Raw genomic sequence first — 55,636 nt, forward strand, 5'->3', positions numbered from 1 at the left:
CCTGCCGGACGCTTGATCGAGGATTGCAACGATGTTCAATGACTTGAGTCGCCTCGGTAAATACCTCGGTCAGGCCGCGCGCCTGATGGTCGGCATGCCCGACTACGACAATTACGTCGAGCACATGCAAACCAAGCACCCGGACAAACCGTTGATGGACTACGAGGCGTTCTTCCGAGAACGCCAGGAGGCCCGTTACGGTGGCAAGGGTGGGCCCAAGTGTTGTTGAGTTGAGGTGATGACTGTGGGAGCGAATTCGCTCCCACAGTTGTTTTTGGGCTGGTTTCAGGATTTGCATGCACCACAAATTTCTTGTGGCGAGGGAGCTTGCTCCCGCTGGCGTGCGAAGCAGGCCCCAGCGGTTCTTCAGGCCGACCGCATCAACTGGTCTTGCGACTGCTGCGCAGCCGAGCGGGAGCAAGCTCCCTCGCCACGGGTCGTTGTCTGGCTTGATTGCTTTATGAGTCAGTCCGCCAACAACACCGCCGCATCGAAGCCCACCCGCAAGTTACCCCAGTGACGGCCGCCGAAGAAGAACGGTACGTCGATCTCGGTCATGATTTCCCCGGTATCGCGCAGGTAGGTCTGCAGCAGGAAGCGCTGGACGTTGCCCGCCGCGCGCAGGCCGATCGGGTCGTTGAAGATCCGCTTGTTGCGGCAGACCGGCAAATCCACCGCACGGTCGCCGGTCGGTGGCTTGGAAACCCAGCTGTTGTTGACCGGGCAGTAGCCCTTCGTATCGACAATGAACGAAACCTTGCCGCCTGGCGTGCTGCGGGTGAGCTTGTCGCATTCTTCTTGGCAGACCCGGGCAAAGCGCTCGGTGTAGCTGGTCATGTATTGCTTGGGATCTGTACCCGGAATCAGTTTGTAGCTCTGGTCGAACAGGTTGAGGCCCTCGTCTTGCAGCGCCCCCAGACGCACCTGGAGCGTGTCGCGGCATTGGCTGGCGCGGGTGATGGCGGCGTCCAGCTTGCCGTGGCCGAGCACAAAGCGACCCAACAGCGTCTGGACCTTTTCAGCAACGCCGGACAGGTCGCGAGTAGCCGTCGCCGATTGCTGCATGCGCTGGTCGATGGACTGGCTATCGGCGTGGATCTGGGTGACCCGTTCGTTGATGCCGGTGTTGGTGTCGGCAAACTGCTGGATGTGGTCGGCGATGTCGGCGAGTTTGCCGTTGGTGGATTCGAAGTCGATGATCATGCTTTCGAAATGACCGGAGGCGCGCTCCACGACTTTCTGGGTTTCCCGGGCGCTGTGGCTGATCTGGGTCGTCTGCTGGTGGGTGGAGCTGACTTCCTGGAGCATCGCGTCGATGTCGCGCGAAATATCGTCGGTGGCGCGGCTGACGTTCTGCGCCAAGGTGCGCACTTCATCGGCCACGACGGCGAAACCACGGCCACTTTCCCCGGCGCGCGCCGCTTCAATGGCGGCGTTGAGGGCCAGCAGGTTGGTCTGGGCGGAAATTTGCTGGATCAGGCCGACAATCGACTTGATGCTCGAGGAACGCTGGTTCAAGGCATCCACCAGCGTGGCGAACTCGCCGAGGCTGGTGGAGATCTCGCTGATGTTACCGGTCACTTCCAGCAGCTCGGCGTAGGAATCACGGGCCATGCTCAGGTTCTGCGCGGTGGTCCCCGAAATACCCTGGGTCTGGCGCGAAACCTCTTCGATACGGCCTACGGCGGTGTTGCTCTGGTCCATCACTTCCTTGGCGAAGCGTGCCTGGTGGGTAGCGCTGTCGCTGGAGTCGCTGATGTTTTTCAGCGAGCGGGCCGACTCGACGGCGATGTGCACCGTCAATGCCTGGACGTTACTGATGATCTCGCGCTGCTTGGCCAGGAAACGGTTGCAAGTCGCGGCCAGGGTGCGGATCTCATCGTGGGTCACCAGCGGCAGGTCCTTGGACAAGTCACCTTCGCCATTGGCGATCTCTTCAAGGGCCTTGGTCATGGCCGTGACGGGGCGCACGATGAGGTGGCGGAAATACCAGACCATGAAGCTGATCATGCCGAACGTCAGGAACGCGCCGAAGAGCAAGGCATGAGTGAGGCTGTCGAGCCGCTCTTCGATTTGTCCCAGCAAAGCGCCGTCCAGTTGAGCGGTGCGCAACTGCAGCACAATGTCGGCGCGGGCACTGAGGGCCACCCAATACAGCAGGCCACTGACCAGGACCAGCAGGAAAAGGCTTGAGAGCTTTTTGGTGAGGGTATCGAAAAACTGCATCTCGATAGACTCATACAAGGCCTTTAACGTCTGCATCACTGCTCCAGGGAAAAAAGATTCGATGGCATACATTCGACCGATAGCGCCAAAGCTTTAGCGTATTCGGGCGATTTGATATCACTCTCGGATTCCGGTGCGTTTTGGCCCTGTCGCAGCAGTGGGGCAGGGATGTCAATACTCGGCGGATTGGATTAGACGAAAGTCGTACTAGCGCCTTGCCCAGCGACTGCTACGGTTTGTGTGGGAAAACAATAAAAACAAACGGGAGAACACCTCCATGTCCACTCAAAAGCAACAGGCTGCGCGTGCCTATTGGACGGAAAACCTACGCTGGATGCTGGTGCTGCTGGCCATCTGGTTCTTGGTGTCGTTCGGCTTTGGCATCTTGCTGGTTGATTCCCTCAACACCATCAGTTTCTTCGGCACGCCCTTGGGGTTCTGGTTTGCCCAGCAGGGTTCCATCTATGTCTTTGTGCTCGAGATTTTCTTCTATGTCTGGAAGATGAATCAGCTCGATCGCAAATATGACGTTCACGAAGACTGAGGCCGACGAGCATGGAAACCCAAACTCTGATCTACCTGTTCGTCGGCGCCTCGTTTGCCCTTTACATTGCGATTGCCATCTGGACGCGGGCCGGTTCCACCAGCGAGTACTACATTGCCAGTAAAGGCGTGCATCCCGTCCTCAACGGCATGGCCACCGGCGCCGACTGGATGTCGGCGGCCTCGTTCATTTCCATGGCCGGGATCATCGCCTTTGCCGGCTATGACGGTTCGGTCTACCTGATGGGATGGACCGGCGGCTACGTGCTGCTAGCGATGTGCCTGGCGCCGTACCTGCGCAAATTCGGCAAGTTCACCGTGCCCGAGTTCGTCGGGGCACGTTATTACTCGCAGACGGCGCGGGTGGTGGCGGTGATCTGCGTGATCTTCATTTCCTTTACTTACGTGGCCGGCCAGATGCGCGGTGTGGGCATCGTCTTTTCCCGTTACTTGGAAGTGGATATCAACACCGGTGTCATGATCGGCATGGCCATTGTGTTCTTCTACTCGGTGTTGGGCGGCATGAAGGGCATCACTTACACCCAGGTGGCACAGTATTGCGTAATGATCTTTGCCTACATGGTGCCGGCCATCTATATCTCGATGATGATCACCGGTAATCCAATACCGCAGTTGGGCTTTATCAGCGAAGTGACCGGCTCGGGGCAGAGCGTGATCGAGCGGCTTAACGGTCTGGGCGCCGAGCTGGGCTTCACCGCCTATACCGACGGCACCAAATCGACCACCGATGTGTTTTTCATCACCATGGCGCTGATGGTTGGTACGGCGGGCCTGCCCCACGTCATCGTGCGCTTCTTTACCACGCCTACCGTCCGGGATGCGCGCAAGTCGGCGGGCTACGCATTGCTGTTCATTGCCATTCTCTATACCACTGCACCGGCCGTGGCGGCCTTCGCCCGCACCAACCTGCTGACCTCCATCCCGAATATCAGTTACGCCACCGCACCGACCTGGTTCAAAGCCTGGGAAAATTCCGGACTGATTGCGTGGGCGGACAAGAACAACGACGGCATCATCCAATACGGCCCGGGGGCGGCTTTGGTTGGCGCGCCGAGTTTTACCGGCGAGCGCGGCGCACATGAGCAGCGGTTGCTCAAGAACCAAGTCTCGCCGGTGGCCAACGAACTGTATGTCGACAACGACATCATGGTCTTGGCCAACCCTGAAATCGCCGGCCTGCCGGGGTGGGTGATTGCATTGATCGCAGCCGGTGGCTTGGCGGCGGCGCTTTCGACCGCAGCGGGACTGCTGCTGGTGATATCCACCTCGATTTCCCACGACCTGCTCAAAAGCAACATCATGCCCAGGATCAACGAAAAGCAGGAGTTGCTCGCGGCACGTATTGCCGCCGGCGTGGCGGTGTTGATCGCCGGGTTGTTCGGCATCTATCCACCGGCATTCGTTGCCCAGGTGGTTGCGTTCGCCTTCGGGTTGGCGGCGTCTTCCTTCTTCCCGGTCATCGTCATGGGGATTTTCTCCAAGCGCATGAATCGTGAAGGGGCGATTGCCGGGATGATCGTCGGGCTGACGTTCACCTTCACCTATATCGTCTACTTCAAGTTCATCAACCCGACGATGAACACGGCTGAGCATTGGTGGCTGGGTGTATCCCCTGAGGGCATAGGCACGCTGGGGATGCTCTTCAACTTCCTCGCTGCCGTGGTGGTCTCACGCTTTACCGCGCCACCGCCGGAGCACATCCAGCATTTGGTCGAAGACATTCGTGTACCGAGGGGCGCCGGTGCCGCGGTCGACCACTGACCGGTAATCAGCGACACAAGGGGAGACAAGGGCGCCGGACTCACCATCCGGCGTCTTTTTGTGTGCGTTGAGTCAAGCGCGTAGATGTTAGAAAGATTTACTGGGAATGATTCTCAAAGTATATTCGCTCTCATTCACATCCCCTCCAGAGTGCAGTGTCTTGAATCGTTCCACCCCTCTCGCTTATCGCAATGCCCTCGTCAAATGTGTCTTGCCCGCGCTGTCCTGCTGTTTCATGGCGAGCCCCTTGAGGGCGCAGGACACCTTCGAACTGCCCACCACGGACGTGCAAGGCAGCCGGATCATTCAGGACGAAGGCTATACGGCGTCGCAAGCCAGCACGGCGAGCAAGAGCGATGTACCGATCAAGGAAGAGGCGCAGTCGATCAACGTGGTGACCCAGCAGACCCTGGTGGACTATCAGGTACGCTCGTTGGACGAAGCGATGAAATTCGTCAGCGGCGTCAGTCAGGGCAACACCTTGGGCAACTCCAGGGACTCGCTGGTCAAGCGTGGTTTCGGCACCAACGACGACGGTTCGATCCTGCGCGACGGTGTGCGCTCGAACCTGGGCCACAACTTCAGCGCCACCACCGAGCGGGTCGAAGTGCTCAAGGGCCCGGCGTCGATGCTCTACGGCGCGCTGGAACCCGGCGGGTTGATCAACGTCATCAGCAAGAAGCCGGAGTATAGCCAGAGCACCACGTTGAGCGGTTCGGCCTACAGCGAGGGCGGCGGCACCATGGCACTTGATACCACCGGGCCGCTGGGCGACACGGGCTTGGCCTATCGCCTGATCGCCGAGCGCGGCCATGAGGATTACTGGCGCAACTATGGCGTCAACGAAAGCACCCTGGTGGCGCCGTCGTTGGCCTGGACCGGCGAGCGGGCTTCGTTGAACTTGAGTTACGAGTACAACGAATATTCCAACCCGTTTGACCGGGGGACGATATTCACCGATGGGCATCCGGCCGACATCGACTATGACAAGCGCATGGATGAGCCTTGGGCCAAAAGTGTGGGGATTCGTGAGACGGCTACCGCGCGGTTCGAATATGAGCTGAGCGATGCGTGGAAGACGCGGGTGACATATGGCTGGAACAATGATCGGTACAGTCTTTCGATTGCGCAGCCGCGGCTGGTGAACAATGTTCTCCGGCGCGCCGCCAATGGCGCGCATTATGACGATGAAACCCGCTACGCCAGTTGGGATTTTATTGGCAAACAGGAACTGTTCGGCCAGCGTCATGACCTGTTGATCGGCGTCGATAATCAGGTGTCCGATCAATTCCGTGGCAAAACCTATCGCGGAGCTAATCAATTAGGTTTTGACCCTGCGGCACCGGTATACGGTGGACTGGGAGAGCCAAGCAGGGTCAGCACTACCGACAGTGACCTGCGAAACCAGTTGAATTCCAGCGCCGTGTACCTGAAAGACAACTGGCATCTGGATGACCGTTGGATTCTTGTATTTGGTGGTCGTTATCAGCATTACGACCAGTACAGTGATCAAGGTTTAGGCAGTGATTATGATGTCAATCGCGATGACAATGGCGACGCCTTCGTACCCTTTCTTGGTTTGGTTTACAAAGCCACCGAAACATTGTCGCTGTATGGCAACTACAGTGAATCGTTCAAACCCAATGATGTAGTCGACAGGGATCGCCGCACCTTCAAACCGGAAGAAGGCCGCAGCTACGAAATCGGCGCCAAATACGATCCGCTGCCTGGCTTGAACATCAATCTTGCCTTATTCGATATCGTCAAGAAGAACGTCGTGACCACCGTTGACGATGTTTCCGAGGCCGCCGGCAAAGTCGGCTCCCAGGGCTTGGAACTGGACATCACCGGTCGCCTCGCCGATCGCTGGGACCTCATCGGCACCTACGCCTATACCCACACGGAAATCCTCGATGACCCGAAAAATGAAGGTCACCGCTTGCCCGACGCCCCTAAGCACACCGCCAGCCTGTATCTGTCCCATCACCTGAACGTCCCAGCCGAATTCGGTGCCTGGCACGCTGGCGCCGGTGCTCGCTATGTCGGTGAGCGGGCCGCCAATGCTGCCAACGATTTCTGGCTCAGCAGCTACACCGTTGCCGACGCCTTCGTGCGCTGGGAATCGCCGGTGTTCGGTCACAAGACCTCGTTGCAGCTGAACGTCGACAACCTGTTCGACAAGCAGTACTACCCGTCGTCTACCGGCAGTGAGTTGCAGGTCAACGTCGGCGAGCCGCGTACCGCCAAGCTGAGCGCCAGCGTGACGTTTTAATCGTGACATCCTGATCAGAAGGCACCCACAAAAAATGCCCGGACTTCAAAATCCGGGCATTTTTTTCGCAGATCACTTTTCTTTAGTTCGCTGTCGCGAACAGTGCTGGCTTATAGCATCGAGCAGACGCACCTAAGCGCGCCCGCTGGATGGGCGGTTCGCACCCTTACGGGAATAAATCCCCTCGCCACAGATGAAACGTGCCTACAGTGAATGGGTATAAATTTCCCCTTTTCAGGGCATTTAAGGTTGCCGTCCCGCCTCGTTGCACCGATTCGACCCGTTTGTCGACCCGTCGCGGCGATTCGAAACAAACGTTTCAGCCTTCAAACGCCCTTGCGTCGCGAAATCGAAAGGAAATTTCGCTTTTTCGTCGTCCTGCGGCGGTTTTTCCAGCATTGTTTCGATCCATGGCACTTAGGCACAGCCTTTGCTTCGGCTCCGAGAGAACGAACCAGCGAGGTATTCGAGACGTAAACACAAGGGGGGCGCACGTCATCCAGACGCAACGGCCTTAACCAGAGACCCATGCCTATCGAGGTGCTCAGAAAAACAGGGCTCATAAAAACAAGGCAAGGCCAGACTTGGTGGAATGACGACGTAATAAGAAATGCCGTGTACGACACGGCTGGGAGTTGGCTATGCCCCACGCTTTTTTCAACGAAATGTATGACGCAAAGGGTGACTGCCGCCCGCATTACCAAGCTTTCTCGCGCTGGCTGGCGGACACGCCGCTGGAGCTGTTGGAGCAACGCCGGCGCGAAGCCGACCTGCTGTTCCATCGGGCGGGCATTACGTTCACGCTCTATGGCGACGAGCAGGGCACCGAGCGCCTGATCCCGTTCGACATCATTCCCCGCAGCATCAAGGCCAGCGAATGGCAGATGGTCGAGCGCGGCTGCATCCAGCGCGTCCAGGCCCTGAACATGTTCCTGGCCGATATCTACCACGGGCAACGCATTCTCAAGGAAGGCATCATTCCGGCCGAGCAGGTGCTGGCCAACGAGGGTTACCAGATCGCGATGCAAGGCCTGGACCTGCACCGTGGCATCTACGCCCATATCGCTGGCGTCGACCTGGTTCGCGACGGCGATGGCAGCTATTACGTGCTGGAGGACAACCTGCGTACGCCCAGTGGCGTGAGCTACATGCTCGAAGATCGCAAGATGATGATGCGTCTGTTCCCCGAGCTGTTCGCCGCCCAGCGCGTGGCGCCCATCGACCACTATCCGAATTTGCTGCTCGATACCCTCAAAAGCTCAAGTCCGTTGGAAAATCCGACCGCCGTGGTGCTGACGCCGGGGCGTTTCAACAGTGCCTATTTCGAACATGCCTTCCTGGCTCGGGAGATGGGCGTCGAACTGGTGGAAGGTGCGGACCTGTTCGTGCGCGATGACCACGTCTACATGCGCACCACCGCCGGTCCCCGGCAGGTCGATGTGATCTACCGTCGCCTCGACGATGCCTATCTTGATCCGCTGTCATTCAATCCCGATTCCATGCTGGGTGTGCCCGGGCTGATCTCAGTCTATCGTTCCGGCAACGTCGTATTGGCGAACGCGGTCGGCACTGGCGTGGCGGATGACAAGTCGATCTATCCCTATGTCGACGAGATGATCCGTTTCTACCTCACCGAAGAACCGATCCTGAAGAATGTGCCCACCTGGCAGTGCCGCAAACCACAGGATCTGTCCCATGTGCTGGCCAACCTGCCCGATCTGGTGGTCAAGGAAACCCAGGGCTCCGGTGGCTACGGCATGCTCGTGGGGCCTGCCGCCACCGCAGCGGAAATCGAAGACTTCCGCGCCCGCCTCAAGGCCAGGCCCGAGGCCTACATCGCCCAACCTACCTTGAGCCTGTCGACGTGCCCGACCTTTGTCGAAAGCGGCATCGCCCCGCGCCACATCGATTTGCGTCCGTTCGTGCTATCGGGCAAGGAGACCCGCCTGGTACCCGGCGGCCTGACCCGTGTGGCCCTTCGCGAGGGCTCGCTGGTGGTGAATTCGTCCCAGGGCGGCGGCACCAAAGACACTTGGGTAGTGGAGGATTAAGACATGCTTTCAAGAACCGCTTCTGACCTCTATTGGATGTCCCGCTATCTGGAACGCGCCGAGAACCTGGCACGCATGCTCGAAGTCAGTTATTCGCTGTCGCTGATGCCCCAGGCCGGGCGCAGCGATGGGCACGCCGAGCTGGCGATGTCGCTGTTGTCGGCCGGTACGCTGGACGATTACAACGCCCGTTATGACGCGCTCAACACCGAACGCATGCTGCACTTTTTTGCGCTGGACGAAACCAACCCCGGCAGTATCTATAGCTGCCTGCGTGCTGCACGAACCAATGCCCATGCCGTGCGCGGGCGTATCACCGCCGATATGTGGGAGAACATCAACGCCACCTGGTTGGAGATGCGCAACATCGCCAGCAACGGCCTGGGCCGCTACGGCATCAGCCATTTCTGCGAATGGGTCAAGGAACGTTCGCACCTATTCCGTGGCGCGACGTCGGGCACGATCATGCGCAACGACGCCTATTGCTTCATTCGCCTGGGCACCTTCATCGAGCGGGCCGACAACACCTTGCGCCTGCTGGACGCGCGCTACGAAATGTTCGGCGAGGAGTCGGAGGAGGTCAGCGACAATTCGGCCCGTGGCTACTATCAATGGAGTGCCTTGTTGCGGGCGCTGTCCTCGTTCGAGGCGTTCAACGAGATCTATCGCAACGCGCCCAATGCCGAGCAGGTTTCGGAAATGCTGCTGCTGCGAGCCGACGTTCCGCGCTCGCTGCACGCCTGCATCGAAGAACTGGACCATATCCTCGCCAGCCTGCCGGGCAACAACGGCCGTCCAGCCCAGCGCCTGGCCGCCGAGCTGAACGCGCGCCTGCGCTATTCGGGGATCGATGAAATCCTCGCGTCGGGCCTGCATCAATGGCTGACCGAACTCATCGGCCAGATCCGTCATCTGGGCCAGACCGTCCACGAGTCCTATCTGGAGGTGGTATGAAACTGTCCATACGCCACGACACGACTTACAGCTACGCCGATGAAGTCTGCACCAGCATCCAGTTCTTGCGCCTGACGCCCAAGGACAGCCAGCGCCAGCGGATTTTGCAATGGCACCTGGAATTGCCGCGCCTGGTGCGCAGTCAGCTCGACCCTTACGGCAACATTTTGCATGTGATGACCATGGACGAGCCTCACGGCGCCCTGGTGCTGACCGCTTACGGTGAGGTGCAAATCCACCAGGCGGTGGAAATGGAACCTGATAGCCAATCGCCGCTGCCGTTCCTGCGCACCAGCCACCTGACGCAGATTGATGACAACCTCAGCGCCTTTGCCATTGCCCAATGCGGAGCACGGCGCGATCGTTCGGCGCTGTCCGACTTGATGAACGGCCTCGCCGAGCGCATGCCCTACAGCCCTGGCACCACCGCCGTCAGCAGCACCGCCGCCGAAGCATTTGCCGGTGGCGCGGGCGTCTGCCAGGACCATACCCATGCATTCGTGTCCTGCGCCCGCAGCTTGGGCGTACCGGCGCGTTATGTGTCCGGCTACCTGTGCACCGAAGATGAAAATCACCTGGCCAGTCATGCCTGGGCCGAAGCCTGGCTGGGCGACGGCTGGTACAGCTTCGACGTGACCAACCGCCTGACCCGCCCCGACCGACACCTGAAACTGGCGGTCGGGCTGGACTACCTCGACGCCTGCCCGGTGCGCGGCATGCGTCGCGGCGGCGGGGCGGAGCAGATGCACGCGCGGGTGCAGGTGAGTTCGATGGTGCAGGTGCAGCATCAGTAATTCGTCTGTCGCAGTTAAGGCCAGATCGCGATGACTTTCGCCCGGGCAACCCAGAACCTGTCATCATCGCGCTTCGCAACACGCCCTTAATCGAGGAACAGCGCCATGGACGATGTACAGCAATTGGGCGAAATGCTCCGCCACTACGCCGACAGCGAAGCGCACAAGCAGCAACAGCACCAGGCCCAGTCCGCGGTCTGGGCTGAGCAGATCGAGGCGTTGTACGGGCAAATCGAGCAGTGGTTGGCGCCGGTCCTGGCGCCGAACCTCCTGGAATTGCGTCGTGAGGCGTATGTCGCTCATGGGCCGAGTGTTCCTGCCGAAACGTCCGGTTTCAAGACCCAGAAGCTGACGTTATCCATCACCGGCAAGCCGGTTGAGTTCGTGCCGGATGTGATGGGCGCGGGTGGGTTGATTTCCTTGTCGATCATTGGCCTGACCGCCACCCGCCACGGCAGCATTTCCCTGGTTTGCCAACCGCCATCGACACAGTGGCAATGGCGTCGGACCAACGGGTTGAAGGATCCGGATACGTTCGTTTTCGATGCGGGTTTTCTCGCCCAGCAGTTGCAGAGCCTGATACCGCGCGAGCGAGGCTGAATACACTAGAACCGGGCAAAACCCTGCGCATTGGCTATACCCTGATAACCCCAACCAAAAGCATCTCCTCCAAAATTGGTATCTGCCCGCAAGTAGGAAAAGGACACCCCCCGCCATTGGCGACCGAGACGGGGCTGGGGTCCCAGACTTTATAGACATTGACGGGGTCTTTTACAGTGAGCCGATGGGTCACGCCCGAACAAAGGAACGCGGGTTGAGAGTCGGTTCGATTGCAGTTGGGGAAATTGCGATGGGAGAGGGTGGTCAGATAGGCGGCGGTGGCAGGTCCATCGTGTATTTCCACACCGTTGATATGGGTGATTTCAGGTGGCTTTGTCGCAAGCGGCGTGCAACTGAATAGCAAGTCGATCAACAGCAGCCCATTGATCCTTGCATCAGTTGCCGCAGCTCTTTGCCCCTTCGCTGAGGTAACAAGTGTCTCACTGTGTCACTTCCTGATCGGATGCGACATAAGCGAAGGTGGCGCTTCCGGTAGCGCTACTGGCAGGCGTCACACGAATGATCGGCACGACAATTTTCGGATCGGTGGAGTTGTAGAAGTCGCGTTGGTTGTATCGAGCATCAGCCAACCCTGCGTTGTCGCCCCCCGCCACAAAAAAGAACGCCATGAGGGGAAACGTGTTAGGCCGCCCTGGCGTCCAGGTTTTTAGTATGACTTCGTTGTGCCCATTGAAGCCGGTCGCACCAATCAAGCCCTTGGCCAGCAACGACTGGTAGAACGCAGGCCCGGCGAGCTGATTGCGACCATCGCTGACATCAAAACCGCATTGGCGCAGATACGGCTGCCCTCCGGGGATGCTCCAGACGTCCGTCCACTGCTGCGCGGTGGTCACGCCAGCGTTCTGGCATAGTTGGCTTTGAACTGGATAATCCTTGTGAGGCCCGCATACCTCGGTCAAGCTCCGGTGCCAGCCCCACGCATCCATTGGATAGGCGCACAGATAGTCCAGGTCAATCTTGTCAGGCGGTGCGCCGAAGATAGGATAAAGGATATAGCCGTTGCCATGCCCCCATGCCAGCCTTCCAAAATTGACATCTGCCCGTAGATAAGAGAAGGATACGCCGCCACTGGCTATGGAGGTTGGGCTGGGGTCCCAGACTTTGTAAACTCCATTGGGGTCTTTTACCGTCACCCTCAGAGTGACACCCGAGCAAAGGAATGAAGGTTGGGAGTCAGAGCTATTGCAGTTGGCATATTTGCGCTCGTAAAGCGTGGTCAGAAAGGCAGCGGTCTCCGGCCCATTGATTACCAGGACCCAATCGAAGTTTGCGACGCTAGGCGGTGCCGTGGTGACTTGCGAGCAACCGAACATTAACGCGATTAACAGCAGACCCATTGATTTACGCACGGTACGTTCTCCTGCAGAGGAACAGCAGCGTCAGGTATTGATCGAGATGGTGGTCAAGTCGAAAGCCCGGGTCAGGCAATCAGTCTCAGAAGCCATGAAAAAATAATCGGCGTGTTGGTGTCGGTTTCCCTGAGCGTCCAGTTGACCATGATGGGGCGCCCCCGGTTTTCGGCTATCCAGGCCGGGGGCACGGCCAGGTCGGTCTGGCTGGTACCGGCTGTGATTCGGATTTCCTCGCCGTAACGTGTAGTCACGCCAAACAGGGCCGCTCGTGCGGTATGGGGTGTGAACAGCGCGGGATGGTAAGCCCTGAGATTGGTCTTGCTGTCGTTCAGCGTCGGCTCCCGTAGCGCGTATTTTTGCGGCGTGACCTTAATGTCCAGGCCTTTCGACGGGATATCCGCCGCCGTGCCAGGCAGCCTGACGGTATAGCGGATCTCTGCACCGGTACCGATGCAATCCACCACTTCGTTCCGGGGCACCTGGAAGTTCAGGGTCTGTCCGGCAAACGATACGGTCTGGACTTCGCTTCCGTAAGTCGAGTTACGCCCAAGCCAACTCACCTTTACCGTCTGCCCAGGAGCTGACCCGATGTAGTTCACTTCGACGTTGGCGAATTGAGCCTCGTAGAAGTCTCTTTCGAAGTTCAGGCGCTCGCCGTTGAGTTCCCTGGCCTCCACTACCCTGGGTTTTTTCAGGTCGAGTGCCGGTTGGCGAACATGCACATCGATGTTAGTGGTTCTAGACCATATCGCTTGTGGGCCGCTGGAGTTGCCCAGTTGATCGGTGACCCTGAACCGTAAGGCGAACCTGGGATTGTCTTGCCAGAAGTCGGCGGCTCTCAGAATGATCTCGACTCTGCCGGCAGCGGCCTCGTTGGCATTAACGGGGTACTCCATTTCCCGGCTGTCACGATCTAGTGTGATGACATCTCTTTCCCTCATGTAGGGGTAGCTGAGGGTCACGATCACCCCTTGGGCTGCCCTTGCCGCATCCACGCCGTTGGCGATGACGTCGGCGGGCAGGGCCAGAGACAGGTACGTGTTGTCGCCGGGTGTAGAGACCTCGCCCCCCGGCTGTGGTCGGTGGAACAGTACGGTCAAAGGCGACGATGTTACGGGAACTGTCTGGCCAACACGGAGTACGCTCAGGCGCATCTGGTTGATACCGTTGCTCAGCAAGGCATCCGGCAACGGGAACGTGAAATTTTGATTTTCTTCGCCCGGCAGAATGGTCTTGTTCAGGACGGGGATGTCGGAATTACCCAGCAACAGGCGGGCGTCGTCATAGGCGAAATGGTTGATCCAAGGCTCCACCAACAGGGGCAAGATCCCATTGGACAGTAAACGCAGCGGGACACCGCCGTGTGGGTTCGCTGGGTGCACAACCGACACCATCCCCAGGATGATGACAGGGTCAATTATCAGGATTTCTTTGTCTTCGTTCCGGCTGGTCATTTCGCGTGTTCCTGCTTGTTAAGGGCGATCAGCTTTATCGTCTTGGCGAGTTGTTCCATCAAACCTCCAGCAGCTAGCTTTCTCTACTGTCAAGTCTGACAGGTGAGCTAGAAACCCGACAAAAGGTAGCCATCGCTAGGGACTGGCTTGGGGGTTCATGCGCGTGATTCCAGCGTCTTGGCTCCAGGTGCTTTGGACCAATGGACGCGAAACGGACATCTAAGAATGGGTGCACCGCCGTAAAGTCAGGGTGCGACTTCAGGTAAGGGCGTGCCGTGGTTACAGCCTGCGGCCACGGTTAGGCTGTAGCCCACGTCGGGTCTCCATGGCTCAAGGTTCCATTGCGGCTTATCTCGAGCGGTGACAAGGTGGCAGATCAACTGATGCCGAAGTCCGTGGGTGTTGGTCCACAGGCGATTATTGGAATAGTCGCGAGTGAACTCGTCCCATAGATAAGCGGTTCCCTCCGGCGGTGTTCTTCTTGCGCAGGTTGTAGGCGTGATGGAGAACGACCATTCAAAGTCTCGATACATCCATTGTGCGCTTTCAATGTACTTGTCGCAGCGCTCGACGGTTTGTATGAAACTGTCGGCAGGTCTGGGCGCAGCCTGCGGTATTTGCTCTGCGCTGGTCGACCCCATATGCAGTATCAGGCCGATACTCAACAGCAGGGGCGGGCACGCGCGCGTCGTCGAATGACTGGAGTAATGCAATGAGGTATTCATGAACACCTTTGTCTGTTGGAACATAGGTAAAGAAGGCGCCACTGGCGCTGGTTAGTAAGACACCGGCGCGGAAGGGTGTGGGGCGTCCAGTTGCCGATGTTTTTTAATGCTAGTTAACTGGTCTGCAAGTTTATGAATGAACGATGCCGACCCTCCTGAACTATGGGTTAACGTTGATATGCCGAAAACTCCCGCTGCCATGTGCATACTTTCTCCATTTGGCAAGTGCCTCCATCTAACCTCTGGCGTTGGGCTTTGGCTACTGTCAGGTCTGACAGGTAGCTTGATAAAAATGGGATATTCCCATTCCGTTCGTCGCATTCCCTTGGCAAGACGGTTTTTTTGGAGCCACGTTTTATCTTTTTCTTATCGTTGGCTATACCTGTAGTTCCGCCCCCGTCAGGTGTGGCCTACAGGAGTGACAGCATGAAGTTCGCGTCTATGATCGGCACCGTTTGCATCGCCTCGCTCGCCTTGGCGGGGTGCTCCAGCAAGATCACCCAACCGGATGAATACTCCGGTTTCCTGGGTGATTACAGCCGGCTCAAGGAGGAGAAGTCGCCGTCGGGGGCTGCGGTGATGCGCTGGATCGATCCGAAGATCGACCTGGCCAAGTACTCCAGCGTCTATATCGAACCGACACAGCTTTATCCCAAGCCGCAACCTACGGTGAAGATCCCAGCGGCCACGTTGGCCGGAATCACCAGCTACTACGACCAGGCGCTCAAGCGCGAAGTGGGCCGCTCCCTGCCGTTGGCGACCAGCCCAGGGCCGGGGGTGCTGGTGGTGCGCGCCGCCATCACGGCCGTCAGCAGCAAGACCGAGGGATTGAAACCGTATGAAGTGATCCCGATCGCCCTGGTGGCCGCCGCGGTCAGCACTGCCAGCGGCATTCGCGACCAGGAAACCACGCTGGGCACCGAGGCGGTGTTCCTTGATGGCGGCAGCAACACGGCCATTGCCCAAGTGGTGCGCAAGGGCACGGGTAAGCCGTTGTCGAACGAGTCCCAGGTCATGAAGGCCGATGACGTCAAAGCTGTGATCGATGGATGGGCATCTGATCTTCATCAGTCATATGTGAAACTCAAGGCTGAATAACAGGTCCCTTCGCTCGTAGGATCCGTGAGTTTTTATGCGCAGGCATAGGTCGCGGATCCAATTCGTGGTTAACTCCGGCCTCATCATTTTCAAACCTGTCAGAAGGAATCCGTTCATGGCTCAAGTCACCCTCAAAGGCAATCCGGTCCAAGTCAACGGCCAATTGCCACAAGCCGGTTCCAAGGCGCCAGCCTTTTCCCTGGTTGCCGGCAATCTGTCGGACGTTTCCCTGAAGGATTTCGCCGGCAAGCGCAAGGTGCTGAACATTTTCCCAAGCGTTGACACCCCAACCTGCGCCACCTCCGTGCGCAAATTCAACGCCCAGGCCAACGAGCTGAACAACACCGTGGTGCTGTGCATCTCCGCCGACCTGCCATTCGCCCAAGCGCGTTTCTGCGGTGCCGAAGGTCTGGAAAACGTTCAGAACCTGTCGACCCTGCGCGGTCGCGAATTCATCGAGAACTACGGCGTTGCCATCGCCGACGGCCCGCTGGCCGGCCTGACTGCTCGTGCCGTGGTCGTGCTGGACGAAAACGACAACGTGCTGCACAGCGAACTGGTCAAGGAAATCGCTGAAGAGCCGAACTATGACGCTGCGCTTGCTGCTCTGAAATAAGTGGCCTGAAATAAGCCGTCACCAATAAAGTATTTATTACAATTGTTAACGGTCTGGCCTGTCCAGGCCGTTTTCATTTTTGTTTCAAGGCTTTAGCCGACTTAGCGGAACGTAAGCCAAAGGTAAATTGCCGGTAAAGGCGCTTTGCTAAAACCTCGCCAGTGCTTATCGTTCAGCCTCCCGTAAAAGAAGCCCACGCGCCCAATGGTTGACCATTCAATGCAATCCTCTGTATCCCGCAACTCCCGTCGCTGGTTATTCGGCCTGTTCGTCGTCTTGGTCGTCGCGCTGCTGGCCTGGAAGTTCTGGCCCGCCGGCACCGATCAGAAAGCCGGGGCCGGGCAGAAAGCAACCGCTGGTCAAACGGGACGAGCGGGCGGCATGCGGCCCGGATTTGGTGGGGCGACCGGACCGATTCCGGTACGGGTGGCGCCAGCAGCCACGGGGGATTTTCCGTTGTACTACAAGGCGCTGGGCACGGTGACGGCGCTCAACACCATCAACGTGCGCAGCCGGGTGGGCGGCGAGTTGGTGAAGATTGCCTTTGAAGAAGGGCAAATGGTCAAGGCCGGGGATCTACTGGCTGAAATCGACCCCCGTCCGTACCAGAACGCCTTGCTCCAGGCCGAAGGCACGCTGCTGCAGAACCAGGCTCAATTGAAGAACGCCCAGGTCGACCTGGAGCGCTATCGCGGCTTGTACGCCGAAGACAGTATCGCCAAGCAGACCCTCGACACCGCCGCTGCGTTGGTGGGTCAGTACCAAGGCACGGTCAAGACCAACCAGGCGGCGGTCAACGACGCCAAGCTCAACCTGGAATTCACCAAGATCCGCGCTCCGATCACCGGTCGCGTAGGCTTGCGTCAGTTGGACGTCGGCAACCTGGTGGCGGCCAACGACACCACGGCCCTGGCGGTCATCACCCAGACCCAGCCGATCAGCGTGGTATTCACCCTCCCGGAAAATAGCCTCGAAACCGTGCTGGCCCGCTACCGCAGCGGGGCGAAACTGCCGGTCGAGGCGTGGGACCGGGGCGACGTCAAGCTCCAGGCCAGCGGTGTGCTGCAAAGCCTGGACAACCAGATCGATGTGACCACCGGCACCTTGAAGTTCAAGGCCCGCTACGAAAACCGCGATCAATCGTTGTTTCCCAACCAGTTCGTCAACGTGCGCCTGCTGGCCGACACGCTCAAAGGCGTGGTCCTGGCGCCGACCGCTGCGATTCAGTTCGGCACCAACGGCACCTTCGTCTATGCCCTGGACGGCGACAAGAAGGTCACCATCAGGAAGCTCAAGGTCGGCGCCAGCGATGGCGAGCACACGGTCGTTACCGAAGGACTGGCAGCCGGCGACCGGGTAGTGCTCGAAGGCACCGACCGCTTGAAGGAAGGCAGCGAAGTGGAGGTGGTCAACGACAGCCAGGACGTGCCGACCACGCCGACCGGGCACCTGCAAGGCAAGAGCGCCGCGGCCCCGACTGAACCGGCCGTGGCCGATAAGGCGAAAAAGGGCGGCGCATGAATTTCTCGCGGCTGTTCATTCTCCGCCCGGTCGCCACGACCCTGAGTATGCTGGCCATTGTCCTGGCCGGCCTGATCGCCTATCGGCTGCTGCCGGTGTCGGCGTTGCCCCAGGTCGATTACCCGACCATCCGCGTGATGACCCTGTACCCGGGCGCCAGCCCCGATGTCATGACCAGCGCCGTGACCGCGCCCCTGGAGCGGCAGTTCGGGCAGATGCCGGGCCTGACGCAGATGGCGTCCACCAGTTCCGGCGGCGCCTCGGTGATTACCCTGCGCTTCAGCCTCGACGTCAACATGGACGTCGCCGAGCAGCAAGTGCAGGCCGCGATCAACGCCGCCACCAACCTGTTGCCCAACGACCTGCCGGCGCCGCCGGTGTACAACAAGGTCAACCCGGCGGACACCCCGGTGCTGACCCTGGCGATTACTTCCAAGACCATGCTGTTGCCCAAGCTCAATGATTTGGTGGATACGCGCATGGCGCAGAAAATCGCCCAGATCAGTGGCGTCGGCATGGTCACCATTGCCGGCGGCCAACGCCAGGCCGTGCGGATCAAGGTCAACCCCGAGGCCCTGGCGGCCGCCGGCCTTAACCTGGCGGACGTGCGCACCCTGATCGGCGCTTCCAACGTCAACCAGCCCAAGGGCAATTTCGATGGCCCGACCCGGGTCTCGATGCTCGACGCCAACGACCAGTTGACCTCACCCAAGGACTACGCCGAACTGATCCTGGCCTACGCCAATGGCGCGCCGTTGCGGCTCAAGGACGTGGCACAGATCGTCGATGGCGCGGAAAACGAACGCCTTGCGGCTTGGGCCAACGAAAACCAGGCCGTGCTGCTGAACATCCAGCGCCAGCCCGGGGCGAACGTCATCGAAGTCGTCGACCGGATCAAGGCCCTGTTGCCGAGCATCACCGACAACTTGCCGGCCGGCCTCGACGTGACCGTGCTCACCGACCGCACCCAGACCATCCGCGCCTCGGTCACCGACGTGCAACATGAGCTGCTGATCGCTATCGCCCTGGTGGTGATGGTGACGTTCCTGTTCCTGCGTCGGGTCAGCGCCACCCTCATTCCTTCGGTGGCCGTGCCGCTGTCGCTGATCGGTACGTTCGGCGTGATGTACCTGGCCGGTTTCTCCATCAACAACCTGACGCTGATGGCGCTGACCATCGCCACCGGTTTCGTGGTGGACGACGCTATCGTCATGCTGGAGAACATCGCCCGTTACATTGAGGAGGGCGACAGCCCGATGCAGGCGGCGCTCAAGGGTGCGAAGCAGATTGGCTTCACCTTGATTTCCCTGACCCTGTCGCTGATCGCGGTGTTGATCCCGCTACTGTTCATGGCCGACGTGGTTGGACGTTTGTTCCGTGAGTTCGCCATCACCCTGGCGGTGGCCATCCTGATCTCGCTGGTGGTGTCGCTGACCCTGACGCCGATGATGTGCGCCCGATTGCTCAAGCGCGAGCCCAAGGAAGAAGAGCAGGGCCGCTTCTACCGCGCCAGCGGAGCCTGGATCGATTGGCTGATCGCGGCCTACGGACGGAAATTGCAGTGGGTGCTCAAGCATCAGCCGCTGACGTTGCTGGTGGCCTTGGGCAGTCTGGTGCTGACGGTGGTGTTGTACCTGGCCGTGCCCAAGGGCTTTTTTCCGGTACAGGACACCGGCGTGATCCAGGGCATTTCCGAAGCGCCGCAATCGATATCCTTTGCCGCCATGAGCGAGCGCCAGCAGCAATTGGCCAAGGTCATCCTCACCGACCCAGCGGTGGAAAGCCTGTCGTCGTACATCGGCGTCGATGGCGACAACGCCACGCTCAACAGCGGGCGTTTGCTGATCAACCTCAAGCCCCACAGCGAACGGGACGACAGCGCTACCGAGATCATCGCTCGCTTGCAGCCGCAGCTGGACCGTTTGGTGGGCATCCGCCTGTTCATGCAACCGGTGCAGGACCTGACCATCGAGGACCGGGTCAGCCGCACCCAGTATCAATTCAGCCTGTCGTCACCGGACGCCGAGTTGCTCAGCCTGTGGAGCGGCCGTCTGGTCGAGGCCTTGGCCCAGCAGCCGGAACTGACCGATGTCGCCAGCGATTTGCAGGACAAGGGCTTGCAGGTTTACCTGGTGATCGACCGCGACGCCGCTTCGCGCCTGGGCGTGTCCGTGTCGAACATCACCGATGCGCTGTACGACGCTTTCGGCCAGCGCCAGATCTCCACCATCTACACCCAGGCCAGCCAGTACCGGGTGGTGCTGCAAGCCCAGGCCGGCGAACGGATCGGTCCCCAGGCCCTGGACCAGATACACGTCAAGACCACCGATGGTGGGCAAGTGCGGTTGTCGAGCCTGGCCCGGGTGGAAGAGCGCCAGGCGCAACTGGCTATTGCCCACATCGGCCAGTTCCCGGCGGTGATGATGTCCTTCAACCTGGCGCCGGGCGTTGCCCTCGGGCACGCCGTCGATGTGATCGAAAAGGTCCAGCAGGACATCGGCATGCCGGTAGGCGTGCAGACCCAGTTCCAGGGCGCGGCCGAGGCATTCCAGGCGTCGCTGTCGAGCACGTTGCTGCTGATCCTGGCAGCGGTGGTGACCATGTACATCGTGCTGGGGGTTTTGTACGAGAGCTATATCCATCCGATCACGATTCTCTCCACGTTGCCGTCGGCGGCCATCGGCGCCTTGCTGGCGTTGATCCTCAGCGGTAATGACCTGGGCATGATCGCGATCATAGGCATCATCTTGCTGATCGGCATCGTCAAGAAAAACGCGATCATGATGATCGACTTCGCCCTGGACGCCGAACGCAACCAGGGCCTGGATCCGCAGACGGCCATCTACCAGGCCGCGCTGTTGCGCTTTCGGCCGATCCTGATGACCACCCTGGCGGCGCTGTTCGGCGCGGTACCGCTGATGCTCGCCACCGGCTCCGGCGCCGAACTGCGCCAGCCGTTGGGTTTGGTGATGGTGGGCGGCTTGCTGGTCAGCCAAGTGCTGACGCTGTTCACCACGCCGGTGATCTACCTGTATTTCGACCGCTTGGGGCGGCGCTTTGCCCGGCCTGAGGCGAAAGAGGTGGGGGTATGATGGCAGCGTCCAGACTCCGCGAGTGCTTTTCGTGGCGAGGGAGCTTGCTCCCGCTGGGTCGCGCAGCGGCCCCTTTTGTGAGCGCTGCGCACTCAAGCGGGAGCAAGCTCCCTCGCCACAAAAGCCTCGCCAATTCTTGTGGCCGGTGTCTTGATGTCTGGGGTGGCGGCCGATGAACCTCTCCGGCCCCTTCATCCGTCGCCCGGTAGCAACCATGCTACTGAGCTTTGCCATCATGCTGCTCGGCGGCGTGTGCTTCGGCCTGCTGCCGGTTTCGCCATTGCCGCAGATGGACTTCCCGGTGATCGTGGTCCAGGCCAATCTGCCGGGGGCCAGCCCCGAGGTGATGGCCTCCACGGTGGCGACGCCGCTGGAGCGCTCTTTTGGCGCCATCGCCGGCGTCAATACCATGAGCAGCCGCTCCAGCCAGGGCTCCACGCGGGTGATCCTGCAATTTGATCTGGACCGCGACATCAACGGCGCCGCCCGCGAGGTGCAGGCCGCCATCAACGCCTCGCGCAACTTGCTGCCCAGCGGTATGCGCAGCATGCCGACCTACAAGAAGGTCAACCCGTCCCAGGCGCCGATCATGGTGTTGTCGCTGACCTCGGACGTGTTGGAGAAAGGCCAGCTCTACGACCTGGCTTCGACGATCCTGTCGCAGAGCCTGTCCCAGGTCTCGGGCGTTGGTGAAGTGCAGATCGGCGGCAGTTCCCTGCCAGCGGTGCGTATCGAACTGGAGCCGCAGTTGCTCAACCAGTACGGCGTGGCTTTGGATGACGTGCGCACGGCCATTGCCGACAGCAATGTGCGCAGGCCCAAGGGCTCGGTCGAAGACGACAAGCGGATGTGGCAAGTCCAGGCCAATGACCAGCTGGAAAAAGCCAAGGACTACGAAACACTGATCATCCGCTATCAGGACGGTTCGGTGTTGCGGCTCAAGGACGTCGCCAAGGTCAGCGACAGCGTCGAGGATCGCTATAACAGCGGTTTCTTCAACAACGATGCCGCCGTGCTGCTGGTGATCAACCGCCAGGCCGGCGCCAACATCATCGAGACCGTCAACGAAATCAAGAACCAGCTGCCGGCGTTGCAAGCTGTGCTGCCGGCCAGCGTCAAGTTGAACCTGGCCATGGACCGCTCGCCGGTCATCAAGGCCACGCTGCACGAGGCGGAAATGACCCTGCTGATTGCCGTGGCGCTGGTGGTGCTGGTGGTATTCCTGTTCCTCGGTAACTTCCGCGCTTCGCTGATCCCGACCCTGGCGGTGCCGGTGTCGCTGGTGGGCACGTTCGCGGTCATGTACCTCTACGGGTTCTCCCTGAACAACCTGTCGCTGATGGCCTTGATCCTCGCCACGGGGCTGGTCGTGGACGACGCCATCGTGGTGCTGGAGAACATTTCCCGCCACATCGACGAAGGTGTGCCGCCGATGAAGGCCGCTTACCTCGGTGCCGAAGAGGTGGGCTTCACTTTGCTGTCGATGAACGCCTCGCTGGTGGCGGTGTTCCTGTCGATCCTGTTCATGGGGGGGATTGTCGAGAGTCTGTTCCGCGAGTTTTCCATCACCCTGGCCGCCGCCATTGTCGTCTCGCTTATCGTCTCCTTGACGCTCACGCCGATGCTCTGCGCTCGCTGGCTCAAGCCTCACGTGCCGGGGCAGGAGAATCGCCTGCAGCGCTGGAGCCATGGCCTCAACGAGCGAATGGTCCGTGGCTACGCGCGCACGCTCGATTGGGTGCTGCGCCATCGACGCCTGACCTTGTTGAGCCTGCTGGTGACCATCGGCGTGAACATCGCGTTATACGTGGTGGTGCCTAAAACCTTCATGCCGCAACAGGACACCGGCCAATTGATCGGCTTTGTGCGCGGTGACGACGGGCTGTCGTTCAACGTCATGCAGCCGAAGATGGAAATCTTCCGCCGCGCGGTGCTCAAGGACGAAGCGGTGCAGAGCGTGGCGGGATTCATCGGCGGTAACAACGGCACCAACAATGCCTTCATGCTGGTGCGCCTCAAACCGATCAAGGAGCGGGGGATTTCCGCGCAGAAAGTCATTGAGCGCCTGCGCAAGGAAATGCCCAAGGTGCCCGGCGGCCAATTGATGCTGATGGCCGACCAGGACCTGCAATTTGGAGGCGGTCGCGAGCAGACCACCTCGCAATACTCCTACATTCTGCAAAGCGCCGACCTGGCCTCCCTGCGCGAGTGGTACCCCAAGGTTGTCGCCGCTTTCCGCGCCCTGCCGGAACTCACCGCCATCGATGCCCGTGATGGTGGCGGGGCGCAGCAAGTCACGCTGATTGTGGACCGCGACCAGGCCAAGCGCCTGGGTATCGACATGGACATGGTCACGTCGGTGTTGAACAACGCCTACAGCCAGCGGCAGATATCCACGATCTACGACAGCCTCAACCAGTACCAGGTGGTGATGGAGGTCAACCCCAAATACGCCCAGGATCCCAAGACACTCGAGCAGGTCCAGGTCATCACTGCCGACGGGGCGCGGGTCCCGCTGTCAACGATTGCTTATTATGAAAACAGCCTGGAAGACGACCGGGTCAGTCATGAAGGGCAGTTCGCTTCCGAGGGCATTTCCTTCGATATGGCCGAAGGCGTCACGGTGGAGCAGGGCACGGCCGCCATTGAGCGGGCCATTGCCAAGCTTGGGATGCCGGAGGACGTCATCGCGAAGATGGCCGGCACTGCTGATGCCTTTGCTGCCACCCAGAAAAGCCAGCCGTTCATGATTCTCGGGGCGTTGCTGGCGGTGTACCTGGTACTTGGCGTGTTGTATGAGAGCTACATTCATCCGCTGACCATCCTGTCCACCTTGCCCTCGGCGGGGGTGGGCGCGTTGCTGTCGATCTACGTGCTGGGCAGTGAATTCAGCCTGATCTCGTTGCTGGGCCTGTTCCTGTTGATTGGCGTGGTGAAGAAGAACGCGATCCTGATGATCGATCTTGCGCTGCAGCTGGAGCGCGCCGGCCAGACGCCGCTGGAGTCGATCCGCAGTGCGTGCCTGTTGCGGCTGCGGCCGATCCTGATGACGACGCTGGCGGCGATCCTCGGCGCCTTGCCGTTGTTGCTCGGCGGTGCCGAAGGTTCGGAGATGCGCCAGCCGCTGGGCCTGACCATCATAGGCGGGCTGGTGTTCAGCCAGGTCCTGACGCTTTACACCACCCCGGTGGTCTACCTCTATCTCGATAACCTGCGCCATCGCTTCAACCGCTGGCGTGGGGTGCGCACTGATGCTGCCCTGGAAACTCCGCTATGACCGACCGTTCGCTTTCCAACCTTGCCGCACCGCTGGCGACTGCCCGTGGCTCGCGGGTACTGAGCCTGGCGCTGTGCGTGGCGATGCTCAGTGCTTGCGCGATCGGCCCGGATTACCAGCGTCCGGCCGCCGCCGCACCTGTGCAATACAAAGAGGCCCAGGGCTGGCGCCAGGCCAACCCCAGCGACGCCCTGGCCCGTGGCGCCTGGTGGGAGCTGTACGCGGATACCCGACTCAATGAACTGGTGGAGAAGCTCAACGCCTCCAACCAGACCGTGGCCCAGGCCGAGGCCCAGTATCGTCAGGCCCAGGCACTGGCGCGCAGTGCCCGTGGGGCGTTTTTCCCGACGGTGGACCTTTCCGTCGGCAAGACCCGCTCCAGCCAGGGCACCGGCAGCAGCAGTTCGAGCCTGAGCAGCTCCTCCAGCGGCATTCGCGACACCTACAGCGCCCAGGCGGGCGTGAGCTGGGAAGCGGACGTCTGGGGCAAATTGCGCCGCACCCTGGAGGCCGACGAGGCCAGCGCACAAGCCAGTTTTGCCGATCTGGCGGCGATGCGCCTGAGCCAGCAATCGGAGCTGGTGCAAAATTATTTGCAGTTGCGGGTGATCGATGAGCAGAAGCGCTTGTTGCAGACCACCGTCGACAATTACCAGCGCTCGCTGAAGATGACCGAAAACCAGTACCGCGCCGGGGTGTCCGGCAAGGACGCGGTGGCCCAGGCGCAAAACCAGCTCAAGACCACCCAGGGCGACCTGATCGATCTGATCTGGCAGCGGGCCCAGTTCGAAAATGCCATTGCCGTGCTGATTGGCCTGCCTCCGGCCGAGTTCAGCCTGGCCGAAACCCAGGACATTCCGACACTGCCACAAGTGCCGGTGGCGCTGCCTTCGCAGTTGCTCGAGCGCCGTCCGGACATCGCTTCGGCGGAACGCTCGGTCATGGCCGCCAACGCCAATATTGGCGTGGCGAAGGCCGCCTATTATCCAGACCTGACGCTGAGCCTGAGCGGCGGCTACAGCAGCAGTACCTACGACAACTGGGTGAGCGTGCCGAACCGTTTCTGGTCGGTGGGGCCGCAATTGGCGATGACCCTGTTCGACGGCGGCCAGCGCTCGGCGGAAGTCGACCGCAGCGTCGCGGCCTACGACCAGACCGTGGCGACCTATCGGCAGACCGTGCTCGACGGGTTCCGTGAAGTCGAGAATTACATGATCCAGCTCAAGGTGCTCGAAGATGAGGCTCGCGTTCGCCAGGAAGCGCTGGATGCCGCTCGTGAGTCCCTGCGCCTGACGCAGAACCAATACCGGGCGGGGTTGATCGGCTACCTCGACGTCGTGACCGTCCAGGCCACCGCCCTGAGCAACGAACGCAGTGTGCTTAGCTTGCAACAGAGTCGGTTGATCGCCAGCGTGCAGTTGATCGCCGCGTTGGGCGGCGGGTGGGATGGGCAGTTGCAGGCAAGCGACAAACCATAATCGCGTCAGGCTTTTGTGGGGGGATTCGCTGGCCACCAGTCCCGCTTTTGGCCGATGCACTGCCTACGTCCTTTCACGCTGGCTTGTTATAGTTCAGGCCTCTTCCAGCACGGTAAAGGATCACTGCCATGTCGCAATACCAAGCGTTCAACGTCGAACTTGCAGACAACATCGCCCATGTGCAGATCAATCGCCCGGACAAGATCAACGCGATGAACGCTGCGTTCTGGACTGAGATCATCGACATCTTCCAGTGGGTCGACGATACCGACGAAGTGCGGGTGGTGGTCCTGAGCGGTGCGGGCAAGCACTTTTCGTCCGGCATCGACCTGATGATGTTGGCTGGAGTGGCTAACGAACTGGGCAAGGACGTTGGCCGCAACGCTCGCGTGCTGCGGCGCAAGATCCTGCAACTTCAGGCCTCGTTCAACGCCGTGGACAATTGCCGCAAACCGGTACTCGCGGCGGTCCAGGGCTATTGCCTGGGCGGGGCCATCGACCTGATTTCCGCCTGCGACATGCGCTACGCCGCGCAGGACGCGCAATTCTCCATCAAGGAAATCGACATCGGCATGGCCGCCGATGTTGGCACATTGCAACGCTTGCCGCGGATCATCGGGGACGGCATGCTGCGTGAACTCGCTTATACGGGACGTACCTTTGGCGCCGACGAAGCGCGGGACATTGGCCTGGTCAATCGTGTCTACAGTGATACCGCCAGCCTGCTCGACGGGGTGATGGGCCTTGCCCGGGAAATTGCCGCCAAGTCGCCGATCGCTATCACCGGCACCAAGGAAATGATCAGCTACATGCGCGATCACCGCATCGACGACGGGCTGGAATACGTCGCCACGTGGAACGCCGCCATGCTGCAATCCAACGACCTGCGCGTGGCCATGGCCGCCCATATGAGCAAACAGAAACCTGAATTTCTGGATTGATCGATCATGATTTCACGCTGGACCACCGCAGTACTCGACACCGACCTTCCCGGCGGCTGGGCCGTGGCTCGCAGCCCGGAAGGTTTTTTGTACGATGACAACGGCGCGTTGTTTCCCCGCGACTGGCTCAAGCGCCAGGACCTGTCGATCCTCGCCGAACATGGCATCGGTCACCTGGATGGCGAACCGGTCTACCTGCTGGAACTGCACAGCCCCTTGGACATTCCCGGCTGCAACTGGAAAGGCCTGCGGGCGTTCATGCTCGAGGACGACCACACGCTGTTCAAGGTGCTGGGCTATGCGGCGCAAGTTGGCACTTGGGCCCGGGAACATCGCTTTTGTGGCAGTTGCGGGCAGCGCATGAGCCAGGTTCCGCGGGAGCGGGCGATGCATTGTCAGGCGTGCGACCTGCGGCACTACCCGCGCATCTCACCCAGCATGATCGTGTTGATCACCCGTGGCGATGAAGTGCTGCTGGCCCGTTCGCCTCGTTTCGTCAGCGGTGTCTACAGCACCTTGGCGGGGTTTGCCGAACCGGGTGAGTCGGTCGAGGATTGCCTGGTGCGCGAGGTCCGCGAAGAAGTCAGCCTTGAGGTGAAGAACATCCAATACATGGGTAGCCAGTGCTGGCCGTTCCCTCATTCGATGATGCTGGGTTTCCATGCCGAGTACGCCGGGGGCGACATCGTGCCCCAGGAAGACGAAATCGAGGACGCCCAATGGTTCAACGTTCACGACCTGCCGCCACTGCCGGCCTCGCGTTCCATTGCCCGCTACCTGATCGACCTCTATGTGGCTCGCCGGCTAGGCCACGCTGAACCAGTGTTGCCAGGCTAGACGCACGGTCAGGCCCAGCACCACGGTGATGAACACCGGGCGGATGAACTTCGCGCCGCCGCTGATGGCGGTGCGCGCGCCGAAGAAGGCACCGACCATCACCGACAGGCCCATGCTCAGGCCGATGATCCAATCCACCTGGCCCGAAAAGATGAACACCGACAGTGCCGCGATGTTGCTGACAAAGTTCATGCTGCGGGCCACGCCGCTGGCCTTGACCAGGTCGATGGGGTAGAGCAGCAGGCTGCTGACGGTCCAGAACGCGCCGGTTCCCGGGCCGGCTACGCCGTCATAGAAACCCAGTGTGAAGCCTTGGGGCGACTGCCAGGTCTTCTTGATCGGCGCGTCACTGTCCAGCGGCGCCTTGGGTGTGCCGCCGAACAGCAGGTACAAGCCGCAGGCAAAGACAATCACCGGCAGCATCTTGTTCAGCCATTCGGCGGGCAGGTAATGGGCGACGATCGCGCCGGCCAGCGCACCGACCAGCGTGCCGACAATCGCGTGAGTCCACTGCCGTGGATGAAACAACTTGCGCCTGTAGAAGGTAAAGCTGGCCGTGGCCGAGCCAAAGGTCGAACTCAGCTTATTGGTGCCCAGGACCAGGTGCGGCGGCAGGCCGGCGGTCAACAGGGCAGGTGTGGTGAGCAGGCCGCCACCGCCGGCAATGGCGTCGATGAAACCGGCAATGAACGCGACAACGGCCAGGATAGCGAGGGTGGAGAGGTCTACACTGAGTTCAAAAGGCATGGAATGGGCTTATTGGGCAGGTCGCAGAAAGGCTGCGGGAAGGCCGTTATGTTACCCATAACGACGCCGGCCCGCGACCTGCAAGACCTTACTTATTCCAGTGGCGAGCAGCCCTTCAAACCACGTCATCGACAATGATGTGCCGCTCATCCCGGGAGCACCGCTCGATCCGAGCCTGGACCCGATACACCTCACGCAACATTTGCTCCGTAATCACATCCTCACTTCGACCGCAGCCTCGCAGGGTTCCATGGGCGATGACCAGCACCTGGTCGGCGAAGCGCAACGCCTGGTTCAGGTCATGAATGGCGATGAACAGGAGAATCGAGTGCTGGCGGGCGAGGGCGCGCATGAAACTCAAGACTTGGACTTGGCGGTGCATGTCCAGGGCGCTGGTAGGCTCATCCATCAGCAGGACTTCGGGTTCGCGCACCAGCGTCTGCGCGATGGACACCAATTGCTGTTGCCCGCCGCTCAGTTCGCCGAGATTACGAAATGACAGGTCGCCGATGCCCAGGGATTCGAGGATACGGTCGACGACTTCCAGCTCATCGGCTTGCACGGCCCAGCCGGGCGCCTGTTGCTTGCGCGCCAGCAGCACCGATTCATACACGGTCAGTCGCGCGCTGGTATTGAGGTTCTGCGGCATGTAGCAGATACCGGCCTGGCCCCTGCGCGAACCTTCCAGGCGAACCCGGCCCGGGCCTTCGATCAGGCCGGCGATGCGTTTGAATAATGTGGATTTCCCTGCCGCGTTGGGGCCTACCACGGCCACGACCTCGCCACCGCTGAGCAGCGGGGTACTGATCCCCTCGAGTATCGATCGGCGACCATAACGAGCACCGACGTCTTCCAGCTCGATCGTCACCATGACTGTTTCCTGCCGCCGAGTATGAGTGAGATGAAAAACGGCACGCCGATCAGCGACGTGACCACGCCGATGGGGAAAATCGCTCCAGGTATCAGGGTCTTGCTGACCACCGAACTGGCCGACAGGATCAAGGCCCCTGTCAGCAGTGAGGCCGGGAGAAAGAAGCGCTGGTCTTCGCCGATCAGCATTCGCGCAATGTGCGGACCCACGAGACCGATGAAGCCGATGGTGCCGACAAAAGCCACGGGAAACGACGCCAGCAGGCTGACCATGACCAGCGTCTGCAAGCGCAACTTGCGCACGTTGACGCCGAAGCTCGCAGCTTTTTCATCCCCCAGGCGCAGGGCGGTCATCGCCCAGGCGCGGCGGGCAAAGATCGGCAAGGTGACCAGGATGACCAGGCAGACCACGCCGAGTTTCGGCCAAGTGGCCTTGGTCAGGCTGCCCATGGTCCAGAACACCACCGCAGCCACGGCCTGCTCGGTGGCGAAAAACTGCACCAGTGCCAACAGCGCGTTGAAGGTGAACACCAGGGCGATGCCCAACAGCACGATGGTTTCGCTGGTCATGCCCCGGCGCAGGCTGAGAACGTGAATCAGCAGGGCCGAAAGCATCGCCATGACAAAGGCATTGAGCGGCACCATGTACTGGGCGATCACCGGCACCAGGGCCACGCCGAATGCCAGCCCCAAGGCCGCGCCGAAGCTGGCCGCCGCAGAGATGCCCAAGGTGAACGGGCTCGCCAGCGGATTGTTGAGGATGGTCTGCATCTGCGCGCCGGCCAGGGACAATGCGGCCCCCACGGCCACCGCCATCAGCGCCACCGGCAGGCGTATTTCCCACATCACCACGCGCACCTGGGGCGCCGCGGCATCAGGAGAGAACAGCGCGCCCAGCACTTCATCCAGGCTGTAGCTGGCGGGGCCAAGGGCCAGGTCCAGCAGCACGCTACACAGCAGTAACACGGCCAGGCCGATCAGGATCAAGCGTTTACGCCAGACTTGCTCGCGGTAAATCGTGCCCAAGGCGATATCATCGATGCGGCCATTCATGGTTGGGCCTGCGTTGGCTTGAGGCTGACGAAGTAGCCCGGCTCATAGGGCACTGGCAGGAAACGCTCATGGAATTCGCGAAACGTAGCGTCGGGGTCCAGGTCGGTGAACAGCTCCGGGTGGAACCATTTGGCCAGTTGCTGGATGGCGATGAACTGATAGGGGCTGTTATAGAACTGGTGCCAGATGGCATGGAATTCCTGGGTTTGCTGGGCCTTGATCCCGGCGTAGGCAGGGCGTTGGGTGTACCACTGCAATTTGCGCCGGGCCTCGGCCAGATCGGCCCCCGGCCCCACGCCGACCCAGCGCCCGCCTGGGGCAAAGGCCTCCCAGTTGGCACTGGTGACCACCACCTGTTCCGGGTTGGCGACGATCACTTGCTCAGCGTTCAACTGGCCGAAGGTGTTGGGAATTATCGAGCCGGCAATGTTGCGCCCACCGGCCAGCTCGACGAAGCGACCGAAGTTTTCATTGCCGAAACTCAGGCAGCAATCGTCGGTGTAGCCGCCGATACGCTCGATGAACACCTTGGGTCGGGGCGGCTGGCGGGCCTGGATCACATCGGTGACGCGACGGATCTGCTGGTTGCGATAGGCGATGAATGCCTCGGCGCGGGTCTCTTCGCCGAACAACTGGCCGAACAGGCGCATGGTCGGCTCGGTGTTCTGCATCGGGTTATTGCGAAAGTCCACGTAGACCACCGGGATGCCAAGCGCATCGAGCTTCTCGATGTAGCGAGCGTCCTCGGTGGCGTGTTGGGCTTCGATGTTGAGGACGATCACATCCGGTTGCTGGCTGATCGCTTGCTCGATGTCGAAGGTACCGTCTTCGAAACCGCCGAAGGTCGGGACCTTGGCAATCGCCGGATAGCGCCGCAGGTAGGCGTCGTAGGTATCCGGATCGGACTGGATCAGATCCTTGCGCCAGCCGACGATGCGGCGGATCGGGTTGTCGGTGTCCAATGCCGCCACCAGATACAACTGGCGGCCTTCGCCGAGAATCACCCGGCGTACCGGAATTCGCACCTGGACCTGGCGGCCGAGCAAGTCGGTGACGGTGGTTTTGGTGGCGGGCGGGGTGTCTGAAAAAGCAGAACCGCTCAGCAGCAGGGTTGCGGCACCCAGCAGCCAGGCGGTGAGCGATGAACGCGTCAGGGGTGGAATCAGCATTGTTTGAACCTTGTCAGTACCAGCCCCTGCAGCGGTGCACGCGCTGCCGGGGCGAAGTGCAATTAGAAGTCGACTGTCGCCGAGAGCAAGAGGGTGCGCGGCGCGCCTTGGGAGAACGCGCCGTAGGAGGCGACGCCGGACCAATACTCGCGATCGAACACGTTCTGCACCGTGGCGCGCAACGTTGTAGGCCGGCCATCGAGCACGGTGCTGTAGCGGGCGCCGGCATCGAAGCGCGTCCACGGATCGAGTTCTTGGGTATTGGCCTGATTGACGTACTGGCTGCCGGTATAGATTGCCCCGCCGGTCAGCGTCACGCCTTGTACCCACGGGGTGTCCCATTCGGCCCAGAGGTTGGCCTGCACTTCAGGCACCCCCACTGGTTTGTTGCCGCGATTGGCGGCGGTGCCGCTTTTGGTGAGTTCGCCGTCGAGCAAAGTGACGCCGCCCAACAGGCGCGTGCCTTCGCGCAGTTCGCCGAACATGTTCAGTTCGATACCGCGGTTGCGTTGTTCGCCCTGCACGGAGTACACGTTACCTGCGGTGCCGTTGGTCAACTCGCCGGCAGGCTTCTTGATCTGGAACAGCGCAAGGGTCGAGGTGAAAGTGCCGTAGTCGACCTTGACCCCGACTTCCTGCTGGCGAGAGATGTACGGCTTGAATGTTTCCCCGGAGTTGCTCGCATTGGCCGGCGCGGTGTCGCCCTTGCTCAGGCCTTCGATGTAGTTGTAGTAGAACGAGACATGTTCCCATGGCTTGATCACCGCGCCGAACAGCGGCGTGATTTCGCTTTCGTCGTAGGCGCTGGTGACGTTTCCGAAAGTGTTGTAATTGGTCGATTTGATGCTCTGTTTGCGCAGGCCAAGCGTCACTTGAGCGCGCTCATCCAGGATCGACAATGTATCGGCCAAGGCCACGCCGGACAGTTCGGTGTCTGACACCTTCGCCACATCGGGGGATGCGATGGACGGTTTGTCGCGCTCGACCGGGTGATAGATATTCGAAAAGACCGGGGCGCCAGAATTGATTCCGCGGCGCAGTTCATCGCGATAGCGGCTGGCCTGAAGAGTAGCGCTGTGGCTGACCGGACCGGTCTCGAACCGAGCCCGGGCGCCGGCGTCTACGGTGTAGCGCTCGACTTCGAACTTGTAATAACCCGGAGTCGAGCGCGTGTCCCCGGCGTCGTTCAGAATCGTCGGCAGCTGGTCCGATAGCCGCGCCACATCGGACTTGCCACCCCCGGCGTGGCCGAATACCGTCAGGTTGTCGCTCAGGTCATATTCGCCACTGAGCAGCGCCGATTTGTCGCGGGTTTCGGACCAGCCCCAGTCCTGGGTCACGTTACTGCGCCCGTTGGCCGCCGAAGGCACCTCGACACCGTTCGCGATAGCGAATGGCCGGGACGGGGCGTCCCATTGTTCTTCCTGGCTGATCAGGTCCAGGCTGGTCCTGAAACGGTCGCCCTGATAATCCAAGGAGATGGCGCCGATACCGACATCACGCGATTGCTTGTCAATCGCTGTGTCGCCACCTTGCAGACTGCCGTTGACGCGCACACCGAAGCGGCGTTCCTCGCCGAAGCGCCGGCTGATGTCGACATGCCCGCCTGCCTGGGTGTCCATCGCGTAGCTGGCCGTCACCCGGGTCAGGTCCTGATCCAACGAGCGCTTGGGCACGATGTTGATCACACCACCGACGCCGCTGTTGGGCGACATGCCGTACAACAGCGCAGCCGGACCCTTGATGACCTCAATGCGCTCGGCGTATTCGGTGAAGACCCGGTAGTTCGGCGCCACGCCATACACACCATCAAATGCCAGCTCACCCAGGTTGCCTTCGCCCACCGGGAAACCGCGAATGAAAAACGAATCGACGATGCCGCCGGCCTGGCCGGTCGATCGCACCGAGGAGTCACGCTCCAATACATCGGCAGCGGTCACGGCTTGCTGGTCCTTCATCAAGGTCGAGGTGTAGTTGCTGACGCTGAAGGGGGTGTCCATCAAGTCTTTGTTGCCCAGCAGGCCAGCCCGGCCGCCACGGGCAACTTGGCCGCCGCTGTAGGCCGCCGGCAAATCCCCGGGGCGTACTTCGGCTGCATTGATCGTGGTTTGCGACAAGGTCAGCTCGCCGTCGCCGTCGCGTTTTTGCAAGGTGTAGCTGCCATCGTCGCGTGCGACCAGGTCCAGGCCGCTGCCCGTCAACAGCCGGGCAAATGCTTCACGGGCGGTGAACTGGCCGGACAGTCCGGGGCTGTTCAAGCCTTGTGTGAGTGACGGTTCGAACGACAAGGCGATACCGGCCTGCACGGCGAACGCCGAAAGCGTTGCCCCCAAGGGGCCGGGCTGGATGTTGTAGGACTGGCTGGCAACGCTGTCCAGCGGCGCGCCCGGGGCCGCCCAGGTACCTGGACTCAAGGTGGTAAGCGCGACGCTGAGCATGGCACTGCGAATCGCCAGATTCAGCTTGCGATCCGAACGCAGGGAGCGGGCAACGGGCATGGCGGGAGGATCCTGTGTAGAGGGTTTGTTCTCTAAGCCAGCCAGGATTGAAAAAAGTATCATCCCCGCACGATTATTTTTTCGGATTCACGCCGGCGCCAACATGACCCAATAATCGCCGAGGCGGGACGTCACGCTGATGGGGTAGGTCTGGGCGAGCATCTTCAGGGTTCGGCGGGTGTCGTTGACAGGAAATGCACCGGATATGCGCAAGCCGGCGATGGCCGGATCGCAGCGCAGGACACCGTTGCGATAGCGGCTCAGTTCGTTGATGAAGTCCCCCAGGCGCATGTTGTCGGCCATCAGCATGCCGCGGGCCCAGGCCAGCGAGGACTTGTCGACAGGTTTCAGTCCATCGATGCCCCGTGCGGTAAAACCGCTGGCTTGGCCAGCCTCGACCACTTGCTCACCGATGCCCCTGACTTCGATGCGCACGGCGCCTTCCAATACCGCGAGACGCGTGTGTCCGGCTTCTTCGCGGACGCTGAAGCGTGTCCCGAGCGCCTGCATCCGGCCTTCGCTGGTTTGTACTCGGAAGGGGCGCGCCACCGGTGACGGATCCGCCGCGGTCTGGACGAGTACCTCGCCGCGGCGCAACAGCAGCAGGCGCTGGCGCTCGTCGAAATACACATCGATCGCGGTATCGGTGTTCAAGGTGACGAGGCTACCGTCGGCCAAGGTCACGTCGCGCCGCTCGCCCACGGGGGCGCGATAATCAGCGGTCCACTGCTGCCAATCATTGAGCTTCCAACTGCCCCAGGCCAAGGGAGCCAGGGCGAGCAGGGTGGCCAGCTTACCCATGGCGGCACGGCGAGAGGGATTGCTGGGGCGGTCCAGTGCCGCCATCGCCAGCGCAGGGGGCAAGCCCTGCAGCTTGCACAGCAGTAGCTCGGCCCGGGCCCAGGCCTGGCCGTGTGCCGGGCTGCTGGCTCGCCAGCGTTCCCACTCCTGGCGTTCGGCGTCATTGACGCTGCCTTCGCTCAGGCGCATCAGCCAGTCGGCGGCTTCGCTGAGGATGGCCGGGTCGAGCGCTTGGTCGTGAAGTTGCATTCAGTCCACCAGCATCAGGCAGTGCAGGAAAGCCTGTTTCATGTAGCGCTTGATGGTGATCAGCGAAACGCCGAGTTGCGTGGCGATGTCGTCATATTTCAGGCCGTTGAGTTGGGAGAGCAGGAACGCCCGCTTTACTTGAGTCGGCAGGGTATCGAGCATGGCGTCGATCTCGTACAGCGCCTCAAGCACCAGCAAGCGTCGCTCGGGCGAAGGCACTTCAGGCGCCGGCAACGAAGCCAGCGCCTGGAGATAAGCACGCTCGAGTGCCTTGCGCTGGAACCAGTTGACCAGGATGCCCCCGGCGACACAGCTCAGGTACGCCCGCGGTTCTTCGATCACCGCCACCTTCGAGGCGAGTATGCGAATGAAGGTGTCATGGGCCAGGTCGGCGGCGTCCAGCGCGTTGCCCAGTTTTCGGTAAAGCCGGGCGTACAACCAGCCATGGTGTCCGCTATAGAGGTCTGCGACGGTGCGCAGGTGACAATCATTGACCACTGACCCTGGATCGTTCATGGCTGTTGTGTTTTTTGATAGTGAGAATTATTCCCAATGGTAGTGGAGGCGCTCAGTGCCGCGCAAGGTCATATTGCCGGTGGGGGCATTTAGGGTGCGTTGGCGCTACTCGCCGGCCTTGCCGAGTATCCCGAGCGGTTTGTAGCGCAGCAGGATCAATGGCATCAGCGCCACTGCATAGGCGAGGCAGACGTAGAGATAAATGTTTTGCAGGCCATAGACTTGGCTGAGTAAGGCGCCAAGGGAAATCCCAATGATGGACGCCGTCTGCGAAACGCCTTGGGACAAACCCAGCACCTGGCCTTGACGGCTGTTGTCGGTACTCTTGGAAATGAGTGCCGTCAGCACGGGCGTTGTCGCGCCCAACAGCAAGCCCCAGATGAAATAGGCGAGGGCGAAGATCATTGGCTGCCGAGTCAGGCCGGCCAAGGCGGTGACAGCAATGCAACTCAACACGATGCCGGTCATGGCGTGCAGCGTTTGCGCCGGGTTGCGCTGTTCGAAGTAGCGCGACCAGGACGTCGCGCAAAGAATGAACCCCAGGGCCAGCAAGCCGTAGCAAAGCCCGACCATGGCATTGCTGATCTCGAAGGTTGAAGCCACATACAGGGAAAATGACGTCTGCGGCAGCATCCGGGCCAGCAGCAGGAGGCCCATGATGCCCAGCAACCAAGCCGTCGCGGGGTTGAACAGGCCGCGCCGCGAGGACTCGGTCTCATTGTCTGCCGAAGAAACCTTTATCACCGGCGCCACGTAGGGCAATGTCAATGCCGCCACCACCGTGCACAAGGCGCATAAGCCGGAGGCCACGATGTTGATCCAGAAAAACGTTGCCTGGTCCAGAATCAGCCCGCCCACCACCGCCCCCAGCAACGAGCCGACATTCGTGGAAATCTGCAGGATGGCAAACAGCCTGGCCCGTCGCGACGGTGCCTCGATGCTTACCCCATAGGCCTGGGCCGGGGCGATATAACCGGCGAAAGCACCTTGCAGGAAACGCAGGATGAGGATTATCCAGATATCGCTGGTCAACGCCAGCCCGAGTTGGGTCAATGAGAGGCCCGCCAGCGCACGGATCATCATCAGCTTGTGCCCGTAGCGATCACCGACGCGGCCCCATAAGGCGCTGGTCAGGATGATGCCCAGCATCGGACCGACGTACACCGCCGTGCTGGCGAAGCTGAACAGTGCATCGTTGCTGGTCAGTTGCCGCAGATGAACGGGCCAGAACGGCCCACTCATTTCCATGGCGCCCATGGAAACCAGTTGAATCGAAAACAACAGCAAGACGAGCAGGCGGACACTGGAACCCTTCGGGATACCAACACGGGGCATGGGCAGACTCGCAAGGCGGTTAAGGCTGTGTCTTATCCGACAGTGCGTCGATATGGGCAAGAAAAAAATGCAGTGCTTGATGCGAGTGCGGTTAACCCCGGGCGAGATTCAAGCGCTCTCGCCCCAGGGTTCCCAGTGGCGCTTCACTCCGGCCGAAACACCGCGCGCAAGCAATTCTCGCGCTTGTCCTTGAACATTCCATAGCCCTCCACCGACTGCTCCAGCCCCATGGGATGGGTCAGCAGATAGGAGGGGTCCAGCTCACCTTTCTGGATGTGCTCGAATAACCGCTTCACGTAGCGCTGTCCCGGTTGCTGGCCCGAACGCAGGGTCAGGGATTTGTTGACGATCGCCCCCATCGGGAATTTGTCCAGCAAGCCGCCATACACCCCGACCACCGACACCGTCCCGCCTTTGCGACAGGCGCGGATCGACTGGCGCAGGACGGTTCCGCGCTCGGTGTGCAGGCGCAGCATCTGCTTGGTCTTGTCGTAGAAATAATCGACCTCGGTGCCGTGGGCCTCCATGCCGACGCAATCGATGCAGCGATCCGGTCCGCGGCCGCCGGTCAGCTCCAGCAAGGCGGCGTGCACATCGGTGGTCTCGTAATTAAGGGCGATGGCGCCAGCCTTTTCTTCGGCCAGGCGTAAGCGATCGGGAAAGCGGTCGATGGCGATCACTCGTTCGGCGCCCAGCAGATAGGCGCTGGAGATTGCCATCAGCCCAACTCCGCCGCAGCCCCAGACGGCCACTGTATCGCCGCGCTGGATGTCGGCATTGTCGGCGGCGAAATAACCGGTGGGCACTGCGTCGGAGACGAACACCGCCTGTTCGTCGCTGACGCCGTCGGGGATGGTAAACAGGTTGACGTCGGCGAAAGGCACGCGGATGTAAGTCGCGTGGCTGCCGGCGTAACCGCCAAAGGCATGACTGTAGCCAATGATGCCGCAAGCTGGCTGGCCGTAGGCAATGTCTGTAGCGGTGGGGTTCGGATTGGAGTTGTCGCAGCAGGAAAAGTCCGAGCGCTGGCAGTGCTCGCATTCCCCGCAGCCGACAATCGACACCGTGACAACCCGGTCGCCTTTCTTGAATTGGGTGACAGCCGAGCCGGTTTCCACCACTTCGCCCATGAATTCATGGCCAATGATATCGCCGGCCTGCATGGTCGGTACGTAACCGCCGAGCAGGTGCAAATCCGAGCCGCAGACTGATGACAGAATGACTCGCACGATGGCATCGCGGGGGTTGAGGATGGACGGGTCGTCGACGGTCTCGACTTGTAATGAGTTGGGGCCTTGCCAAGTCAGTGCGCGCATCAGACGGTACCTCCGTTGAGTCCGGATTTGTCAGTGGGAGAATCATTGGCCGGTGCTTGAGTCGCGTTGCTGGCCGGGTGCACGAAGAGAAAATCCTTGGTTTGCTCGCGCATTTTGTTGGTACTCACTTCCCCGGTCTCCAGCTGTTGCTTGATGCTGCGCAACACGTTCAGCAAGGCTTTGTCCGAGAACCGTGAAATGGCCGCAGCCAGGGCGTAGCCAGCCGCGCCGAGGGGCGTCTGGCAGGCGACGATGACTTTGATTTGGGTACCGCGGCCGGCCGGCGCATCGCTGAAATGCATTTGGATGTCATGCTTGAATCGTTTATCCGGCCCGGCGATCCAGTGCAGTTTGCGGCCCTCCTTGGGCTCGCACTCTTCGAGGTCCCAGTGCAGGGTCTTGTCCATCGGCCCATGGGCGACCCAGCGATAGGTGCGCTCGCCGGTCTGCTCGATGGCATCGACCCAGGGCATCAACGACCCGAGATTGGCCGGGTTGTGGCAAAACGCAAACACCTCTTCCCTGGGCTTGCCCACCGTGATGCTGCGGGAGATGACTTTGCTGCCGTCCCAGTCGCGATCCTGTTCGAAGGTTTGCTCGAACGGGCTGTGGGTCAACGCGCGCTTGACCCTGCATGTACCGCTGTAGCCACGCCAGGCCGCGCACGCACCTAGCAGCACCTGCGGCCAACCTTTCAGGCCCCCTTGGCGCAAGCCGTTGGCGATCAGCAATGAACCTGCAACCAGCGACACCAAACGCTCCGGCGTGCCGAGATTAGGGTGCGAAGGCGTGGGAACCGGGGCCCGGCTCGCCACCAGTTTTGGACGTTCGGTCATGATGATTCTCCTTATTAATCCAGGGACGACATAAGGAATGAACCGAGGGCGCACGGGGTTGTTCCGTTGGCTTTGGCGGTTTCCGATGAGCCGGACGTGGGACGGGTTTCGCTCAGTGGTATTGCCGGGTAAAGAGAGCCGGAAGGCCGGCCGTCAGCTAAATTTTTTTTGAAATCAAGGGGTTGTCAGTCCAGGCAAATGAGTACATAATTGCGCCCATCGAACGCATTGGGGTGTTAAAAAACCTAATGTTTTCAAGGAGATAGCTCGCTAATGGCGAGCTCTTGTCCTGATCAGTTTGTATGCGGTTGGTGTGGTTGCATTACATCAAGCGTCTTGAGGCCGAATAGCAAAATGGTTATGCAGTGGATTGCAAATCCACCTACGCCGGTTCGATTCCGACTTCGGCCTCCACTTTTAAAAGCTCTGTAGATCCATGATCTACAGAGCTTTTTTTATTCAAGAAGCAGTGAAAGGTTTTGTCTTTAAAAGGGCAAGGGCATCCTTGCTTCACCGGGGAGGGATGTATATATTTCCCCCTCTGTTGCACCAGCCTCGATCCTGTCAGATGCACATCTGGCAGTTTTCACACGGCTTGGCCGCGCTACCGCCCGAATGGCGAAACTGGTAGACGCATGGGACTTAAAATCCCCCGCTCGTAAGGGCGTGCCGGTTCGATTCCGGCTTCGGGCACCATCTAAAATCAAGGGTTTGCTAGCGAAAGCTAACGCAAACCCTTGTTCGTTTCCGGTCCGCAATTTTGACAGTGGTCCGCAATTACCTCGTAGGCGATACCTTTTTGCCTATCCGATTCCGGATGTACTGTTCAGTCATTACGACGGTCGTATGCCCAAGTTGATCTCTCGCCTGGAGAATGTCACCGGTCGATTCCGCCTTGTCGGTGCCGGCTTTTGCCCGTAAATCCCTCATCTGGAACTCCGATTTCGCGACCCCGGCCGCCTCCCTGGCTAAATCGAACCTCCTTCGCAACATGGCAACCGTCATCGGTGTGCCGTCCTCCGTAACGATCAACCGCGTTGAACGCACCTTGTGTGCTGATTTTCGGGCCATGATCCGGTCTATCAAGGCTTTCAGTTCCCCGGTCACTTCAATCCGAAGCTTCGCCTTCGTCTTCCCCTGCAGCACCCAGAGCTGCCCGTCGCGCAGATCCCTCTCGTCCATCAGCCTAGTGTCGGTCACCCGTTGGCTCGTCAGGTAGGCAAGGTCCATCGCATCACGCAGGCCGAGGTCTGCTTTGTCGTAGACGCGCTTGAACAGCTCGTCCTCGACGTAAGTGTTCCGCCCGGTCTCCTTGTTTCCCTTGATCCCTGCGCACGGGTTGGCGAGGGATGTGTAGCCTTTGTCCCGGGCAAAATTCCATATTGCGCTGAGCAGAGCCTTTTCCCGGTTCGCCCGGACTGGCGCGGCCTTGCGCCAGGTGAGGTACTGCCTAACGTGGAGAGGTTCGATTGTTTCCAAAGGCGCCGGCGGATCATCGAAGAACGCGATCAGGTTTTTCACTTCCCGTTGGTTGTCCAGTTGCGTCAGCTTGCCTTTCGTCGGAACGACGTCGACCATGTATTTCTCAGCGACGTAGCGGAAGGTGATCACCTTCGCAACCAGGTCGGTCGCGGTGCGATCGCGCTCAAGCTTGGCGTACGCCATGATCGCAAGTCCGTAGTCGCTGCCCAGCGGGATCTCTTTGCGGTCCTTCCCGCCAGTGTCGTAGTAGTAATACACTCGGCCGCTGCGCTTCTTGCGCTCACGCAGCCGGGCTATGGAGCCGGGTTTGCTCGGTCTTCGTCCCATCTCAGCCAGCCTTACGTGGTGTCCACACGGGTTTTTCTGCTTCAAAAATGCCGACTGCGGTCACGGCCATGGCCGTAACACTCGGCCACCCGTTCACTTTGATCGTGTGCCGAACGCCGTTCTTTTTCAGATTTTGGATCTGCCCTGCCTTGGTTCGCGCGCCGGTCAGCTCGCAAACCTCCTCGTGGGATAGAAACTGGATGCTCATGAGCTGCTCCGAGCCGCGCGTGGCGGCATTGGCGGCGCGCGGTTATGGGCGCGCCTTCTGGATGATGTAAATTACGATGCAGCCGGTCGCAGCGAGCCAGACCATCGTGCCGAAGCCGCCGGTAATCAGTGCAGCGTCGGTACCGCGCTCAATCATTTCTGGCGCCGCATATGCGAACCAGAGGAGGGTGACCAGCAGGTACAACAGTCCGGCCATCAGGATCTCGAAGAGCTTTCTTGCGGGCATGGGGAGTCCTCGCCCGCCGTTCACCGGCAGGCTGTAGGTGGATTGGGGTTAGTGGCGTTTCATGAAGGTGATCCAGTGCGTCTTTTCGCGCTTACCGGACTTGTGGCCAAACAGCGGTTGTTCATCGGTGAGTGCCAGAATCTCGCTCACTCGCACCTGGGTCTCGTTCCATTTGAAAATCAGAAACTGGCCAGGGCGCAACACGCGGAAGCACTCGGCGAAGCCTCTTCGCAGGTCGTCGCGCCAGTCGTCAGTGAGGATTCCGTATTTCAATCGGAGCCAGCTCTCGCGGCCAGCGCGGACCAGGTGCGGTGGATCGAACACGACCATCTTGAAGCTGTCGTCGGGGAAGGGCAGATTCCGGAAATCCATGATGACGTCGGGCTCAACCTTCAGCACCCGGCCGTCGCACAGCACATGCTCTTCATCGCGGATGTCGCCGAACAGGGCGCGCTGGTCGCCCTTGTCGAACCACATCATGCGGCTGGCGCTGCAGGGATCGAGGACTTGCGCGCTCATGGCCTCGGCCCCCTGTAGATCAGGTGGGCCATGTAGAGCAGGGGTAGGATCATGGCGTCACCCGCTTGAACTCGACGACCCAGACCCACGGGTTGGCGTCCCAGGATTCGACGCCGTTGATGGATTCCCAAAGTTCCCGCCACGCCGCGGGATACCAATCGCGGTAGTTGGGTGACACATCGTCACTGCCCAGTTCCGGCGGACATTGCAGGCCTTCCGCCCGGATATCGGCGCGGCTGATGTCCTGCAACCGCTCGACGCGGACGTCGGTGATCTCCAGCAGGATGCGGCATGCCCAGCGCGGCATGTGGATCGATGGCTTCCAGATTGGCTGATCGGCTTCATACGGCGTCAGCCCGTCGGCGGCGTAGACCAGCGTCCCGTCGTCGATTGCTTCGCTGACGTTCAGATCATCCGGTTTGAGGTAGGGCCCGCGCATTACTTCGAAGTGATCGCAGTACCACGTCTCGCGCACCCACAGCCGGTCGCCTGGCTTGCCGTAGGGGCAGAGATCGGCATTGCCGGGCAGTGCCAGAAAGGCAGGTTCAAACCCAGCCGCCAAGCAATCCAGCGCCGCGCGTTTCTTCACCTCGCGCCGCGTGACTGTCTTCCGGCCTTCCAGGATGGCGCGCACCATCAGCGCGCCGAATAGAATCGGGCGTTCCTTGATTGCGGTCATGGCGTCACCTCTTTGATATGGCTGTCTACCCATTTGCGCATCCGCTGCCAGCGTTGTTCCGGGGTTTCGTTCCAGCCACATTCGTCGTTCTCAAAAACGACCTCGGCGGCCATGGCTGGAGCTATTCCGAAAGCGCCCGACACTGTTTCTCGGCAGTGCGCATCGATCTTGCTCATGTCGATACCGCGCTTCGCGCCGAGAACACCGAGGGTGCAGAACTGCCCATCAGCTTCCAGCGTGTCCGCCACCAGGCGCTTGTCCGGCATCGCGTCCATTGCGTCGCGCAGTTCGATCAGAAAGGCCTGGCCGCGCTTGCCCTTCAACGCCGATGACACTGCGCCGCGCCAGCAGATCAAATCCCATCCACCGCAATCATCGCTGTATCCGCTTCGGCTCATGGCGTCACCTTCATGTCGACATCGTCATGGATCCACTCAATGTCGAGCAGGTCATCATCGTCAATCTGAGCTTCACGAAGGTCATTGCTGGCAAGCAGCTCCGCGACCTCGGCGTCATCAATTTCTTTAATGACCTTTCGGAAGCTCACGACGGCCTTGCCGGTGAGCACGACTGTTCTTTTCATGGGCGAGTTCGTCCTTGCCGCTATAGCGGCTGACTTTGAAGGGGGAGGGGTTACGGGTTTTGCGGGAGGAGTACGGATGTACTCCTATGCAGCGGGCGCTGACTTTTGCTCATGCTCCAGCTCAGCCGCGATTGAAGCAATTTCGGCAAACAGCTTCTGCTGCTTCAGGTTTCTATCTTCGTAGATGGCTTTCAGGCTGCGATTCAAAGCGCCTAGGGCCGAAGCGCGCGAGGTATGGACCTGGTTTTCGTGGAGCATGTACGTCCGGCCTGGGCCTTGGTAGCACTTCGGTCCAGACTGGCGCCCGTGAAGCGCTCGGGCATGCAGCTCGATTCCTTCCACTCGCCGCATACGGACGTTGACCATCCAGAGACCGGCGCCACTCACGGCTTCACCGTTTCGTCGGGGTCGAACCCGAACCGCCGGCAGAGCGCGTGCGCGACACCAGATCCGCAGCAGAACGCGTCCTTCATCGCTACCCAGCGCAGCGTGCCGCGCCGACTGGTGCCGGTCACCATTCGAACGGCTGTGCCTATGAGTTCCTGTTCGCTGAACTCGCAGCCCGACAGTGTGATGATGCGGCTATCGGCCGGCTTGGACTTAAGCTCGTCGTTCAGTTGATCCGCTGCGTTCAGGCGCAGCTGCAGTTCGTTGATCTTCAACTGCTGAGTGTTCCAAGCCAAGGCGGCGTTATCGCATTCTTCCGGGTCGACCTGATCGCAATGTGGGCAGCGCGCGTCGTCGTAGTCGCCGGTGTCGGCGATCTGGTCACCGCCAAGGCAATGGAAGCTGGGGTAGACCTCACCGCAGCCCTGGCACTCGACCACGAACGGGCCGCCGGTGTTGTCATGCGTCACGAGGCCCAAGGCTTTGCGCTGGGGCAGTTTGTTGCAATGCGCGTCGCTCATCCTGCATTCTCCAATCAGTTGTCGGTACCGGTGTAGGTGCGCCAAGGCACCTTTACGCCGTTTACGAGGAATCCCCAGTCACCGCGCCACTTGCTGGTGATGAAGAGAGTAATGACGCCACCAGGCGAGACCTGGTCGATACGGTGATACTCGCCGTGGTGGAGGTCGGCGGTGTCGGATGGGGTTCGGGTCTTCATCGAGATCTTGTAGACCTCGTCATCCTGCAAAACCAGGGTCGGCCGGTCTGAGAGCCAGTCGGCGGTGCTCGCCAGTTCCAGGCGCTCCTCCGTGTACCAGCCGCGCAGGATGATGGTTCGAGCGTTCCAGGGGTGATCATGCAGATCCCGGTCCTCGTCCGGACGCATGATGTGGTGAATGCGGAGAGACTAAGGGCACCACCACAGCGCCGGCTTGTGCGTCTCCCGGCTGTATGGGTTGAACAGCCACCAGCGGCCCATGTACATCTCGGCGCCGTCGGCGGACATGATGTGCAGGTACGGGGTGCGTTGGGCGCGGGCGATAAGCCAGTCGGCAACCGCCGGCCGCGCAAGCAGCTTGGCGACGATGCGCCAGAACAAGTTGATCACGGGGATTCCTTGCCGGGGCATGCCCGGGCGGTGGAGTGGGGGAGTGGAAAACCCACAAGAGGATTGGTTGTTGCGCGGGCGCCATCCTAGGTGCGCATACCGAGGCATTGATGCCTCAGGCTTGATGCGTACCCATATCGGAGCGCTGCCGCATGAAACGCGCAATTGAAGACCTGATGTACCAGATCCTGATCGACCTGATTTTTCGCGCTGTCACCTGGCTGGCCGAGTGGATCTCGGCCGTTCCATGGCCATGATTTATGCCGCGACTGCCTGCCGTTTCTCGACGCGCCACGGATCGTTCGCCCGGGCCAGCGCAGCCATCGGCGGCGGGCTGACGCTGTTGCCGCACATGTGGACCTGCTGGGTCTTGGTGAACGACTTGCCGTCGGCTCCGTGACTGATGATGTAGTCGGCGGGGAAGCCCTGGGCCTTGTACAGCTCGGACGGCTTCAGCATCCGCAGGCAGATATCGACGATGACGTACGGGGTGCCCTTGACCATCACTGTGACCATCGCCAAGCGATCCTTGGTGGTGATCGTCGGCGCTGGCGCATCACAGGCGCTGATGTTCTCGGTGCCGTAGTAGCTGATCAGGAACGCAGCCACCCGCAGCGCGCCGGCTTCATGCTCCGGTGACAGCTTCAGTGAAACCAGTGAGCTTTTCCCGCCGCCGCCTGCCGTGATGGTTGGCGCGGGTTCTTCCAGGCCCTGCCCGACGCTGGCGCCGAATGCCCGCTCCATGAATGCGCTGGCCAACCCGTGGTGCTGGCCGCCGGCGCTGATGGTGTGCAGCGGGTCGCTAACGTCCCGTGCGTCGCAGTTGCCGCGCAAGTGAACCAGGTTCGCCGCCACCAGCTGCTGCTGGCTGCCGGTGTTGGTCACCGTGGTCATCGGGTCTTCGATGCTCTTGGCGACGGTGGTGTTGAAGCCGCCGTTCATCTGGGCCATGAAGGCGGTGGCAACGGCGCGGTGGTTCTGCGTCATCAGTGTGCCGACAGGCGAATCCGCCGCCATGGGCTTGCCGCCATATGCCGGCCCGCCTGCACCGACCAACACCGGACTGATTAGCGTCAGCTCGCCGCGGTTGGCACACGTCACGGTAGGCAACGGCTCCATGGGATCGTTGACCCTGACGCTGCCTTGATGCGTGGCGGGCGCAATAACCGGGCTCGCCATAGCGAAAGAACCGCCGCGGGGCCAGCTGGTAATGGTGCGCAAGGGCTCGGCCGACGACTGCGCCAGTTCGCCCGACCAATTCGCGATCGGCACAATGAACGGCGCGGGGTTGTCGATGACGAACTTCTTCATGCCCTTGGCGACACGGCGCAGCGTGGCCGGGGCCAGGTCCTTCTTGCGGCCGAAGATACTTTTGCCCAGGTCGCTGAAGTCGATGCAGTCGGCGGCGGTCTTCCACTTCTGCTGGCCTTTGACCGGGCTCTTCGCATGGGTTGGCTCCGGCCACACGATCGGCTGGCCGTCGCAGCGGGCGATCATGAACAGGCGTTCCCGGCTGGTCGGCGCGCCGAAGTCGCAGGCCCTGATCACACGCCACTCCACGGCATATCCCAGGCGCTTCAGCTCGGCGACGAACACAGCCCAGGTTTGCCCGCGGCGTTTCGGGTCAGGCACCAGGAACTGCTGGTGGACCGGGACCACTTCGCCAGGCTCGGCGATATCGCCGCCCAGTTTGACAACGCGGCCGGTAACTTTGCAGCGCTTGGCGATCAGCGGTCCCCATTGAAGTATCTGCTTCACGTTCTCCAGGCTGATCACGCGGGGCATCTTCTTGCCGGCCCACTTCAGGCCGATCCATGACAGGTTCCGGATCTCGCGCTTGCGCGGCTGTCCGCCGGCGGCCTGGCTGTGGTGCGTGCAGTCCGGCGACATGTGAAACCAGCCAACGGCCTTGCCGCCGCATTCCGTATCCGGATCACCATCGAAGACGTCCGTGGTGTAGTGCACCGCGCCCGGGTGATTCACCGTGTGCATGCTGATCGCCTGCGGGCTGTGGTTTTTCGCGACGTTCACCGTGCGGCCCAGGCCCATTTCCAGCCCGGTACCGGCACCGCCGCCACCGCAGAAGAAGTCGACAACGATCTCATCGTCCTGAGGATTGAAGCCGAGTCCGTATTGAGTTTTGAAATCGAAGGGGTGTTTCTTCTGTTGTGCGGACATAGAAGATCCTCGCCGGTATAGTTCCGGGTCTTTTCGGGGGAGGTGGTTTATGAGCTGGGAATGTGTTTCGTATTGGATTGAACATCACCCAGGATTGGCGTCTTGGGTGCAAGCAGTAGGATCGATCGTGGCGATACTGGCGGCGATTTGGATCGCTAACAGAGATTCCAGATTCAGAAGAAACGCCGATATTGAGGCAAGACGCGGAGCGTTGGTGCGAGCTATAAAGGCTGTAGAGGATGCGAAATCCAGAGTTGTCTCAGGATTAGAAGGTGTGACCAAGCTAGGTGCGTCGCGGAACCTCGTTGACGCTATAAAAGCTGACCTTTCCAAATCTGAGGTTCATTTGAAGGAAGCTATGTCAATACAAGGAGTTGATTCAGAAATTTATATACAACTTTATGAAGCCAGAACCGCGGTCGAAGCGGCGAGTCAAATCCTCTATCTTGTTTCCGCGGAGAAGCAGGAAGGCAACCTAATCCTCGATCGGCTAGCTACCGCTTTAGATTCACTCAAAAAAATGAAGGCTTTGAAAGCGTAGGAATCTAAGGCCCGCGTGGCTCCACCGAAACTCTGTGGAGGGGACAAAGACGTCCTCGCAACTGGCGTGATTCTAGTTTGTGGGCTATTGGTTGATGGCCCGGCATGAGGCCGGATCAGGAAGTGATGCGCTCGCCAATCACGGTGGTGGTGAACTGAACAGTGTACTCGGTGACCAGTTCGAATTCGCCGCCGCAGGTGTCACAGGCCATGTTCTTGTCGCCGTAGTCTTCCGACTCGATGTGAATCACCGTTGCGCAGTGAGGGCACTTGCATTCGTCTTGGGCGCGATAATCCCACTCGTCGTAGTCGCGCTCTGCGACCTTGGCCAGCGCCTCGGCTTTCGCGACTGCGTCTTCGGCGTCCTGACAGGGTTTGCAGGTGAAGCCGTCAGGGTGGCCCCATGGTGTTTCCGTGAGCTTAGAACGGTGAGTGCCGCACAGGCGGCAAACGTTGTGCTTGTCGCACACCGAGTAACTGTACTTCTCACCTGTTCCGTTGCACTTGGCGCAGCCAGACACCCAATACCAAGTTCCATCGATACGCTCGGCATAAAGCCCTGTTTCGGGAGGGTCAAGCCTGACCTCCGGCAAGCCATTGGTGTGCGGCTTGCCATGCCTGGCTTCGTTCCAGATGTTTGTTTTCCCTGAGCGCAAGCGTTGTGTCCATTCTCCGAGGATTTCCGGGATCAGGATCTTCGTGTTCTTGTCCATGGATTATCTCCAGCCAGGCGCCGCCCTCCGTGGACCGGATGCGCAGCGTGGGGTAGGGGTTATTGCGGAATGTCGATTTCGTCGTCAGGCTCGGGCGGATCATTGGCGAGCGACTTGTGTCCAGCCTCCCGGATAAGTCGCGACACCTTTTCAGTAACTACGAAAGGTGTCGTTTTGATGTGCAGCAATGCGGCCTGTGTCTCGAAGTCCGCCGCAATCAGGTTCATCAGCAGCCGCTGGTGAATGTCCTGTTGGTTGTTGATGCCGTGGGCTTTCATGACGTGCTGAAGGTCCTTCTTGAAGATGCCAGCAACCTCAACCGTGAACTTCTCGATGCCCAGCTTTGCAGCTGTCTCTGCTGCCTTCTCGCGCTTTCGGCGCTGCTTGAGCGCTTCCGCCGTCGGTTCCTTTGTTTCGGCCATAGCTTACCCCAGCTTTTTCTTGTCGAAGCAGGCCGGTTCAGGCCCTTTCCCGCTTTTCGGATAGTCGATACCGAACTTATCCAGCAGACGGTCGAAGTTCTTGTACGTGGACTGGATGCTTTCCCTGGCCTGGTTCCGGGTGAAGCCACGGGCCTTGAAGTCCCTGATCATTTCTGCGTTTCGGGCGTCTCGTTCTTCATCGAAGATTTTTCCACCCTTATTGGCCTGGGCCTTCGCTGGCTGGAACTTGAACCCTCCCTTCGCGGCGAGCCTGGTGAGCTCTCGGAGAGGGAATCCAGTGCGCAATACGGCCTGGGCGTAGGTCATGGTCTGGGCGAGGTGGCGGACGTATTCCAGTTTGTCGGCTCGGTCCTGTTCGCGCTTGAGTGCGCGTTCTTCCCGCTCGATATCCCGCTGGGCCATCTTGTCGATCCACTTTTGCCTGGGTGGCTCGACCTTCTTTTGTGGCTTGGCCTTCTTCACAGTCGGCGGCGGTTCATGCCTTGGTGGCGGCGGCTTGAACGCTGGCCCCTCCAGCACCTCAATGGTCCCGCCCTTACTCAAGAATGCCTCTTGGAGCAGTGCCAGTTTGTGCCTGTGCGGGTTGAGCATCTGGATCATGCTGAGCTCGGTGCTGATCATGCGGCGATCCCCAGTACTTGGTTCATGCGGTCATCGAGGATTTCGTAGAAGGTCTTCACCCGCTCCGAGAGCTTGCGAATCATTGCCTCATCGCGGTAGGCGCGCTTGATGAACAGCGGCATTCCCGGCCAGTAGCAAACGAAGTCGATCCACTCGCGCTCGGAAACCCACAGTCCGCCTTGGCATTGCGCGACGTGTTCCTTTGGTATTTCGCCGGACAAAATCACTTCCACCTGAAACTTAGGCAACTTGGTTTTGATCTCTGTCAGGCCGTTGGCATCGACGAACGAGTCAGGCGAGTAACCGGAGCCGTGGTTGAGGACGATTGCCACCTGAGTGGTTTTTACTTCTTTGCGCTGCTCGTAGAGTTTGCGCGCAACACCCTCCAATTCGTGGCCGCGCTCGGTGTGGCGGTTGCCTTGGAAGGGATCGGCCGCCTCGCCAGTGATGCGCTCACCGATCAGCGTGTTCATGTAGGTGAACGCGCCAGCGCCGAACCCGGCCTCGCCCTTGCCGTTGACCAGCAGGCAATCCAACTCGGAACAAGTGACGATCCCGAGGCGCAGGGCCAGCCATTCCGGCGAACCCTGTTCAACTTCAGTGATGATTTGCATGATTACACCTGCTGATTGTTGTTTGCCGACTTGGTAAGTGCGGCAAGCACGCTGTCAAAGTTGGCCTTGGTGACGTTTGCCGGCTCGCCGTACAGATCGGCGAACTTGCCTTTAGCTGTTTCGCTGCACTTGTCCAGAAGAGCTTGAACCTGGCGAGCTTGCACTGGCGTGACAAGCGGATCGGTCGGCTCCTTGTAGCCATCGTTGTCGTTGTCGTCGCCGCTAGTGATGTTCAGCAGGGCGCACATTACGTAGCGCTTGCCGTAGGTGGTGGTCGAGCCAACCGACTGAACAGCGCTGCGCCCCGCGCCGGCATCAAGAGGCAAGATCATGGTCGTTTCTTCGCGGTGCCCGGCCTTGTGCATCAGGATGCCGGTAATGCTCACGCCATTGGCCTGGTTCACGATCTTGAAGGACACGCCAAAGCCGAACTTGGCCATGACCGGGCGCACCGCGTAGTTGATGTCGTCTAGGTCGGCGTACATCTTTTTCGTGTGCGTGTTCTCGGTGCGTTTCTCTACAGAAGGCATTTCGCACTGCATCTCTGCAAAAGCGGCGTTGAATGCCTCCAGCGCACTCTTCGCTTCCATTCGATCCTGAAGCGAGATCAGTCGCTCCAACTTGTCCATATCGCAGCGGGGGTCGAGGGCGAGCCTGCTGATTGTGGACAGCATGCTGATCTCTTGGCCCTGCTGGTGGAGTGCAATGGACTGGTGCCGTTCTTCTGGCATGATGATGTCAGTGCTCATGGAAACCTCAGTATTGGATGGAGATTGCAGGGATCTTGCGCTGGGCGATCAGGGTGATTGCCTGCTTCGCGCATTCCTCAGTCATGCCGCCGGCGACGAATGCTTCCAGGGCGGCGCGGTTGATTCTGGCCTTGTGCGCCTTGTCGGCCTCCCGAAGCTTCTCTTGGCGGATAATTTCGTCCGCTGCGGCTTTCTGGCGGGCGACTTCGGCTGCGCGGGCATCTTCTGCTGCCTTCACTGCGCGCTGGTCGGCGGCGATGCGCTCCTGCTCGGCGCGCTGCTCGGCGGCAATGCGATTGGCCTCGGCCTGCTCAGCTGCTCGCTGGGCTTGCTCGGCCTGCAATTGAAGCTGTAGAAGCTGACGTTCGGCGGCAGCCTCTGCATCGCGGGACGCTTGCTCTGCGGCGAGCTGGGCTGCTGCGGCCTGATCTCTCAGCACCTGCTCCCGGCGTGCCGCTGCATCGCGCTCAGCTTGGGCCTGCTGTTCGGCTTGGAGTCGGGCCTGTTCAGCCGCCGCCCGAGCAATCTCTGCATCCCGGTCGCGCTGGGCCTGGGCTTCGGCTTCAGCGCGCAACCGGATCAGTTCGGCCTGTTCGGCTTCGCGCTTCTGGTGCTCATCGAAAGAAGTCTTGAGTTTTGCCAGCGCAGCAGCCTTGGCTCGATGCGCCTCCGCCTCAAACTCTTCGAATTTCTCGTCGACGATGATCTTCTCTTCAAGCTCTCTGAAAAGCAGTTCGAACGGCTGCGGCTGGCCGCCGATCAGGCCAAGGCCACAATCTTCAATATGGCGAATCATGGAGCTGTGAAACTCGACCCGTGCATCTTCCTTGGCTTGCCACTCATTCAGGGGGCGGCGCACTTCTTCCTGCCATGATTCCAGGGTGTCCCGGACGCGCTTTCTCTCGGCGTCGATCTTCTTCGGGACTTCCTTCAGGTCCGCCACAAGCTTTTTGCCCACATCATCCAGGGCAGTCTTGGAGCGGGCGACCGCGTAGGCCATTGAGGCGATTGCATCACGCCCCTTTCGGGTGCTGATGTCCGGTGTGAAGCCGTCGATCTTGTCGCGGATCTGTTGAAGCCATGGCTCCAGGCCGTTCGGCGTGCTGTACACAGCCAGGGCAGTTTCTGCGGGCGGCACTACGGCCAGTTCGGTATTTGCGGACACGGGGAATCCTTGGCCGCGACATGCGCAGCGCCTGAAGGTGTAGGGTTTATCTCGGCGCGATCAGATCGGCCAGGGCTATCAGAAACAGCCAGCCGGACCAGCCGAGCAGGGCTTGTGCGGCGCCACGCCAGATGAGGCGCCGGCGTTGATGCTGACGGGCAGTCACCTCAGCACCTGGGACAGTTGAGGCGACTGGCAGGCCGCCGGGCGATCCTGGACAACGGTGTAGGCAAGCATGGCCGAGAGGATTGAGGCGGCGAGGATCCAGGTGAGGGCTTTCATGGCGTCACCTCGTCCCAGCGAATTTCCAACCATAAGTCGACGAACTGCCGCTCAACTGCGCGCACCTCGCAACGGTATCCAAGGCCCCGCAGCTCCTGAAGGACCACTTTGCAGAGCTCTGGGTAATCCTTTTCGTTGCAATAGGTGCTGGTACCAAACCCGTAGTCGCGCACCGAATATTCGTACTTGCCGGCTTCTGCGGCCTTGGCGATCCCCGCAAGGATGGTGTCAACCGCGAATGCAGGGTCCTTTGCCCTGGCCATGTCTCGCGCCTTATCTGCTGTCATTCTGCTCATGGCCGAACCCTCGCCGAGATCCTGCCGCCTTTCATGGTCACCGCCAGGCGCTGCGGCAGATCCTTCACAAGATCCTCGCGCTCGCGGCCAATCACCTCATTGAACGGCAGGCCGAAGCCGAGCATGGCGATTCGGCGCTCGATGTCGTCCATCTGTTCGTCGATCAGGGATTTCACGATTGGTGTGGACATGACGACTCCTTGCGCCGGTCAACGATCTTGTTGAGGCGCCCGCAGTAGTGGTTGAATTCTTCGATGGTGATGCGATTGTCGAGCATCATTTCGTTGATTGTTTTCTGGATCATCACCGACCAACAGGCCGGCGTTTCTGGATCCTCAAGGGTGTCCAGCTCCTCGCCGATGAGGACGTGCGCTGACATCGTCACAATGAGTCATCCTCTGCCTGGGCGATCAGTGCGTCATCGACAAAGGGCTCAAGTAGGGCCTGTGCGATTTCGCCGAGCTTGCCGAAGGGGTGGTCGCTGGGGCCGAGGAGTTCGGCGATGGCGTTCTTGTCGGCCCGGCCGTCTGCCGACAGCAGGAGCCAGCCCAGCGCCGGGGTGTGGACCTTGCAGTCCGCCAGCCGGTTGTTCACATGCTCATCCACGGCTAGGGCCAGGTCGGCCACCGTGACGACCCGCGCTTGATGCCAACGACGCTGGATCTTCACGTCCACGCCACGGAGTAGGCTTTCGACCGCGTTGTACAGCCACTCAGCCCGAGCAACCTCCCGAGGCGTCTCGCTCACCATCGGAGGCAACTGCGCGTCGTGCATGGCCTGACAAATCTTCAGTGCTGAGTTCATCGTTGCCTCCAGGGTGGCGGGTCAGTCGATGGGAATCGGTGGGAGTGGCATCCAGTGGCTAGGCGCCGCATCGAAGGCAACGCCTCCACAGCCGTCATAGGTTTGATGAACACCGCTGCAACCCCAGGTCTTCCAAGCATCGAAATACCCGACAGCCATCTGTCCATCGCCCAGCAGCACCAGGTAGTCGCCGGCCTGCGGCGGAAGCTCTTCTATCGGTTTCCAATCGCTCATGGCGACCTCCAGTGTTTGGGGTTAGGCGGTGGCTTTGGTGATTGCCGCATCAACCAACTTCATTGCTTTCATGGCATTGCTATTGCCCGGCGGCAAATAGTCGCCCCAAAGATCACGTGCAGCCTGCAGCGCTTCCAGCAGCTCAGGGGCGGCGGCGATCAGGCTTGCATTGGCGCCAGCCTCAGCGCAGCTATAGACGCTTCCTTTGCTCCGGCGCCGATGAATCTCCGCGATGGTGTCGTCATTGCCTTCTGTCTCGATGTAGCGCCTGCCATGGTCGTCCTGGACATACCAGGGCCCCGGCGTGTGCTTCGTTTCCATGACTCTCTCCATCTGGTTGATCCAACAAATTCCGGCTGCACACGATCCTTCCGCTGGTTGCCGTTGGGCGCGGTGTCATGTGCATGCGGGATTGGTTGGGGAAGGGTGCCGGTCTTTCCCGGCTGTCATCACGGTACTATTGGCCCCCGCGCAGGCAACTGTAAGTGCCGGTTACTTGTCCGGCGCTGATGTCACCAGCAGATCCTGTGGGCTATGCCCGCTTCGGGGCGCTGACAAGGCGCGCTCTCCGGAACCGATATTCTCTCGTCGGCCCAAGCGCCCGGCACTGTAGCGGCCGGGTAGGCTGTTGCTCGGCAACGGCTGGTTAGCGCTTCATGGCTATATCTCCTCTTGTGCGCGCCGTTGGCATCTTGGCGGGCGCTCGCCGTTCTCTATAGGTGCTGGTTACGTCTCCAGCGCGGACTTCCACCGCCGTGTTGATTTCTCCCGGCCGCGAACTCGCAACCCAGTGGAGATTGATGCAGATGCCCGGTGCTGATCTCCGGGTTGCCAAGACCCGCACTACGCATCAAGGCGCGCTAGAACATGGCATAGGTTGCCCATCAGCCTGGGCGTGCATCCGCATCGGATATAGCTCGAATCCCTCCGAGTGTTGCCCATCTTCGCCGCGACAAGACCCGCTCAGGCTCAGGGCAAGGTGGCCACCCTGCTATCACGCAGAAGGCCGAGCTATATCCGATGCGCTCTCATAGAGAGGATCGGGCAGTTATAGTCAGGGCTGACTTCGGCGCTGGTTGTTCAGTCGAGACCGGTTTCCAGCGGCGCCAATTCAACCGCCAGGGCCATGCGCCGGAAGGTGTCTGCCAGCTCAATGCGGCGCTTGCGCGACTTCGGCAACCAGAAGGTTACGGCGCTGCGGTCGTCGTCCTCCGGTGGGTGGTGGAGGCGTTCACTGCTGTGCAGGATCATCTGGACGGCGCTGTAGGTCAGGCCGGTGTTAGAAAGCTTCTGGATCTCGACCACTTCACTGGTCAGCTCCTGGCTATACACGTTGATTCGCATGGTCTTGCTCCTGTTGATTTCCCGTCTGGCCCTGTCGCCAAGGCCAGCCAGTGAAATCTTCATGCAGGCACTCTGATCGGCTGCTGATCGACGATCGTTATCGAGCCGCGATCCGTTACCGCGACCCGGGCAGTCAGCCCTGGGTTGAAATCAGCGAGACGGGGATGGGCCCGGAAATCGATTACCTTCCCTGTGCGATCGCCAAGGCCGATATAGATCAGGTCGCCTACCTGTATTTCACTTCCGCGTTTCGTTGGCATTTCGTGTCTCCTGGTTGTCATCCCAAAGCCCGCTCATTGAACGGGCTTCAGTGATGCTTTCCGCCGAGACCCGCTACTGGCGTCGGTCACCGGCTCAATCAAGTTGTTCCTCCAGCCGCGGGCCTTTCGGCTTGTTCTCCCGCTGGATAACTGTTCTTGGCGCTTTACGCTGCACGCCCGGGTCAGTTGCCAACCCTCTGAACCGTTTAGGCCGGTTCATCGCTGCCTTTGAATCTTGGCCGGTGGTAATGCGGCAAGGGGTGGAGCTAAAGAGCGGTGGCCTTCTGGCCTGGCGCCTTCTTGCGTTGGCGTTGAGGTGAATTTAGCCTCAAGCTAAACATTGGTCAATAGCTGAAAGCTAAATTAATTTAGCTGGACGTAAAAAAGCCCGCGGTGGGGCGGGCTCCTTTTCCGGGACGGCTTTAATTGGTTGCATCAAGGAGCTGTCGTAGGCCGCCAAGATCGCTGGCGCTTACGGAGCCTTCCGTATTGCAGATCTTGAACTCGACGGTTTTTGCTCTGGATATCTTTTCTAGGGTCTGCCTGGTTAAGGTGGAGCGGAATATTTGAGCTTGCCCTGGCGTGCTGTATGCAGCCTCTAATTCCGGAGCCGGGATACCGTCCACCAACCAGTGATTCTGGTGACATACGGCGAAAGATTCTGTTCCTCGTGGGGGGACGAGAAGGCTGTAGTAGCCATACGGGGCAGAGTCAGCTGCCGTTGAGAAGTGAGCGTAAACGTTGAATGAATAACCGCGATCCTGATCTCGGAACGATTCCCAAGACAGGGTCTTCGTCCCTTTGAACCTGTCCACCTTTTCAGTTAATTG

General features: G+C 60.3%; 56 protein-coding genes, 2 tRNA genes and 1 pseudogene (1 of these 59 cut by a window edge). 19 read left to right on the plus strand and 40 right to left on the minus strand.

Features of this window, described 5'->3' with window-relative positions; all coding sequences use genetic code 11:
• Positions 1-31 precede the first annotated feature (31 nt).
• A complete protein-coding gene (locus tag HU762_RS17290; protein WP_003201656.1) occupies positions 32-229 on the plus strand; it encodes a YbdD/YjiX family protein in 198 nt (65 codons plus the stop codon).
• Positions 230-465: 236 nt separating this feature from the next.
• Here HU762_RS17290 and HU762_RS17295 read toward each other — a convergent pair whose 3' ends face one another.
• Positions 466-2,262, minus strand: coding sequence for a methyl-accepting chemotaxis protein (locus tag HU762_RS17295; protein WP_186639061.1), 1,797 nt, complete (start codon positions 2,260-2,262; stop codon positions 466-468).
• 241 nt (positions 2,263-2,503) lie between these two features.
• On the opposite strand from HU762_RS17295, the gene HU762_RS17300 reads away from it, so the two are divergent.
• From HU762_RS17300 to HU762_RS17330, 7 genes are all read left to right on the plus strand, one after another.
• Entirely contained in the window at positions 2,504-2,770 is a 267-nt protein-coding gene (locus tag HU762_RS17300; RefSeq protein ID WP_186639063.1) for a DUF4212 domain-containing protein, read from the plus strand.
• A gap of 11 nt (positions 2,771-2,781) precedes the next feature.
• A complete protein-coding gene (locus HU762_RS17305) occupies positions 2,782-4,551 on the plus strand; it encodes a sodium:solute symporter family protein (protein WP_186639064.1) in 1,770 nt (589 codons plus the stop codon).
• A gap of 160 nt (positions 4,552-4,711) precedes the next feature.
• Positions 4,712-6,823, plus strand: coding sequence for a TonB-dependent siderophore receptor (locus HU762_RS17310; RefSeq protein WP_238340398.1), 2,112 nt, complete (start codon positions 4,712-4,714; stop codon positions 6,821-6,823).
• 641 nt (positions 6,824-7,464) lie between these two features.
• A complete protein-coding gene (locus HU762_RS17315) occupies positions 7,465-8,874 on the plus strand; it encodes a circularly permuted type 2 ATP-grasp protein (protein WP_186639067.1) in 1,410 nt (469 codons plus the stop codon).
• Positions 8,875-8,877: 3 nt separating this feature from the next.
• The gene (locus tag HU762_RS17320) at positions 8,878-9,828 is read left to right on the plus strand and encodes an alpha-E domain-containing protein (protein ID WP_186639069.1); all 951 of its coding nucleotides are present in this window, start codon (positions 8,878-8,880) and stop codon (positions 9,826-9,828) included.
• Positions 9,825-10,622 carry a transglutaminase family protein gene (locus tag HU762_RS17325; protein ID WP_186639070.1) on the plus strand — a complete coding sequence of 266 codons (798 nt, stop codon included), beginning with the start codon at positions 9,825-9,827 and terminating at the stop codon, positions 10,620-10,622. The genes HU762_RS17320 and HU762_RS17325 overlap by 4 nt, the downstream gene beginning before the upstream one ends.
• A gap of 105 nt (positions 10,623-10,727) precedes the next feature.
• Positions 10,728-11,222, plus strand: a complete 495-nt coding sequence (locus HU762_RS17330; RefSeq protein WP_186639072.1) for a hypothetical protein — start codon at positions 10,728-10,730, stop codon at positions 11,220-11,222.
• Between the two features lie 440 nt (positions 11,223-11,662).
• Here HU762_RS17330 and HU762_RS17335 read toward each other — a convergent pair whose 3' ends face one another.
• From HU762_RS17335 to HU762_RS17345, 3 genes are all read right to left on the minus strand, one after another.
• Positions 11,663-12,592 carry a halovibrin HvnC gene (locus tag HU762_RS17335; protein ID WP_186639074.1) on the minus strand — a complete coding sequence of 310 codons (930 nt, stop codon included), beginning with the start codon at positions 12,590-12,592 and terminating at the stop codon, positions 11,663-11,665.
• Positions 12,593-12,663: 71 nt separating this feature from the next.
• Positions 12,664-14,049 carry a hypothetical protein gene (locus HU762_RS17340; protein WP_186639075.1) on the minus strand — a complete coding sequence of 462 codons (1,386 nt, stop codon included), beginning with the start codon at positions 14,047-14,049 and terminating at the stop codon, positions 12,664-12,666.
• A 245-nt stretch (positions 14,050-14,294) separates the two neighbouring features.
• The gene (locus HU762_RS17345; RefSeq protein WP_238340399.1) at positions 14,295-14,774 is read right to left on the minus strand and encodes a DUF2599 domain-containing protein; all 480 of its coding nucleotides are present in this window, start codon (positions 14,772-14,774) and stop codon (positions 14,295-14,297) included.
• A 426-nt stretch (positions 14,775-15,200) separates the two neighbouring features.
• On the opposite strand from HU762_RS17345, the gene HU762_RS17350 reads away from it, so the two are divergent.
• The 8 genes from HU762_RS17350 (at position 15,201) to nudC (ending at position 27,634) form a co-directional block, all read left to right on the plus strand.
• Entirely contained in the window at positions 15,201-15,872 is a 672-nt protein-coding gene (locus HU762_RS17350) for a DUF3313 domain-containing protein (RefSeq protein WP_186639078.1), read from the plus strand.
• A 115-nt stretch (positions 15,873-15,987) separates the two neighbouring features.
• Positions 15,988-16,488, plus strand: a complete 501-nt coding sequence (gene tpx / locus HU762_RS17355; protein ID WP_186609969.1) for a thiol peroxidase — start codon at positions 15,988-15,990, stop codon at positions 16,486-16,488.
• 204 nt (positions 16,489-16,692) lie between these two features.
• Positions 16,693-18,009, plus strand: a complete 1,317-nt coding sequence (locus HU762_RS17360) for an MdtA/MuxA family multidrug efflux RND transporter periplasmic adaptor subunit (protein WP_186639080.1) — start codon at positions 16,693-16,695, stop codon at positions 18,007-18,009.
• The gene (locus HU762_RS17365; RefSeq protein WP_186639082.1) at positions 18,006-21,101 is read left to right on the plus strand and encodes an MdtB/MuxB family multidrug efflux RND transporter permease subunit; all 3,096 of its coding nucleotides are present in this window, start codon (positions 18,006-18,008) and stop codon (positions 21,099-21,101) included. The genes HU762_RS17360 and HU762_RS17365 overlap by 4 nt, the downstream gene beginning before the upstream one ends.
• Positions 21,102-21,273: 172 nt before the next feature.
• A complete protein-coding gene (locus HU762_RS17370; RefSeq protein WP_186639084.1) occupies positions 21,274-24,378 on the plus strand; it encodes an efflux RND transporter permease subunit in 3,105 nt (1,034 codons plus the stop codon).
• Positions 24,375-25,856 carry an efflux transporter outer membrane subunit gene (locus tag HU762_RS17375; RefSeq protein WP_186639085.1) on the plus strand — a complete coding sequence of 494 codons (1,482 nt, stop codon included), beginning with the start codon at positions 24,375-24,377 and terminating at the stop codon, positions 25,854-25,856. Before HU762_RS17370 ends, HU762_RS17375 begins: the two co-directional genes overlap by 4 nt.
• 128 nt (positions 25,857-25,984) lie before the next feature.
• Positions 25,985-26,797, plus strand: a complete 813-nt coding sequence (locus HU762_RS17380) for a crotonase/enoyl-CoA hydratase family protein (protein WP_186639087.1) — start codon at positions 25,985-25,987, stop codon at positions 26,795-26,797.
• A 6-nt stretch (positions 26,798-26,803) separates the two neighbouring features.
• A complete protein-coding gene (gene nudC / locus HU762_RS17385) occupies positions 26,804-27,634 on the plus strand; it encodes an NAD(+) diphosphatase (protein WP_186639088.1) in 831 nt (276 codons plus the stop codon).
• On the opposite strand, the gene HU762_RS17390 is transcribed toward nudC, so the two are convergent.
• The 10 genes from HU762_RS17390 to HU762_RS17435 all read right to left on the minus strand — a co-directional run bounded on the left by HU762_RS17390 (position 27,602) and on the right by HU762_RS17435 (position 39,024).
• Positions 27,602-28,381 (minus strand): TSUP family transporter, encoded by a 780-nt coding sequence (locus tag HU762_RS17390; protein WP_186639090.1) that lies wholly within the window; start codon positions 28,379-28,381, stop codon positions 27,602-27,604. The two genes, nudC and HU762_RS17390, sit on opposite strands and share 33 nt — an antisense overlap.
• Positions 28,382-28,496: 115 nt before the next feature.
• Positions 28,497-29,252: an ABC transporter ATP-binding protein gene (locus tag HU762_RS17395; RefSeq protein WP_186639091.1), complete on the minus strand. Its 756-nt coding sequence runs from the start codon at positions 29,250-29,252 to the stop codon at positions 28,497-28,499.
• Complete coding sequence (locus HU762_RS17400; protein WP_186639093.1) at positions 29,246-30,304, minus strand: iron ABC transporter permease; 1,059 nt, start codon at positions 30,302-30,304, stop codon at positions 29,246-29,248. Before HU762_RS17400 ends, HU762_RS17395 begins: the two co-directional genes overlap by 7 nt.
• Positions 30,301-31,473 (minus strand): ABC transporter substrate-binding protein, encoded by a 1,173-nt coding sequence (locus tag HU762_RS17405; RefSeq protein WP_186639094.1) that lies wholly within the window; start codon positions 31,471-31,473, stop codon positions 30,301-30,303. The genes HU762_RS17400 and HU762_RS17405 overlap by 4 nt, the downstream gene beginning before the upstream one ends.
• Positions 31,474-31,535: 62 nt before the next feature.
• Complete coding sequence (locus HU762_RS17410; RefSeq protein WP_186639096.1) at positions 31,536-33,971, minus strand: TonB-dependent receptor; 2,436 nt, start codon at positions 33,969-33,971, stop codon at positions 31,536-31,538.
• Positions 33,972-34,058: 87 nt separating this feature from the next.
• Positions 34,059-35,021: a FecR domain-containing protein gene (locus HU762_RS17415; protein ID WP_186639098.1), complete on the minus strand. Its 963-nt coding sequence runs from the start codon at positions 35,019-35,021 to the stop codon at positions 34,059-34,061.
• Positions 35,022-35,537, minus strand: coding sequence for a sigma-70 family RNA polymerase sigma factor (locus tag HU762_RS17420; protein WP_186639100.1), 516 nt, complete (start codon positions 35,535-35,537; stop codon positions 35,022-35,024).
• A gap of 105 nt (positions 35,538-35,642) precedes the next feature.
• Complete coding sequence (locus HU762_RS17425; RefSeq protein WP_186639102.1) at positions 35,643-36,872, minus strand: MFS transporter; 1,230 nt, start codon at positions 36,870-36,872, stop codon at positions 35,643-35,645.
• 143 nt (positions 36,873-37,015) lie between these two features.
• On the minus strand, positions 37,016-38,188 hold the full coding sequence (locus HU762_RS17430; protein ID WP_186639104.1) for a zinc-dependent alcohol dehydrogenase: 1,173 nt from the start codon (positions 38,186-38,188) through the stop codon (positions 37,016-37,018).
• Positions 38,188-39,024, minus strand: coding sequence for an SRPBCC family protein (locus HU762_RS17435; protein ID WP_186639106.1), 837 nt, complete (start codon positions 39,022-39,024; stop codon positions 38,188-38,190). The genes HU762_RS17430 and HU762_RS17435 overlap by 1 nt, the downstream gene beginning before the upstream one ends.
• Before the next feature lie 340 nt (positions 39,025-39,364).
• Here HU762_RS17435 and HU762_RS17440 point away from each other — a divergent pair.
• Positions 39,365-39,438 (plus strand) — tRNA-Cys (locus tag HU762_RS17440).
• A 195-nt stretch (positions 39,439-39,633) separates the two neighbouring features.
• A tRNA-Leu gene (locus HU762_RS17445) sits at positions 39,634-39,720 on the plus strand.
• An 81-nt stretch (positions 39,721-39,801) separates the two neighbouring features.
• Here the strand turns inward: HU762_RS17445 and HU762_RS17450 are convergent.
• The 11 genes and pseudogenes from HU762_RS17450 to HU762_RS17500 all read right to left on the minus strand — a co-directional run bounded on the left by HU762_RS17450 (position 39,802) and on the right by HU762_RS17500 (position 46,741).
• Positions 39,802-40,833: a tyrosine-type recombinase/integrase gene (locus tag HU762_RS17450; RefSeq protein ID WP_186639108.1), complete on the minus strand. Its 1,032-nt coding sequence runs from the start codon at positions 40,831-40,833 to the stop codon at positions 39,802-39,804.
• A 1-nt stretch (position 40,834) separates the two neighbouring features.
• Positions 40,835-41,041 (minus strand): DUF4224 domain-containing protein, encoded by a 207-nt coding sequence (locus HU762_RS17455; RefSeq protein WP_107322604.1) that lies wholly within the window; start codon positions 41,039-41,041, stop codon positions 40,835-40,837.
• Positions 41,042-41,083: 42 nt separating this feature from the next.
• Positions 41,084-41,287 carry a hypothetical protein gene (locus tag HU762_RS17460; RefSeq protein WP_186639109.1) on the minus strand — a complete coding sequence of 68 codons (204 nt, stop codon included), beginning with the start codon at positions 41,285-41,287 and terminating at the stop codon, positions 41,084-41,086.
• A 48-nt stretch (positions 41,288-41,335) separates the two neighbouring features.
• Complete coding sequence (locus tag HU762_RS17465) at positions 41,336-41,806, minus strand: class I SAM-dependent methyltransferase (RefSeq protein WP_186639111.1); 471 nt, start codon at positions 41,804-41,806, stop codon at positions 41,336-41,338.
• Between the two features lie 49 nt (positions 41,807-41,855).
• Positions 41,856-42,485 (minus strand): hypothetical protein, encoded by a 630-nt coding sequence (locus tag HU762_RS17470; protein ID WP_186639113.1) that lies wholly within the window; start codon positions 42,483-42,485, stop codon positions 41,856-41,858.
• Positions 42,482-42,883, minus strand: a complete 402-nt coding sequence (locus tag HU762_RS17475; protein ID WP_186639115.1) for a hypothetical protein — start codon at positions 42,881-42,883, stop codon at positions 42,482-42,484. The genes HU762_RS17470 and HU762_RS17475 overlap by 4 nt, the downstream gene beginning before the upstream one ends.
• On the minus strand, positions 42,880-43,068 hold the full coding sequence (locus tag HU762_RS17480; protein WP_186639116.1) for a hypothetical protein: 189 nt from the start codon (positions 43,066-43,068) through the stop codon (positions 42,880-42,882). The genes HU762_RS17475 and HU762_RS17480 overlap by 4 nt, the downstream gene beginning before the upstream one ends.
• 84 nt (positions 43,069-43,152) lie before the next feature.
• Positions 43,153-43,326, minus strand: a complete 174-nt coding sequence (locus tag HU762_RS17485; RefSeq protein ID WP_186639118.1) for a hypothetical protein — start codon at positions 43,324-43,326, stop codon at positions 43,153-43,155.
• 125 nt (positions 43,327-43,451) lie between these two features.
• Complete coding sequence (locus tag HU762_RS26610; protein ID WP_189684687.1) at positions 43,452-43,976, minus strand: hypothetical protein; 525 nt, start codon at positions 43,974-43,976, stop codon at positions 43,452-43,454.
• A gap of 14 nt (positions 43,977-43,990) precedes the next feature.
• A pseudogene (locus tag HU762_RS17495) lies at positions 43,991-44,563 on the minus strand (hypothetical protein).
• Positions 44,564-44,821: 258 nt separating this feature from the next.
• Positions 44,822-46,741 carry a DNA cytosine methyltransferase gene (locus HU762_RS17500; RefSeq protein WP_186639120.1) on the minus strand — a complete coding sequence of 640 codons (1,920 nt, stop codon included), beginning with the start codon at positions 46,739-46,741 and terminating at the stop codon, positions 44,822-44,824.
• A gap of 49 nt (positions 46,742-46,790) precedes the next feature.
• Between HU762_RS17500 and HU762_RS17505 the strand changes: the two genes are divergently transcribed.
• Positions 46,791-47,282 (plus strand): hypothetical protein, encoded by a 492-nt coding sequence (locus tag HU762_RS17505; RefSeq protein WP_186639121.1) that lies wholly within the window; start codon positions 46,791-46,793, stop codon positions 47,280-47,282.
• Between the two features lie 115 nt (positions 47,283-47,397).
• On the opposite strand, the gene HU762_RS17510 is transcribed toward HU762_RS17505, so the two are convergent.
• The 15 genes from HU762_RS17510 to HU762_RS17580 all read right to left on the minus strand — a co-directional run.
• The gene (locus HU762_RS17510; protein ID WP_186639123.1) at positions 47,398-47,994 is read right to left on the minus strand and encodes a hypothetical protein; all 597 of its coding nucleotides are present in this window, start codon (positions 47,992-47,994) and stop codon (positions 47,398-47,400) included.
• Between the two features lie 59 nt (positions 47,995-48,053).
• Positions 48,054-48,416, minus strand: coding sequence for a hypothetical protein (locus HU762_RS17515; protein ID WP_186639125.1), 363 nt, complete (start codon positions 48,414-48,416; stop codon positions 48,054-48,056).
• Between the two features lie 3 nt (positions 48,417-48,419).
• Positions 48,420-49,037 carry a hypothetical protein gene (locus HU762_RS17520; protein ID WP_238340400.1) on the minus strand — a complete coding sequence of 206 codons (618 nt, stop codon included), beginning with the start codon at positions 49,035-49,037 and terminating at the stop codon, positions 48,420-48,422.
• A gap of 17 nt (positions 49,038-49,054) precedes the next feature.
• A complete protein-coding gene (locus HU762_RS17525) occupies positions 49,055-49,672 on the minus strand; it encodes a lambda exonuclease family protein (protein ID WP_186639129.1) in 618 nt (205 codons plus the stop codon).
• Between the two features lie 2 nt (positions 49,673-49,674).
• Positions 49,675-50,421: an ERF family protein gene (locus HU762_RS17530; RefSeq protein ID WP_202883644.1), complete on the minus strand. Its 747-nt coding sequence runs from the start codon at positions 50,419-50,421 to the stop codon at positions 49,675-49,677.
• Between the two features lie 7 nt (positions 50,422-50,428).
• Positions 50,429-51,586 carry a hypothetical protein gene (locus HU762_RS17535; RefSeq protein ID WP_186639131.1) on the minus strand — a complete coding sequence of 386 codons (1,158 nt, stop codon included), beginning with the start codon at positions 51,584-51,586 and terminating at the stop codon, positions 50,429-50,431.
• A gap of 278 nt (positions 51,587-51,864) precedes the next feature.
• On the minus strand, positions 51,865-52,131 hold the full coding sequence (locus tag HU762_RS17540) for a hypothetical protein (RefSeq protein WP_225923578.1): 267 nt from the start codon (positions 52,129-52,131) through the stop codon (positions 51,865-51,867).
• Positions 52,132-52,160: 29 nt separating this feature from the next.
• On the minus strand, positions 52,161-52,355 hold the full coding sequence (locus HU762_RS17545; RefSeq protein WP_186639134.1) for a hypothetical protein: 195 nt from the start codon (positions 52,353-52,355) through the stop codon (positions 52,161-52,163).
• Entirely contained in the window at positions 52,337-52,543 is a 207-nt protein-coding gene (locus HU762_RS17550; RefSeq protein ID WP_186639136.1) for a hypothetical protein, read from the minus strand. The genes HU762_RS17545 and HU762_RS17550 overlap by 19 nt, the downstream gene beginning before the upstream one ends.
• A 2-nt stretch (positions 52,544-52,545) precedes the next feature.
• Positions 52,546-52,968 (minus strand): hypothetical protein, encoded by a 423-nt coding sequence (locus HU762_RS17555; RefSeq protein ID WP_186639138.1) that lies wholly within the window; start codon positions 52,966-52,968, stop codon positions 52,546-52,548.
• A gap of 21 nt (positions 52,969-52,989) precedes the next feature.
• On the minus strand, positions 52,990-53,202 hold the full coding sequence (locus tag HU762_RS17560) for a hypothetical protein (protein WP_186639140.1): 213 nt from the start codon (positions 53,200-53,202) through the stop codon (positions 52,990-52,992).
• Between the two features lie 21 nt (positions 53,203-53,223).
• Positions 53,224-53,523 carry a hypothetical protein gene (locus HU762_RS17565; protein WP_186639142.1) on the minus strand — a complete coding sequence of 100 codons (300 nt, stop codon included), beginning with the start codon at positions 53,521-53,523 and terminating at the stop codon, positions 53,224-53,226.
• 759 nt (positions 53,524-54,282) lie between these two features.
• The gene (locus tag HU762_RS17570) at positions 54,283-54,546 is read right to left on the minus strand and encodes a hypothetical protein (RefSeq protein WP_186639144.1); all 264 of its coding nucleotides are present in this window, start codon (positions 54,544-54,546) and stop codon (positions 54,283-54,285) included.
• A gap of 59 nt (positions 54,547-54,605) precedes the next feature.
• Complete coding sequence (locus HU762_RS17575) at positions 54,606-54,806, minus strand: hypothetical protein (protein WP_186639146.1); 201 nt, start codon at positions 54,804-54,806, stop codon at positions 54,606-54,608.
• A gap of 422 nt (positions 54,807-55,228) precedes the next feature.
• A protein-coding gene (locus tag HU762_RS17580) for a hypothetical protein (RefSeq protein WP_186639147.1) crosses the window boundary here: on the minus strand, positions 55,229-55,636 show its 3' portion. Its footprint extends 63 nt past the window's final position; the window shows 408 of its 471 coding nt (coding positions 64-471); the start codon falls outside the window, past its right edge — the gene reads right to left on this strand; it ends in the stop codon at positions 55,229-55,231.

Source organism: Pseudomonas sp. SWRI92, assembly GCF_014268685.1.
GTDB lineage: Bacteria > Pseudomonadota > Gammaproteobacteria > Pseudomonadales > Pseudomonadaceae > Aquipseudomonas > Aquipseudomonas marvdashtae.

Bases quoted from the DNA above. Each gene is read 5' to 3' on its own strand.
- HU762_RS17485 (WP_186639118.1), bottom strand. From the start codon at position 43,326: ATGCTCCACGAAAACCAGGTCCATACCTCGCGCGCTTCGGCCCTAGGC.
- HU762_RS17560 (WP_186639140.1), bottom strand. From the start codon at position 53,202: ATGAGCGATTGGAAACCGATAGAAGAGCTTCCGCCGCAGGCCGGCGAC.
- HU762_RS17565 (WP_186639142.1), bottom strand. From the start codon at position 53,523: ATGGAAACGAAGCACACGCCGGGGCCCTGGTATGTCCAGGACGACCAT.
- HU762_RS17360 (WP_186639080.1), top strand. From the start codon at position 16,693: ATGGTTGACCATTCAATGCAATCCTCTGTATCCCGCAACTCCCGTCGC.
- HU762_RS17320 (WP_186639069.1), top strand. From the start codon at position 8,878: ATGCTTTCAAGAACCGCTTCTGACCTCTATTGGATGTCCCGCTATCTG.
- HU762_RS17405 (WP_186639094.1), bottom strand. From the start codon at position 31,473: ATGCTGATTCCACCCCTGACGCGTTCATCGCTCACCGCCTGGCTGCTG.
- HU762_RS17435 (WP_186639106.1), bottom strand. From the start codon at position 39,024: ATGACCGAACGTCCAAAACTGGTGGCGAGCCGGGCCCCGGTTCCCACG.
- HU762_RS17525 (WP_186639129.1), bottom strand. From the start codon at position 49,672: ATGCAAATCATCACTGAAGTTGAACAGGGTTCGCCGGAATGGCTGGCC.
- HU762_RS17330 (WP_186639072.1), top strand. From the start codon at position 10,728: ATGGACGATGTACAGCAATTGGGCGAAATGCTCCGCCACTACGCCGAC.
- HU762_RS17575 (WP_186639146.1), bottom strand. From the start codon at position 54,806: ATGCCAACGAAACGCGGAAGTGAAATACAGGTAGGCGACCTGATCTAT.
- HU762_RS17400 (WP_186639093.1), bottom strand. From the start codon at position 30,304: ATGAATGGCCGCATCGATGATATCGCCTTGGGCACGATTTACCGCGAG.
- HU762_RS17430 (WP_186639104.1), bottom strand. From the start codon at position 38,188: ATGCGCGCACTGACTTGGCAAGGCCCCAACTCATTACAAGTCGAGACC.
- HU762_RS17500 (WP_186639120.1), bottom strand. From the start codon at position 46,741: ATGTCCGCACAACAGAAGAAACACCCCTTCGATTTCAAAACTCAATAC.
- HU762_RS17340 (WP_186639075.1), bottom strand. From the start codon at position 14,049: ATGACCAGCCGGAACGAAGACAAAGAAATCCTGATAATTGACCCTGTC.
- HU762_RS17325 (WP_186639070.1), top strand. From the start codon at position 9,825: ATGAAACTGTCCATACGCCACGACACGACTTACAGCTACGCCGATGAA.
- HU762_RS17390 (WP_186639090.1), bottom strand. From the start codon at position 28,381: ATGCCTTTTGAACTCAGTGTAGACCTCTCCACCCTCGCTATCCTGGCC.
- HU762_RS17555 (WP_186639138.1), bottom strand. From the start codon at position 52,968: ATGAACTCAGCACTGAAGATTTGTCAGGCCATGCACGACGCGCAGTTG.
- HU762_RS17530 (WP_202883644.1), bottom strand. From the start codon at position 50,421: ATGAGCACTGACATCATCATGCCAGAAGAACGGCACCAGTCCATTGCA.
- HU762_RS17455 (WP_107322604.1), bottom strand. From the start codon at position 41,041: ATGAGCATCCAGTTTCTATCCCACGAGGAGGTTTGCGAGCTGACCGGC.
- HU762_RS17460 (WP_186639109.1), bottom strand. From the start codon at position 41,287: ATGCCCGCAAGAAAGCTCTTCGAGATCCTGATGGCCGGACTGTTGTAC.
- HU762_RS17365 (WP_186639082.1), top strand. From the start codon at position 18,006: ATGAATTTCTCGCGGCTGTTCATTCTCCGCCCGGTCGCCACGACCCTG.
- HU762_RS17550 (WP_186639136.1), bottom strand. From the start codon at position 52,543: ATGTCAGCGCACGTCCTCATCGGCGAGGAGCTGGACACCCTTGAGGAT.
- HU762_RS17510 (WP_186639123.1), bottom strand. From the start codon at position 47,994: ATGGACAAGAACACGAAGATCCTGATCCCGGAAATCCTCGGAGAATGG.
- HU762_RS17515 (WP_186639125.1), bottom strand. From the start codon at position 48,416: ATGGCCGAAACAAAGGAACCGACGGCGGAAGCGCTCAAGCAGCGCCGA.
- HU762_RS17395 (WP_186639091.1), bottom strand. From the start codon at position 29,252: ATGGTGACGATCGAGCTGGAAGACGTCGGTGCTCGTTATGGTCGCCGA.
- HU762_RS17470 (WP_186639113.1), bottom strand. From the start codon at position 42,485: ATGACCGCAATCAAGGAACGCCCGATTCTATTCGGCGCGCTGATGGTG.
- HU762_RS17370 (WP_186639084.1), top strand. From the start codon at position 21,274: ATGAACCTCTCCGGCCCCTTCATCCGTCGCCCGGTAGCAACCATGCTA.
- nudC (WP_186639088.1), top strand. From the start codon at position 26,804: ATGATTTCACGCTGGACCACCGCAGTACTCGACACCGACCTTCCCGGC.
- HU762_RS17380 (WP_186639087.1), top strand. From the start codon at position 25,985: ATGTCGCAATACCAAGCGTTCAACGTCGAACTTGCAGACAACATCGCC.
- tpx (WP_186609969.1), top strand. From the start codon at position 15,988: ATGGCTCAAGTCACCCTCAAAGGCAATCCGGTCCAAGTCAACGGCCAA.
- HU762_RS17475 (WP_186639115.1), bottom strand. From the start codon at position 42,883: ATGAGCCGAAGCGGATACAGCGATGATTGCGGTGGATGGGATTTGATC.
- HU762_RS17375 (WP_186639085.1), top strand. From the start codon at position 24,375: ATGACCGACCGTTCGCTTTCCAACCTTGCCGCACCGCTGGCGACTGCC.
- HU762_RS17425 (WP_186639102.1), bottom strand. From the start codon at position 36,872: ATGCCCCGTGTTGGTATCCCGAAGGGTTCCAGTGTCCGCCTGCTCGTC.
- HU762_RS17465 (WP_186639111.1), bottom strand. From the start codon at position 41,806: ATGAGCGCGCAAGTCCTCGATCCCTGCAGCGCCAGCCGCATGATGTGG.
- HU762_RS17520 (WP_238340400.1), bottom strand. From the start codon at position 49,037: ATGATCCAGATGCTCAACCCGCACAGGCACAAACTGGCACTGCTCCAA.
- HU762_RS17290 (WP_003201656.1), top strand. From the start codon at position 32: ATGTTCAATGACTTGAGTCGCCTCGGTAAATACCTCGGTCAGGCCGCG.
- HU762_RS17345 (WP_238340399.1), bottom strand. From the start codon at position 14,774: ATGAATACCTCATTGCATTACTCCAGTCATTCGACGACGCGCGCGTGC.
- HU762_RS17305 (WP_186639064.1), top strand. From the start codon at position 2,782: ATGGAAACCCAAACTCTGATCTACCTGTTCGTCGGCGCCTCGTTTGCC.
- HU762_RS17300 (WP_186639063.1), top strand. From the start codon at position 2,504: ATGTCCACTCAAAAGCAACAGGCTGCGCGTGCCTATTGGACGGAAAAC.
- HU762_RS17450 (WP_186639108.1), bottom strand. From the start codon at position 40,833: ATGGGACGAAGACCGAGCAAACCCGGCTCCATAGCCCGGCTGCGTGAG.
- HU762_RS26610 (WP_189684687.1), bottom strand. From the start codon at position 43,976: ATGAGCGACGCGCATTGCAACAAACTGCCCCAGCGCAAAGCCTTGGGC.
- HU762_RS17545 (WP_186639134.1), bottom strand. From the start codon at position 52,355: ATGTCCACACCAATCGTGAAATCCCTGATCGACGAACAGATGGACGAC.
- HU762_RS17540 (WP_225923578.1), bottom strand. From the start codon at position 52,131: ATGGCCAGGGCAAAGGACCCTGCATTCGCGGTTGACACCATCCTTGCG.
- HU762_RS17350 (WP_186639078.1), top strand. From the start codon at position 15,201: ATGAAGTTCGCGTCTATGATCGGCACCGTTTGCATCGCCTCGCTCGCC.
- HU762_RS17295 (WP_186639061.1), bottom strand. From the start codon at position 2,262: ATGCAGACGTTAAAGGCCTTGTATGAGTCTATCGAGATGCAGTTTTTC.
- HU762_RS17410 (WP_186639096.1), bottom strand. From the start codon at position 33,971: ATGCCCGTTGCCCGCTCCCTGCGTTCGGATCGCAAGCTGAATCTGGCG.
- HU762_RS17570 (WP_186639144.1), bottom strand. From the start codon at position 54,546: ATGCGAATCAACGTGTATAGCCAGGAGCTGACCAGTGAAGTGGTCGAG.
- HU762_RS17420 (WP_186639100.1), bottom strand. From the start codon at position 35,537: ATGAACGATCCAGGGTCAGTGGTCAATGATTGTCACCTGCGCACCGTC.
- HU762_RS17480 (WP_186639116.1), bottom strand. From the start codon at position 43,068: ATGAAAAGAACAGTCGTGCTCACCGGCAAGGCCGTCGTGAGCTTCCGA.
- HU762_RS17415 (WP_186639098.1), bottom strand. From the start codon at position 35,021: ATGCAACTTCACGACCAAGCGCTCGACCCGGCCATCCTCAGCGAAGCC.
- HU762_RS17505 (WP_186639121.1), top strand. From the start codon at position 46,791: ATGAGCTGGGAATGTGTTTCGTATTGGATTGAACATCACCCAGGATTG.
- HU762_RS17315 (WP_186639067.1), top strand. From the start codon at position 7,465: ATGCCCCACGCTTTTTTCAACGAAATGTATGACGCAAAGGGTGACTGC.